The 53133-nt window shown below is 48.5% G+C and carries 50 protein-coding genes; 19 read left to right on the top strand and 31 right to left on the bottom strand.

Annotated elements, in window-relative coordinates; translation table 11 throughout:
- Positions 1 to 78: 78 nt before the first annotated feature.
- The 3 genes from AB1757_29025 to AB1757_29015 form a co-directional block, all read right to left on the bottom strand.
- A complete protein-coding gene (locus AB1757_29025; GenBank protein ID MEW6131109.1) occupies positions 79 to 1695 on the bottom strand; it encodes a M1 family metallopeptidase in 1617 nt (538 codons plus the stop codon).
- 135 nt (positions 1696 to 1830) lie between these two features.
- Entirely contained in the window at positions 1831 to 3378 is a 1548-nt protein-coding gene (locus AB1757_29020; GenBank protein MEW6131108.1) for a peptidase S10, read from the bottom strand.
- A 3-nt stretch (positions 3379 to 3381) separates the two neighbouring features.
- Entirely contained in the window at positions 3382 to 3600 is a 219-nt protein-coding gene (locus AB1757_29015) for a hypothetical protein (GenBank protein MEW6131107.1), read from the bottom strand.
- A gap of 61 nt (positions 3601 to 3661) precedes the next feature.
- On the opposite strand from AB1757_29015, the gene AB1757_29010 reads away from it, so the two are divergent.
- The gene (locus AB1757_29010; GenBank protein MEW6131106.1) at positions 3662 to 4279 is read left to right on the top strand and encodes a CoA pyrophosphatase; all 618 of its coding nucleotides are present in this window, start codon (positions 3662 to 3664) and stop codon (positions 4277 to 4279) included.
- 111 nt (positions 4280 to 4390) lie between these two features.
- Here the strand turns inward: AB1757_29010 and AB1757_29005 are convergent, their stop codons facing one another.
- Positions 4391 to 5248, bottom strand: a complete 858-nt coding sequence (locus AB1757_29005) for an alpha/beta hydrolase (GenBank protein MEW6131105.1) — start codon at positions 5246 to 5248, stop codon at positions 4391 to 4393.
- Positions 5249 to 5889: 641 nt separating this feature from the next.
- Between AB1757_29005 and AB1757_29000 the strand changes: the two genes are divergently transcribed.
- The 3 genes from AB1757_29000 (at position 5890) to AB1757_28990 (ending at position 10210) form a co-directional block, all read left to right on the top strand.
- The gene (locus AB1757_29000; protein ID MEW6131104.1) at positions 5890 to 8967 is read left to right on the top strand and encodes a two-component regulator propeller domain-containing protein; all 3078 of its coding nucleotides are present in this window, start codon (positions 5890 to 5892) and stop codon (positions 8965 to 8967) included.
- Positions 8968 to 9032: 65 nt separating this feature from the next.
- The gene (locus AB1757_28995; GenBank protein MEW6131103.1) at positions 9033 to 9665 is read left to right on the top strand and encodes a response regulator transcription factor; all 633 of its coding nucleotides are present in this window, start codon (positions 9033 to 9035) and stop codon (positions 9663 to 9665) included.
- Between the two features lie 86 nt (positions 9666 to 9751).
- The gene (locus AB1757_28990) at positions 9752 to 10210 is read left to right on the top strand and encodes a hypothetical protein (GenBank protein MEW6131102.1); all 459 of its coding nucleotides are present in this window, start codon (positions 9752 to 9754) and stop codon (positions 10208 to 10210) included.
- A 176-nt stretch (positions 10211 to 10386) separates the two neighbouring features.
- Here the strand turns inward: AB1757_28990 and AB1757_28985 are convergent, their stop codons facing one another.
- The 5 genes from AB1757_28985 to AB1757_28965 form a co-directional block, all read right to left on the bottom strand.
- The gene (locus AB1757_28985; GenBank protein ID MEW6131101.1) at positions 10387 to 10608 is read right to left on the bottom strand and encodes a hypothetical protein; all 222 of its coding nucleotides are present in this window, start codon (positions 10606 to 10608) and stop codon (positions 10387 to 10389) included.
- 43 nt (positions 10609 to 10651) lie between these two features.
- A complete protein-coding gene (uvrA, locus tag AB1757_28980; GenBank protein ID MEW6131100.1) occupies positions 10652 to 13495 on the bottom strand; it encodes an excinuclease ABC subunit UvrA in 2844 nt (947 codons plus the stop codon).
- 212 nt (positions 13496 to 13707) lie between these two features.
- Complete coding sequence (locus tag AB1757_28975; protein ID MEW6131099.1) at positions 13708 to 14622, bottom strand: hypothetical protein; 915 nt, start codon at positions 14620 to 14622, stop codon at positions 13708 to 13710.
- Positions 14623 to 14869: 247 nt separating this feature from the next.
- Positions 14870 to 16711 (bottom strand): excinuclease ABC subunit UvrC, encoded by a 1842-nt coding sequence (gene uvrC, locus AB1757_28970; GenBank protein MEW6131098.1) that lies wholly within the window; start codon positions 16709 to 16711, stop codon positions 14870 to 14872.
- An 85-nt stretch (positions 16712 to 16796) separates the two neighbouring features.
- On the bottom strand, positions 16797 to 17576 hold the full coding sequence (locus AB1757_28965; protein MEW6131097.1) for a hypothetical protein: 780 nt from the start codon (positions 17574 to 17576) through the stop codon (positions 16797 to 16799).
- A 157-nt stretch (positions 17577 to 17733) separates the two neighbouring features.
- Between AB1757_28965 and AB1757_28960 the strand changes: the two genes are divergently transcribed.
- Both AB1757_28960 and AB1757_28955 read left to right on the top strand, forming a co-directional pair.
- Positions 17734 to 18417, top strand: coding sequence for an OmpA family protein (locus AB1757_28960; GenBank protein ID MEW6131096.1), 684 nt, complete (start codon positions 17734 to 17736; stop codon positions 18415 to 18417).
- 127 nt (positions 18418 to 18544) lie between these two features.
- Complete coding sequence (locus AB1757_28955; GenBank protein MEW6131095.1) at positions 18545 to 19477, top strand: PfkB family carbohydrate kinase; 933 nt, start codon at positions 18545 to 18547, stop codon at positions 19475 to 19477.
- Positions 19478 to 19559: 82 nt separating this feature from the next.
- On the opposite strand, the gene AB1757_28950 is transcribed toward AB1757_28955, so the two are convergent.
- A complete protein-coding gene (locus AB1757_28950) occupies positions 19560 to 19736 on the bottom strand; it encodes a PLDc N-terminal domain-containing protein (protein MEW6131094.1) in 177 nt (58 codons plus the stop codon).
- Positions 19737 to 19958: 222 nt separating this feature from the next.
- Here AB1757_28950 and AB1757_28945 point away from each other — a divergent pair, with 222 nt between their 5' ends.
- On the top strand, positions 19959 to 21335 hold the full coding sequence (locus tag AB1757_28945) for a S8 family serine peptidase (GenBank protein MEW6131093.1): 1377 nt from the start codon (positions 19959 to 19961) through the stop codon (positions 21333 to 21335).
- Between the two features lie 90 nt (positions 21336 to 21425).
- On the opposite strand, the gene AB1757_28940 is transcribed toward AB1757_28945, so the two are convergent.
- On the bottom strand, positions 21426 to 21626 hold the full coding sequence (locus AB1757_28940) for a hypothetical protein (protein ID MEW6131092.1): 201 nt from the start codon (positions 21624 to 21626) through the stop codon (positions 21426 to 21428).
- A 342-nt stretch (positions 21627 to 21968) separates the two neighbouring features.
- Here AB1757_28940 and AB1757_28935 point away from each other — a divergent pair, with 342 nt between their 5' ends.
- Positions 21969 to 23966 carry an Ig-like domain-containing protein gene (locus AB1757_28935; protein ID MEW6131091.1) on the top strand — a complete coding sequence of 666 codons (1998 nt, stop codon included), beginning with the start codon at positions 21969 to 21971 and terminating at the stop codon, positions 23964 to 23966.
- 207 nt (positions 23967 to 24173) lie between these two features.
- Complete coding sequence (locus AB1757_28930; GenBank protein ID MEW6131090.1) at positions 24174 to 24455, top strand: transposase; 282 nt, start codon at positions 24174 to 24176, stop codon at positions 24453 to 24455.
- A 109-nt stretch (positions 24456 to 24564) separates the two neighbouring features.
- Here AB1757_28930 and AB1757_28925 read toward each other — a convergent pair whose 3' ends face one another.
- The gene (locus AB1757_28925) at positions 24565 to 24702 is read right to left on the bottom strand and encodes a hypothetical protein (protein ID MEW6131089.1); all 138 of its coding nucleotides are present in this window, start codon (positions 24700 to 24702) and stop codon (positions 24565 to 24567) included.
- Positions 24703 to 24809: 107 nt separating this feature from the next.
- Between AB1757_28925 and AB1757_28920 the strand changes: the two genes are divergently transcribed.
- A complete protein-coding gene (locus tag AB1757_28920) occupies positions 24810 to 26288 on the top strand; it encodes a serine hydrolase domain-containing protein (protein MEW6131088.1) in 1479 nt (492 codons plus the stop codon).
- Between the two features lie 767 nt (positions 26289 to 27055).
- Here the strand turns inward: AB1757_28920 and AB1757_28915 are convergent.
- From AB1757_28915 to AB1757_28860, 12 genes are all read right to left on the bottom strand, one after another.
- Positions 27056 to 27835: a hypothetical protein gene (locus AB1757_28915; GenBank protein MEW6131087.1), complete on the bottom strand. Its 780-nt coding sequence runs from the start codon at positions 27833 to 27835 to the stop codon at positions 27056 to 27058.
- Between the two features lie 98 nt (positions 27836 to 27933).
- Entirely contained in the window at positions 27934 to 29100 is a 1167-nt protein-coding gene (locus AB1757_28910) for a beta-propeller fold lactonase family protein (GenBank protein ID MEW6131086.1), read from the bottom strand.
- A 129-nt stretch (positions 29101 to 29229) separates the two neighbouring features.
- Entirely contained in the window at positions 29230 to 30891 is a 1662-nt protein-coding gene (locus tag AB1757_28905) for a hypothetical protein (GenBank protein ID MEW6131085.1), read from the bottom strand.
- Between the two features lie 122 nt (positions 30892 to 31013).
- A complete protein-coding gene (locus AB1757_28900) occupies positions 31014 to 31490 on the bottom strand; it encodes an isoprenylcysteine carboxylmethyltransferase family protein (GenBank protein ID MEW6131084.1) in 477 nt (158 codons plus the stop codon).
- A gap of 12 nt (positions 31491 to 31502) precedes the next feature.
- Positions 31503 to 32264: an arginine deiminase-related protein gene (locus tag AB1757_28895; GenBank protein MEW6131083.1), complete on the bottom strand. Its 762-nt coding sequence runs from the start codon at positions 32262 to 32264 to the stop codon at positions 31503 to 31505.
- Positions 32265 to 32294: 30 nt separating this feature from the next.
- The gene (locus AB1757_28890; protein MEW6131082.1) at positions 32295 to 33146 is read right to left on the bottom strand and encodes an SDR family oxidoreductase; all 852 of its coding nucleotides are present in this window, start codon (positions 33144 to 33146) and stop codon (positions 32295 to 32297) included.
- A 251-nt stretch (positions 33147 to 33397) separates the two neighbouring features.
- A complete protein-coding gene (locus tag AB1757_28885; GenBank protein MEW6131081.1) occupies positions 33398 to 33763 on the bottom strand; it encodes a cupin domain-containing protein in 366 nt (121 codons plus the stop codon).
- A 177-nt stretch (positions 33764 to 33940) separates the two neighbouring features.
- Entirely contained in the window at positions 33941 to 34384 is a 444-nt protein-coding gene (locus tag AB1757_28880; GenBank protein MEW6131080.1) for a hypothetical protein, read from the bottom strand.
- Complete coding sequence (locus AB1757_28875; protein ID MEW6131079.1) at positions 34368 to 34655, bottom strand: DUF5678 domain-containing protein; 288 nt, start codon at positions 34653 to 34655, stop codon at positions 34368 to 34370. The genes AB1757_28880 and AB1757_28875 overlap by 17 nt, the downstream gene beginning before the upstream one ends.
- Before the next feature lie 83 nt (positions 34656 to 34738).
- Positions 34739 to 35695, bottom strand: a complete 957-nt coding sequence (locus AB1757_28870) for a bifunctional riboflavin kinase/FAD synthetase (GenBank protein MEW6131078.1) — start codon at positions 35693 to 35695, stop codon at positions 34739 to 34741.
- On the bottom strand, positions 35692 to 36450 hold the full coding sequence (locus AB1757_28865) for an MBL fold metallo-hydrolase (protein MEW6131077.1): 759 nt from the start codon (positions 36448 to 36450) through the stop codon (positions 35692 to 35694). Before AB1757_28865 ends, AB1757_28870 begins: the two co-directional genes overlap by 4 nt.
- 110 nt (positions 36451 to 36560) lie before the next feature.
- Entirely contained in the window at positions 36561 to 37178 is a 618-nt protein-coding gene (locus tag AB1757_28860; protein ID MEW6131076.1) for a DUF1844 domain-containing protein, read from the bottom strand.
- A gap of 152 nt (positions 37179 to 37330) precedes the next feature.
- On the opposite strand from AB1757_28860, the gene mazG reads away from it, so the two are divergent.
- The 8 genes from mazG to AB1757_28820 all read left to right on the top strand — a co-directional run bounded on the left by mazG (position 37331) and on the right by AB1757_28820 (position 44599).
- Positions 37331 to 38161, top strand: coding sequence for a nucleoside triphosphate pyrophosphohydrolase (mazG, locus tag AB1757_28855; GenBank protein ID MEW6131075.1), 831 nt, complete (start codon positions 37331 to 37333; stop codon positions 38159 to 38161).
- Positions 38161 to 38787, top strand: coding sequence for a Uma2 family endonuclease (locus tag AB1757_28850; protein ID MEW6131074.1), 627 nt, complete (start codon positions 38161 to 38163; stop codon positions 38785 to 38787). The genes mazG and AB1757_28850 overlap by 1 nt, the downstream gene beginning before the upstream one ends.
- A gap of 165 nt (positions 38788 to 38952) precedes the next feature.
- Positions 38953 to 39435, top strand: a complete 483-nt coding sequence (locus tag AB1757_28845; protein MEW6131073.1) for a (2Fe-2S)-binding protein — start codon at positions 38953 to 38955, stop codon at positions 39433 to 39435.
- Positions 39436 to 39676: 241 nt separating this feature from the next.
- Positions 39677 to 42046 carry a glyceraldehyde dehydrogenase subunit alpha gene (cutA, locus tag AB1757_28840; protein ID MEW6131072.1) on the top strand — a complete coding sequence of 790 codons (2370 nt, stop codon included), beginning with the start codon at positions 39677 to 39679 and terminating at the stop codon, positions 42044 to 42046.
- 11 nt (positions 42047 to 42057) lie between these two features.
- Positions 42058 to 42495: a hypothetical protein gene (locus AB1757_28835; GenBank protein MEW6131071.1), complete on the top strand. Its 438-nt coding sequence runs from the start codon at positions 42058 to 42060 to the stop codon at positions 42493 to 42495.
- Positions 42496 to 42702: 207 nt separating this feature from the next.
- Entirely contained in the window at positions 42703 to 43560 is an 858-nt protein-coding gene (locus AB1757_28830; GenBank protein MEW6131070.1) for a xanthine dehydrogenase family protein subunit M, read from the top strand.
- A gap of 59 nt (positions 43561 to 43619) precedes the next feature.
- Positions 43620 to 44183: a carbon monoxide dehydrogenase subunit G gene (locus AB1757_28825; protein MEW6131069.1), complete on the top strand. Its 564-nt coding sequence runs from the start codon at positions 43620 to 43622 to the stop codon at positions 44181 to 44183.
- A gap of 98 nt (positions 44184 to 44281) precedes the next feature.
- Positions 44282 to 44599, top strand: a complete 318-nt coding sequence (locus AB1757_28820; protein ID MEW6131068.1) for a PilZ domain-containing protein — start codon at positions 44282 to 44284, stop codon at positions 44597 to 44599.
- A gap of 77 nt (positions 44600 to 44676) precedes the next feature.
- Here AB1757_28820 and AB1757_28815 read toward each other — a convergent pair whose 3' ends face one another.
- The 6 genes from AB1757_28815 to AB1757_28790 form a co-directional block, all read right to left on the bottom strand.
- On the bottom strand, positions 44677 to 46563 hold the full coding sequence (locus AB1757_28815; protein MEW6131067.1) for a TolC family protein: 1887 nt from the start codon (positions 46561 to 46563) through the stop codon (positions 44677 to 44679).
- Positions 46564 to 46966: 403 nt separating this feature from the next.
- Positions 46967 to 47317 carry a hypothetical protein gene (locus tag AB1757_28810; GenBank protein ID MEW6131066.1) on the bottom strand — a complete coding sequence of 117 codons (351 nt, stop codon included), beginning with the start codon at positions 47315 to 47317 and terminating at the stop codon, positions 46967 to 46969.
- 100 nt (positions 47318 to 47417) lie between these two features.
- Positions 47418 to 48467, bottom strand: a complete 1050-nt coding sequence (locus AB1757_28805; protein MEW6131065.1) for an efflux RND transporter periplasmic adaptor subunit — start codon at positions 48465 to 48467, stop codon at positions 47418 to 47420.
- Positions 48468 to 48550: 83 nt separating this feature from the next.
- The gene (locus AB1757_28800; GenBank protein ID MEW6131064.1) at positions 48551 to 49285 is read right to left on the bottom strand and encodes an ABC transporter ATP-binding protein; all 735 of its coding nucleotides are present in this window, start codon (positions 49283 to 49285) and stop codon (positions 48551 to 48553) included.
- A gap of 5 nt (positions 49286 to 49290) precedes the next feature.
- Entirely contained in the window at positions 49291 to 50415 is a 1125-nt protein-coding gene (locus AB1757_28795; GenBank protein MEW6131063.1) for an ABC transporter permease, read from the bottom strand.
- Positions 50416 to 50568: 153 nt separating this feature from the next.
- Positions 50569 to 51207: a TetR/AcrR family transcriptional regulator gene (locus tag AB1757_28790; GenBank protein MEW6131062.1), complete on the bottom strand. Its 639-nt coding sequence runs from the start codon at positions 51205 to 51207 to the stop codon at positions 50569 to 50571.
- Between the two features lie 96 nt (positions 51208 to 51303).
- Here AB1757_28790 and AB1757_28785 point away from each other — a divergent pair, with 96 nt between their 5' ends.
- Complete coding sequence (locus AB1757_28785; protein ID MEW6131061.1) at positions 51304 to 52698, top strand: MBL fold metallo-hydrolase; 1395 nt, start codon at positions 51304 to 51306, stop codon at positions 52696 to 52698.
- A 72-nt stretch (positions 52699 to 52770) separates the two neighbouring features.
- On the opposite strand, the gene AB1757_28780 is transcribed toward AB1757_28785, so the two are convergent.
- A complete protein-coding gene (locus AB1757_28780; GenBank protein MEW6131060.1) occupies positions 52771 to 53073 on the bottom strand; it encodes a hypothetical protein in 303 nt (100 codons plus the stop codon).
- Between the last annotated feature and the right edge of the window lie 60 nt (positions 53074 to 53133).

The following is a 53133-nucleotide window of genomic DNA, read 5'->3' as shown; positions in this document are numbered from 1 at the left end:
AAGAAAAACAGATAAAAATAGATTGGCAATTTTCCATAGAGTCTGCAAGAAGCAAATTGAACAGGCATTATGAGAAGGTCAATGCAGACAATCAGAAATATAACAAAACTTAAAAAACGGTGTATTAGTCAAATCGGTCTTCAGGGTTTGCCATTCAGTGGTCGGTCGAATGACCTGCCAGTTGGTTTTACTGCCAACCTTAACCGGCATGGCAAACGCTTTCACTGCGGCTTGCCAACGATAAGCCACCTCGTTTTCCTGAAAGCGCAGTTCAAGCACCGGCAGCGCCGCCTCGCGCAAATACTGGTCAAAGATAGGCGTCAAGTTTTTACCCGCGCGTTCATTGAAAAATTTAATCAGGTCTTCGGTCAGAATATTTTGATAGCGAAACTTTAACGCATAATCGCGCACCGTTTTCCACCACAATTCATCGTTATCAACCACTGAACGCAGAGTATTTAAAAACAATGCCCCTTTGAAATACATATCCTGCGATGGCGTTTGATTCGCGCCTCGCGTGGTGATAATCGGTTGACGGTTTCGCACTTTGGCTTTGTAACCGTTGGTATATTTGAGCGCGTCTGCTTTGCCAAACAGCGCCTCCACATAAACACATTCGGCGTAGGTCGCCCAGCCTTCGTGAATCCATTCATCCGATACGTCGCTTGCAGTGATGGCATTGCCGAACCATTCATGGGCGCTTTCGTGAATGATGATGAAGTCGAATTTCAAACTGACGCCGACGCCTGTCCAATCGCGTTCGAGATAACCGTTGGCAAAGCGGTTGCCGTAAGTGACTGCCGATTGGTGCTCCATTCCCGAATAGGGCACTTCAATCAATTTGTACCCGTCTTTTTTGAACGGGTACTCGCCGAAATATTTTTGAAAGGCTTCCATCATCGGTTTCGCCTGTGCGAACTGGCGTTTAGCTCTCTCAAGATTTTCCGGCAAACAATAATAATCCATGGTTAAATCGCCGAGTTTTTCGTTGAAATGTTCGTAGGTTCCGATGTTGAGCGAAACGCAATAATTGTTAATCGGATAATTGATCGCCCAATCATATCGCGTGTAACCATCGCCTAAATCGGTTTTCCCTACGAACCGTCCGTTCGATACATCGGTAAGTGAACCGGGAATCGCAACCCTGAGTCGCATATTTTCAACTTCATCGCGTTGCTGGTCTTTATTGGGCCACCAGATGCTCGCGCCGATTCCCTGACAGGCGGTGGTTATCCAATGACGCCCCGCCGGGTCTTTGCGAAAACTGATGCCGCCGAACCGCCCGGTTTCCTGCGGATAGCCCGAATAATAAAATTCAATGGATTGAATGGAATTTTTTTTGAGGGGCGCAGGAAAATCGACAAACACGGTTCCGAGTTCGCGGGTGTATTTGAGCGGCATTTGTTTATAAAGAATTTTATCGACATTGAGATTGGCAAACAGGTCGAGTTGAATGCGGGTGTCATCCTTGAGCATTTTGAAACGAATGGTATTTTTTCCGCTGATGAATTTTTTATCGGGGTCAACACGAATATCCAAATCGTAAGCCAGCAAATCATTATTGGCGCGCCACTGGCTGTATTCGCCGCGCAAAATATCGGCGCGCGACGGTTGTTGTGGGGCTGGAGTTTGCGCCGCCAGACAATAGGTTATCGCCATAAAAAAAGAGAGACACATCTGAAACAACCATTTCATTCGCATCAAACGCCTTTCAATTCAATAACGCGCAATTTTCATCCCTCATCTTCAATTCAAAGCGGCTTGCGATTTTCATTTGCCGAATAAAATCGCAGGCTGAAAATTGCGCGCGTTGTTCAATTCAATTACCGTTTACTGTTTACTCACGACTTCGGTTTTGGCTGCGCCATTGATAAACGTCGCGACATCCTTATGCAACTTCTCGCGTGATTTCTTTTCGATGTACATCATGTGTCCGGCTTCGTAATAAGTGAAGCTGATGTTTTTGCGAATCGCCGGTTCCAGATTCATATGCGAGACCGTATGTTCGATGCCATTAAACGGGGTCGCAACATCGTAATAACCACTTACCACCAGCACTTTCAAACTGCCTTGTTGGGTCATTGCCGAACGCAAAGCTTCAGCCGGTTGTCCGGGCTGCCCCTGATCCCAGGGTTGCACACGCCCGCTCAAGGTGTAATACATTTCCGTATTCCATTTGAGTTCGCGGCGCACATAATCCTGAAACATCGCAACGTAAGCGCCATCGTATGACGCAAGGCTCGAATCATATTCATAACGTTCACCCGCCGCATCTGCATCCATTCCAAGGAATCGCGAATCGATGCGACCGAGGGTTTGCCGCCGGTCACGCAGCAATTCTTTGAACCAGCGTTGCGGGCTGACGCGCAAATTGGTTTGCTCGATGTATCTTGGCGAAAGCCCAGTAAACCGGGCTAAATTTTTGACGGTTTTCTGATATTCGGCTGGCGATATTTCATCGCCTTTTTCCAGCGCCGCCGCATATTCGCCGTGCGCAAATTGTCTGGCTTGGTGTGCCAGTTCTTCGACACTCAGTTTCTGTAAATCGGGCGGCAGGGCTTTGTGATACCACGCTGACACAATCAGCGTTGGCAGAAAGAAAATCGTCCGGTCATCGCTTCCCCAATTGCCAAATCCGACTGCCGACACCAGCACGATGCCGTTCAAATAGATTTGATGTCGCCGTTGCAACGTGTAAGAGAGTTGTGCCGACCGCGTCGTGCCATAGCTTTCGCCAATCAAAAATTTCGGTGACGCCCAACGTTCATTGCGCGTGATGTATTGATAGATGAAATCGGCAAAATAACTGGCATCCTGTTCAAGCCCATAAAACTGCGTAGTATTCTCACCCGGCGCGGGGCGACTGTATCCGGTTGAAATCGCATCGACGAAAACCAGGTCGGTGGCATCGAGAAATGAATCACTGTTTTCAACCACCGCATAAGGCGCAGGCATGCCGCGCCCGTCATCTGTGAGTAACACACGTTTGGGACCTAATCCCATGTGGGTGTACGAAGAAGCAGAACCGGGACCGCCATTATAGACAAATGCCAGCGGGCGTTTTGCTGATTCTGTCGTGTCATCTTTGGTGTAGGCGACAAAAAAGAAAGTGGCTTTGGGCGTGCCATCATCGGCTTTGATGTTGTAGGTCGCAGCCGTTGCCGTGTAGTTAATCTGCTGCCCGCCGATGCGCGCGCTATGTTTAGTGACCGATGATTTTTCTTCAGGCATTGGCGCGCGGCGCTGTCCCGGTTCGGATTGCGGTTGCGTCTGCGGTTGTTGCGATTGCGCGCCGCGTTGAAAATTTCCCTGTGCCAACGTCAAACAGGCGCTGACCAACATAGCCATACCGGCAGCAACCAAGCGATTGATTCTCATCTTTCATTTCTCCTTATTGTTGGAAAAAGATTTTGCAAACCCGTTGGTTTGCGAGAACTGATTCTCTGACCACTGTGGCGCAATCATAAGCATGAGGCGGACAATTCGCAACTCAACACCGATTAAAATTAATCCTGACTTGAAAAAGGAAAACCGAATCGACCATTTATTTTTATTGCCGCTTACAACGGCTAAAGACGAACCCACCGATGCATTTTGCAATTCACATCATTCCGGTCATTGATTACAATCGGTGTTTAAATAATTGGCTTGCTTTCACTGTATGACAAATTTTGCACGACTCTGCGAACAGGTAAAATCCAAGCTGAATATCGGCAGCGATATTCAATCCATAACCAACACACGCCAACACGCCGCTGTGGCGCTTATCCTGCGCGAAAATCTCGGCAACGCTGAACTGTTGGTTATTAAACGCGCGGTTCGCGCGGGCGATCATTGGTCTGGCAATCTGGCGCTGCCGGGCGGTCGATGGCAAGTGGAAGATGCCAACTTATTGCACACGGCGATTCGCGAAACTCACGAAGAAATCGGCATTGATTTATCCCTGGGCGGAGAGGTACTCGGACAACTCGAAACTTTGAAACCGCGAAATCCCTTGATTCCAAAAGTCGATGTGTCGCCATTTATTTTTTCGGCTCCGAAAGCTTTTCATATCCTCAAAGAAAGTGAGTCTTCACCCTTGCTTGAGATTAATCATGAGGTGGCGGCAGCTTTCTGGGTCTCGGTTGATTATTTAAAAACCGAAGGATTGTCCGACGAATTCCGGCTTTTTATTGGAGGCGAAGAGCGCCGTTGGCCTGCTTACCCGTCTGAACATGGGCCAATCTGGGGAATGACCGAACGTATGCTCAGCGACTTTCTCGCGTTGTTGGAAGAGTGAAATGGTTTGGCAAATTCTCCTCAATGCATCCCGTTGAGGGAGCGATCAACACCTGCTCCCGGTTAATCCATTCAATATCCGTAAACAATTTTACATTTTCCTATCGCATACCTACTCAAGTAAAAATGGCAGGGTTGCGTTTAAAAAAACTTCCAGTTGATCGTGATGCACCCAGTGGCCGGCGTTGGGAACCTTAACGATGCGCCGGTCTTTAATCATCGCGGCGCGGTCATCGGTTTCCGGGTCTGATGCCCAACTCTCCATTCCCCAGAATAATAAAACCGGACAGGCAATCTGACTGAAAGTGTCGCGAACATCCTGCAAATTCTGTCCGTAAGGGCCAAACGGGCGCGCATAATTATCGAACTTCCACACCAGCGAGCCATCGGCATTCCAGTTCGTGCCATGCAAAGTCAGGTGTTCGGCGACTTCATCGGAAAGATGCGGATTGGCTTCTTTCATTCTCGCAACCGCCGCTGCAAGTCCCGGATAGCTGCGTGATTTTTTATGTTCAAGGTCGCGAATCGCTTCTATCCAGGCGCGCATTCGTTCGGGCGCGGGGCGATGAATGCGATGCCCGGCGGGCGGTCCCAGACCTTCTATGGATACCAGTTTTTTCACACGCTCAGGATAGACACCCGAATAGAGCGAGGCGATCACCCCACCCAATGAATGCCCGACCAGATAAATCGGAAAGGCATTGATGATATCCGCGAGCGCCGATAAATCGAGAATGTATTCAGCAATGCTGTAGAGCGCCCCATGCGTCCACTCGCTGTTGCCATGCCCGCGCAAATCAACCGCATAGACATGGAAATGTTCGCGCAAAACGCGCGCTACCCAATCCCAGTTGCGCGCGTGGTCGAGTCCACCATGCACCAGAATCAATGCCGGTTTGCCATCCTGCCCCCAATCCCAGAAATGCAATCGCAGGCGATGCGAATAATAGTAATGTGAAATCGGTTCCAACGAATCAATCCTCTAATTCGAGAGTTCGTTTCAAACTCTCATCAAATTAATATTTTATGATGATGCGGCAGCCTGATAATCCGGTGTCAAAAAAAGCCTGTTTCAATTCTAAATCCCCTGACCGATTATGCAGTGCCTGTTGAGAAGCCGCACAATAATACAAAACTTCGTGTCGATAGACAAAATCTCATTGCATTTGCGAACCCTGAGAGTTTAAGCATCGGTTTTTAATGCGGACTTCCGCTGACTATAACTAAAGTTATAGTCACTCATCGAACAACGGTTTAAGAACAATAATTTGAGTCTGGGTTATAGTCTCTCGCGAGGTAAGCAGTTCTGATTTTTAGATGGTTATCTCTTTATTGTGAGCGAAACATTTTTATCAAAGCCGATTTAATAACCGCCCGCTGTAGTTTCGGAAAACTATGCGGGCGTTTTTATTTTCTCATTCATGTTTTCTTCCCTATAGCAAAGTGGTTCGGCGTATGACTTTCTACCCAATTTATACCGATTGTGGGTGTCCATCGAACCTCCGCCTGAGACGCCTCAATCCCGATGGACACGGTTTAAATTCACGGGTGATAATCAAGCTTTAATAAACGTACTGGTTCGCAAAGCCCATTCAACTTTGGATTCAATGCATGGTCAAACCCGGTTGTCTAAAATTTGTCTGCCTGTTGGCTGTCGTATTTCTCACTTTAAACCGCCCTGCGCTTGCGCTTGATTCACAACATCCCATCTCATTTTACATACACGAGGTCTGGCAGACCGAAAATGGTTTGCCGCAAAACAACGTCCGTTCAATTGTGCAGACCGATAATGGCTACATCTGGCTGGCGACCGAAGAAGGACTTGCAAGATTTGATGGCATTCGCTTTCGCGTATTCGATAAACAAAACACCCCTGCTTTCAAAAGCAATTCGATTCGCGTGCTCTTTGCCGATTCACAAGGCGATTTATGGATCGGCACTGAAAACGGTTTGATTCGCTGGCACAATGAACAATTCAATGCCTACACGACGGGCAACGGCTTATCGAGCGACCAGATTGAATCGATTTATGAAAGCCGCGACGGTGAGTTGTGGATTGGCACCGTGAATGGATTGAATCGTTTCCGCGAACAGAAATTTACCATTTATACGATGAATGACGGGCTTCCCGATAACAGCATCGGGATGATTTACCAGGACAATTCCGGCAAGCTTTGGATCAGCACTTCAGCAGGGCTGAGTCGTTTTGATGGTTCGACTTTCACCAACTACACAATCATTGAGGGATTGCCTGCCAGCAACTTCGCGCCGATTTATCAAACCCGTAACGGCGATTTGTGGTTCGGTTCATCAAACGGACTCATTCGCTTTAAAGACGAACGCTTTCAGGTTTTCACCACCGAAAACGGTTTAGCGAATAACAAAGTCTGGTCAATCCACGAAGACCAAAACAGCACCTTATGGATTGGTACGGATGGCGGCTTGAGCCGATTTCGCGATAATCAATTCACCGCGTTTACAATGCAAAGCGGTCTTTCCGACAACACCGTCTTTTCAATTTTTGAAGACCGCAACCACACGCTTTGGATTGGCACGCCGGGCGGCTTGTCACGGTTGCAAGGCGAACGCTTCACGACCTACACCACCAAAGACGGGCTTTCAAACAATGTTGTGTTGGCGATTCTCGAAGATAAAGAAGGCAACCTGTGGGTTGGCACGGAAGCCGGTGGATTGAATCTTTTCAAAGACCGGAAATTTACCACCTTCACGGCAAAAGAGGGCTTGGTGAGTGACACAACCTGGACGATTTGCGAAAGTCGTGATGGCAGCCTTTGGATTGGCACACAGGAAGGTTTATCGAAATTCAAAGACGGAAAATTTACCACCTTCACCGTCAAAGATGGGTTAGCCAGCAATATCGTTCGCGCGCTTTGCGAAGACCGCGAAGGCAGATTATGGATAGGTACGCCCGCAGGTCTGACGCAACTAAAGAATGGTCAATTCACCACCTATCGCATTGAAGACGGATTATCCAATAATGCCGTCTGGGCAATTCATCAAGACCGCGAAGGAATAATCTGGATTGGCACACTCGGCGGCTTGACCGCAATTAAACAAGATCGGTTCAGGGTTTTCACCACCCAGGATGGCTTGTCGGATGACCGCATCCTGGCGCTCTATGCCGACCGTCATAACAATTTGTGGATCGGCACACGCAATGGCGGATTGAACGTATTGAAAGATGGACAATTCAAAACCTACACCATTGAACATGGTTTGCTCGATAGCAGCATCCGCTCAATCTACGAAGATAGAGATGGGGCGATTTGGGCAGGTACGCGCAATGGCGGGTTGAGTCGTATCAAAGATGGCAAAGTCACTTCCCTTTCAACCAAAGACGGCTTGTTTGACGATGGCATCTTTCAAATTCTCGAAGACGCCAATGCCAATTTATGGATGAGCAGCACCAAAGGTGTTTTTCGCGTGAGTCTTGGTGAGTTGAACGATTTTGCCAACGGTAAAATTTCGTCAGTCAATTCGATTTCTTATGGCATTGCCGATGGCATGCAAACCCGCGAATGCACAGGCGGGCAACCCGCCGGATACAAAAGCATTGATGGCAAGCTCTGGTTTCCGACCATCAAAGGTTTTGCCATGATTGACCCGCAAAACCTCAAAATCAATCGCCAACCGCCGCCGGTGGTGATTGAACAGGTGGTTGCCGATGAGACCTCGCTTGAGATTGGCAGAAAAGGAGATTTAAGCGCGGGGCTTGGAAGAATTGAATTTCATTTCGCCGGACTCAGTTTCGTCGCTCCCGAAAAAGTGCGCTTCAAATATAAACTCGAAGGCTTCGATAAAGACTGGCGCGATGCAGGGACAAGTCGCGTGGCTTATTACACCAACATTCCGCCGGGCGATTATCGTTTTCAGGTGCTCGCCTGCAATAACGATGGGGTGTGGAATGAAACGGGCGCTTCGTTTATGTTTTATCTGAAACCCTATTTCTATCAAACCATCTGGTTCTATCTATTACTTGGTTTGGGTTGTGTGCTGGTTGGCTTGGGGTTTTATCAATTCCGAATTCGACAGGTGCGCGCGCAATTTTCTGCGGTGTTGGCTGAACGCAACCGTCTGGCGCGCGAAATCCACGATACGCTGGCACAAGGATTCGTCGGCATCGGTTTGCAATTACAGGCAGTCGGCAAAATGTTGAAAGAATCGCCGCAATTGGCGCAACACCATCTCGATGTTGCCCAGAAGATGGTCACCCACAGCCTTGCCGAAGCGCGCCGTTCGGTTTGGAATTTGCGCCCGCAGGCGCTTGAAAAAAGTGACCTCGCGGCGGCATTGTCGGAAACCGCTAAACAATTATCCCAAGGGTCGGCGGTTGAGACCGAGGTTAGGGTTAGCGGTGTGCCGCAAACCCTTTCAAGCAGTTTGGAAAATAATCTGCTCAGAATCGGGCAGGAAGCCATCACCAATGCGCTCAAACATGCCAAACCCCAAACCATCAAAATTGAACTCGCGTATGAACCAGACCTTGTGCGTTTGCGGGTGATTGACGATGGTTGCGGATTTGATTGTAAAAATGTAGCCTCGGCAGATGAAGGTCATTTCGGTTTAATCGGCATGCGCGAACGCATTGAATGGTTAAAAGGCGAATTGCGATTTCAAACCGCACCGGGCAGCGGCACCGAAGTGATTGCCGTGGTTCCGGTAAAATAAATCTGGCGTTGCAAGTCGCGATTGAATTATCAAAAATCTTTGGTGAGTCAAACAGGGCGTGGGTTATGAGCAAAGAAAAGCCGATACGCATCTTAATCGTTGACGACCATTTCGTTGTTCGCATGGGGCTGGCAGCAATGATTAATACCCAATCGGATATGTGCGTGATTGCCGAAGCGACCAACGGGCAGCAGGCAATTGAACTGTTTCGTCAACATCAACCGGATGTCACCTTGATGGATTTGCGTATGCCGCAAATCCAGGGTGTTGAAGCCATCGCCACAATTCGTCAGGAATTTCCCAACAGCCGGTTTATCGTGCTTACCACCTTTGACGGCGACGAAGATATTTATCGGGCTTTACAGGCAGGCGCGCGCGCTTACCTTTTAAAAGATATGCTGGGCGATAGTTTGATTGATGCCATACGAACGGTTCACGCGGGTGGGCGGCGGATTCCTCCCGAAATTGCCAACCGTCTTGCCGAGCGCATGTTTCGTTCGGAATTGAGCGCCAGAGAGTTGGAAGTTTTGAAATTAATTGCCAGAGGCAAGAGCAATAAAATGATTGCTGCGGATTTAGGGGTTGCCGAAGGCACCATCAAAATTCACATCAATAATATTTTAAGTAAACTCGGCGTCAATGACCGCACGCAGGCGACAACCTATGCTCTGCAACACGGCATCATTCATCTGGATTAATAATTCATAAAAGTTTGAGGGTAGATATGAAGCTTTTCATCAGAACATCGCATTTTTTTCTCCTGGTAATTTTTTGCATGCCGGTCATGGCTCAAAACAATTGGCGACAGGCTTCTGAAAAAGAATTGAAAGTCGTTTTGCCAGCGCGCGCGCCGGTTGAAAAAGAGCGCATTGAAACCGAATTTCGCACTGCCGCAGGCATCACCGACGGGCGCGGCAAATTCATCGCCGGCATTTTAATGATTACCGCGGGATATGCCGCCGAAGGAAAATACTCGCACTTTCTGACCGTGCAAACACCGATTCAGGTTGGCGATTTTACTTTGCCACGCGGCGAATATGTCTTCGGCTCTCAACGTGTAGATGATGAAACTCTGGAGGTCAAATTTTATGTCGCGGCAAACGGGCGATTGGTCGGCAGCGCCAAAGCCCAGCGCGGCAACCGGCGCGGAGCGATTCGCTCATTCTGGATTAACCTGCCCGACAAAGGCGCCTTCACCATGCTGATTGGACGCTTCGCCATTGATTGCAAATTCGCTTCCTGATGCGATATGCGGTTTATGGATTAACCAAAATCCGCGAATGAGCCGCACAACTGCTGATTTTGCCAATCACGCAGGCTTTCGTTTGAGTCGTCCATTGAGCAGAGCTTTCAACGCCTGCCTAGTGTGGGAACGGCTCTTACGCTTTTCAGGATTGCTCACTAAATTCCAAACGGTTTTTAGGTTCGAGGTGGTAAGACAGGTTTGAAGACAGCTTCGAGTTGGCGTTCAATTCTATCCAACCTTTGTTCTATTGCTCCTAATCGTTGATCAAATCTTTTCTCTAATTGATCAATTAATTTTTCCGTAGCTCGCTGATTTAACCATGAGGCACCGAAGATAGAAATCACTAGTGCCAATATCGCGATTGCAGCGGAAATTAAGGCGACGTTAGGAGTCATTACAGTCTCACCTCGTTTGCAGAATACTGCTATTCTAGCAAAATTATTTAGTATTCATAGAGCGTACTGATTTAATTTTGTTATTCCCATTCAATAGAGCTTTCAACGCCTGTCCGGTGTGGGAACGGCGCACGCGGGCGACCTCTTCGGGAGTGCCTTCGGCAATGATACGTCCGCCTTCTTCGCCGCCTTCCGGTCCCAAATCGATAATCCAGTCGGCGCTCTTAATCACATCAAGATTGTGTTCAACAACCAGCACCGTATTTCCCAAAGAAACCAGTTGATGCAAAACTTCCAGCAGTTTTCGCACATCTTCAAAATGGAGACCGGTCGTCGGTTCATCCAGAATGTAAAGCGTCCTGCCGGTTGCCCGCTTCGATAACTCTTTGGAGAGTTTGATGCGCTGCGCTTCGCCGCCCGATAGCGTCGTTGCTGATTGCCCAAGTTTGATGTAACCGAGTCCGACATCCAGCAAAGTTTGCAATTTGTTTTTGATTTGTGGAATGTTTTCCAAAGGCGGCAATGCCTCTTCGATTGTCGTGTCCAACAAATCGGCGATGGATTTGCTTTTGTAACGAACCGCCAGGGTTTCGCGATTGTAACGCGCCCCTCGGCACACATCACACAACACGTAAACATCGGGCAAAAAATTCATCTCGATGCGTTTCAACCCGTCACCTTCGCAGGCTTCGCATCGCCCGCCTTTGACATTGAACGAAAAGCGCCCGGGTTTATAACCGCGCTCTTTCGATTCCGGCAACATCGCGTATAACTCCCTGATATAGGTAAACACCCCTGTGTAGGTCGCCGGGTTTGAACGCGGTGTGCGACCAATCGGTGACTGGTCGATTTCAATAACTTTATCAATATTTTCGATGCCTTCGATGGCGCGATGCTCACCGGGTTCGAGCAGACTGCGATAAAGATTTTTCGCCAGAGAGCGATACAAAATATCGTCAATCAAAGTTGATTTGCCGGAACCGGAAACCCCTGTGATGGTGATGAACAACCCCAGAGGAAAGGTCACATCGATGTTTTTCAAATTATTGGCGCGCGCGCCGAGCACACGAATCATTTTGCCATTCGACGGACGACGGGCTTCAGGAATGGTAATTTGCAAATCACCGGAAAGGTAACGTCCGGTCAACGAATCGGGCGAGGTCGTCACATCATCGGGCGTGCCTTCGGCAACGATGTGTCCGCCGTGCGCACCCGCGCCGGGACCCAAATCAACCACATGGTCTGCACGACGAATGGTTTCATCATCATGTTCAACCACAAGCACGGTGTTGCCCAAATCCCGCAAACGTTCGAGGGTATCAAGCAATTTCAAATTATCGCGGGGATGCAAACCAATCGACGGTTCATCCAGAACATACAACACGCCGCGCAGTTGCGAACCGATTTGCGTCGCCAGTCTGATGCGTTGCCCTTCACCGCCGGAAAGCGTCGCCGAGGCTCTGTCCAAGGTGAGATAACCCAGCCCGACTTTTTCGAGAAAATTCAAGCGTTCGCGGACTTCGCGCAAAATCAGTCCGGCAATCTTTTCTTCTCTGGGTGTGAGTTTTACATCGCCAAAAACTTTGACCGCCTGTTTGATGGGCAAGGTCGTGTAATCGGCGATGGTGTGACCGGCGACCCGCACCGCAAGTGAAGCGGGTTGCAGACGTTGCCCGTTGCAATCGGGGCAAACCCTTTGCGAAATGAGTGATTCGTAAGCCGCCTGCATGGATTCGGTTTTGGCATCGCGACTGGTGCGGGCTAAATATTGAATCGCGCCTTTCCATTCGGTCTTGTATTCGTAATTGCCGAAATGCAGAATGACTTTCTCTTTTTGCCCGTAAAAAAAGGCATCCTGAACTTTTTGCGGTAACTCGCTGAACGGGCGATCATCGGCAAAGCCAGCGGCATTGGCTAAGGCTTTCAACACGGCGCGCAAATGATTGTTGATGCCCAAATCTGCCATAAACATTTCCTGTTCTTTGATAGGCGTGGTCGGATCGCTGATGAGTTTTGCCGGAGCAATTTCGGATTTCACGCCAAGACCATGACAGGTTTTGCAAGCGCCATATGCGCTATTGAATGAAAACGAACGCGGTTCGAGTGTGGGAATCGAGATATTGCAATTCGGGCAAGCCATCTTTTCCGAATACAGGGTCTCTTCGCCATCGATAATCGAAATCAACACCTGCCCATCGGTCAGTTTCGCAGCCGTGGCTACGGAATCTTCAAGACGTTTTTGCACGCCGGACTTAATCAGCAGGCGATCAACCACAACTTCGATGGTGTGATTGCGCCGTTTATCGAGGCGTATATCTTCATCGAGCTGGCGGAGTTCGCCATCGATGCGAGCGCGGGTAAAACCCGAACGCGCCAGTTTATCGAGTTCTTTTTTAAATTCGCCTTTGCGCCCGCGCACAATCGGCGCGAGCACCATCACCCGTTCGCCCTCTTTCAACTGGTTCAAATTCTGGACAATCTGTTCTACGGATTGGCGCGAAATCGGTTTGCCGCAAATGTGGCAATGGGGTTGTCCGATTGAAGAAAAAAGCAATCGCAGGTAATCGTAAATTTCGGTGACGGTGCCGACGGTCGAACGCGGTGAACGTGAAGTGGTTTTTTGTTCAATCGAAATCGCCGGTGAAAGCCCGTCTATCGAATCGACATCGGGTTTTTCGAGTTGGTCTAAAAACTGCCGCGCATAGGCGGAAAGCGATTCCACGTAACGGCGTTGACCTTCGGCGTAAATGGTATCGAAGGCGAGCGACGATTTGCCGGAACCGGAAAGCCCGGTGATGACGGTCAATTGATTGCGCGGAATTTCCAGTGAGATGTTTTTGAGATTATGCTGACGCGCTCCACGAACTGTGATTTTATTAATTGCCATTAAATCCCTTGCTTGTCAGTCAAGAATAGTGCCCCAACATTAAACAAGAGATTTTAGCGGACGGTGAATCGGTAGTTCAAGGAAAGGGACGAGTTGATTTATGGCGCGGCTTGGGAGGCAATGACTTTGTGTGAGTCGATAAAGTATCTCCTCACACAAAACCATTCTCAATTTAAGCAGCTTCGTTTTTCGGCGCAAGAAACGCTGTTGAATTACACCGAGATTATTTTGAATGGATAGCTCTGGTCTTTGCGGCAATGATAACTTGATTCCAAATCATCCCACATCACCTGCAATATGAACTGATTGTTGCCTGTCCCGGCGGGCGCTTGTTTCCAATCGAGGTTGAGTTCTTTGCCCCAACCTGATGCGTAATTTGGCAGGTTCATAAATGATTTCGATGACACGTTGGTATGTCCGTCGAGGTCTTGAACATCAATGACAATCGGTTCACCGTAAGCTACGCCATAAGTCGGATCAAAGAATGCCCGTCGGCGGGTTTTCGGGGTCGTCGGTTGCGTGGCGCTCGAAGTCAGGGTTCCCATCGTGGTTTGAAACGGCGGTTTGCCGGGTTTGATTCGTAAGAACAAATTGCGACACGCCGGAGCCGAAACTTTGGACGCACCCAAAGCTTTTTTGTAAAGCCTTAACAAATCGGGGTTGTTGCCGACATTGCAGCCGCGAAAAGCAATGTTGTATTTGTGATTTCTGATAATCCCCAGTTGTTCAAAAAGCCGCGCCAGCGTTGTCACGCGAACGCCCATTGCCTGCGCCAGATTTTTGATTCGTGGGTCAGTTATATCAACCTTTATTTGCTTCAAAAATTTTCCCAGGGGGAATTGTTCGGCAAGCGTGGCGAAATCACTCATAATCAACCCGGTGGCATTGCGAAATGACTCTCTGGCGAATTTGATGAGCAACCCCTGCTCGGCATTGCCATGCGCGATAATGACATGGGTGCTGTCATGGGCAATCATGTTGTCGAACAACTCTTCCAAATTTGAAAAGCTCAGAATATCGCTAATCGGTGTGGCGACCCCGTCAATAATTTCGGTTCCGCACCGTTGATAAAACTCTTTAATGATTTGCGAACCGTTCATATTCGCTATATGTAGTGTTGCTCCCATACTGTTTTCTCCTCTGTTTTTTTATTCTTTTCGTGGAGTTGCAACTCCGTGCCAAACTATAGGCTAATCGCAAAAATCCGCCACTACATACACAAGTAGGAAAATGAATAACAGACGGGTATCTTACTGCTTTTTTTCGTTGAATTTGTTAAAGGGTTAAAGAAATTTAGAATTCAATAATGAAGTTTTTACCAGATAAATATCTAGGTATGACTATTAGAGATAGAGGCAAATACACCCTGCCCGTCTACTCGAAATCAGACTCGCGTTGTTCTTCAGCGATTTGTTTTTGCAGGTTCTCGAAATGTTCGACGATACGCTGTGCCTGGGTTTCGCCGACGAAGGGGCGAAGTTCGGCAAAGCTTGCCTCCGATACGCGCTTTAAACTGCCGAAATTGCGCAGCAATCGCTCTTTCAATTTTTCACCGACGCCCGGTATCGAAGTCAGTTCCGATTGAAAATCGCGCATCGCCCGGCGCTTGCGATGATAGGTGACGGCGAACCGATGCGCCTCATCGCGAATCTTCTGTACCAGATGCAACACCGGTGAATGATGGTCGATGCGCACCGGCTCGCTGCGACCTTTCACAAATAACAACTCCTCTTTTTTCGCAAGCGACGCCGTGGGCAAAGCTTCAAGTCCAAGTTCGTGCAACGCCCTGGCTGCCGCTGCGAGTTGCCCTTTGCCGCCATCAATCAACACCAGATTGGGCATCGGTCGCCCTTCTTTCAACAGCCGACCGTAACGACGCCCGACCACTTCATACATGGATTGAAAATCGTTTGCCTCGCCTTCGACCGAACGGACTTTGAATTTGCGGTAATCGCTCTTTTTCATCTCACCATCGACACACACCACCATCGAAGCCACATTTTCATCCCCTTGAATATTCGATATATCAAAGCATTCGATGCGCTCAGGCAGTTCCGGCAGTTCCAGCGCGTCGCGAAGTTCCTGCAACACCTTGCTCATATCGGGTCGTTGCACACGAAAGCGCTGATCGAAATTGAGGCGCGCATTTTTTTCCACGAGATCAATCAAATCGCGCTTCACCCCGCGTTGCGGCGAGATGATGCGAACCCGGCGTCCGCGTAGCGTCGTTAAAAATTCTTCGAGCAATTCGCGGTCTTCAAAATCCACCGGTGTGTGAACTTCACCCGGCGCGTAATCACTTCCGGCATAATATTGTTTCAAAGCCTGTTGAATAAAGGTCGCGGGGTCAAACGGGTCTAGGATGTCTTCCCAGTAAAATTCGCGTTTACCGACTACTTTGCCTTCGCGCATGGTAAACAACGCAAGCGCCAACTGATGCGATTCGCGGTAATACCCGAAAATGTCTATGTCATCATCGGACACCGTCATCATCTTTTGTTGTTCACCGAGTTTTGACAGGGCTTTTAACTGGTCTCGATAACGGGCAGCGGCTTCAAAGCGCATTTCGTCTGAGGCGCGCATCATGCGTTCCTGCAAAGTCTCGATAACCGCAGCGGTTTTGCCTTCGAGCAATAGTTCAACGTCCTGCACCGCTTCGTTGTAATGTTCGATGGTGCAGAGGTCTTTCACACAAGGACCCAAGCAACGTTTGATATGGTATTCAAGACAGGGGCGGTCGGCTTTGCCATCAATCTCCATAGTGCAGGTGCGCAATTGAAAATTGCGATTGATGATGTCGAGCGTTTGATAGGCAAGCGACGGCGGCAAGAAAGGTCCGAAATAACGCGAGCCGTCTTTTAAAATTTTACGAGCAATGATGGCGCGGGGCGCGCGTTCATTGGTGATTTTAATGTGCGGGTATTGTTTGTCGTCTTTCAACATGATGTTGAAAGGTGGGCGGTGTTTTTTAATGAGATTGCATTCGAGCGCCAGGGCTTCGATTTCGTTATCTACGACAATCAATTCCAAATCGGCGATGCGCGAAACCAGTTCATTGGTTTTAGCGTCGTGATGGCGCGAGTTTTGAAAATACTGGCGCACCCGATTGCGCAAATTTTTCGCCTTACCGACATAGAGTATTTTATTGCGTTCATCGCGATAGATGTAACAACCGGGCTGAATTGGCAGGTTAGCGAGTTTTTCTGAAAGGGTCATTTGTACTTTGTACTTTGTACTTTGTACTTTGTGCTTTACTGGCTCCCATAACGAACTACAAAGCACGAAGTTCAAAGTACAAATTTTAATCAATCTTTGCCACGGGTCGGTATTTGCCTTCGGCGAATTTAAAGCGGAAATTGCCGCCGAATTTGGGAATCTCTGATACGCCGCCACCTGATGCGAGGGTCGGGATTCGCAGCGCCCCTTCAAATTGTGAATAATCAATGGTCGCGTAAAAAGTTCGCAGTTTGGCGGCGTTTTTATCCAGGACATTGAGGTTATGAAGCGATTCGATTTTGATGGTCAGCACCTCGCCGGTCGCCGGGTCTAACATCACAACGCCTGCGGCAAGCGGTTGGTCTAAAACTTCGGGCTTGGGAATAAAGCGATACCATTTTTCGCTTTTCCGCTCAGCGACAACTTCCTGGTAATTGTAAAACTGCAACTTTTCCGGGAGCAGCGGGAAGAATGCCAAATCCCAAACCGCGCCAAATGATAACAAAGTTTTCTCTTCGGGATTGATGCGGTCTTTGGGATTACCTTTTTTATCGGTGTCTTCGACGACCTGCACATCAACCGGAATTTTGCCGGTTTTATCGGGTTGCATTTGCGGTTGCACGACCACTGTGGTTTCGCGTATCTCGTCATATTGCTCTTTGCCGTCTTTTAATTTAAATCGTTCAACGCGAATTTTCTGTTCATAACGACAACGGTCACGCACATAGAGCGAACGGTCTTGATTGGCGGCGGCTTTGCAAATCAATTCAGGCGCGGTGCAGTCGTTGCCTCTCCGGGTTGCCGTGGTCAACGATGAAAACAGCAAAATTGCCGATAAAATAAGGGCTGAAATGTTTCTTGCCAATGTCTTGACTCCTGGTGTAAAAACTTAGCTTGCAATCAAAAAGTATAATTGACTGTGAGATTCAACGGCAAACGCACCTTACAAGCCCGTGTCGGAATAATTGCCGCATTTGCCTCAATGAAAAAATCAATCTAGTAAAACGGAGATGGGATTCTTTATGAAATCAAAAGCGCTGCTTCTGGTCGCAGTTTTTTTTGCATTGTTATTTGTGAATGCCTGCGCCACCAAAAAATATGTTCGCAATCGCGTCAATGAACGCGCTGCACCGCTCGAAAATCGCACGGGCGAATTGGAAGAAACGTCGCGTCGCAATACGCAGGAAATCAGTCGCATTTCCCGCGATGTCGAAGATTTGAAACAACGCACAGACCGCGCGCAGGAACAGGCTGACCGCGCTGCATCGGCTGCCGAACAAGCCAACACCCGCGTCGCCGGGGTTGAAAAAAATGTCGATGATTTACGCACCAACCTCGATAAATACACCCTGCAAAAAAATGTGACGGTGCTCTTTGAAGCCAACAAAGCCGAACTCCTGCCCGAAGCGATGGCGGCGCTCGATGAATTGGCTTCGCAAATCAAAAGCAAAAACGGCTACCTGCTCGAAGTTCAAGGCTTTGCTTCATCGGAAGGTAAAATGGAACTCAATGAACAACTGAGCAATATGCGTTCGGAAGTGGTGAAGCGATACCTTGCCGAAAAACATAACATCCCGCTGTTTCGCATTTCGATCATCGGTTTTGGCGTGAGCCGTCCGGTTGCAGACAATTCAACCAAAGAAGGGCGCATGCAAAATCGCCGCGTCGAAATCCGGCTCTATACCAACAATGCGGTTGGACAATAAATCAGTAAGCAGTAGGCGGTAGGCAGTAGGCAGCAAGCCCGTATATTTTTAACTGCTCTACTAACTTCAATGAAAATCCTTTCAAAATTGGGCATTTCTGCCTACTGCCTACTGCCTACTGCCTACTATGAACTTTGGAATTACGCTTCCCGCGAACAAACCCTATGATGCGATTGCGCTCGGTCTAAATGCCGTTGACCACATTATCCTCGCGCCGCACTATCCGGCTTTTAACACCAAAATAAAATTGCTCTCACACGATTTACTGGCAGGTGGGCAATGCGCCTCGGCGATGGTGGCGCTTGCGCGCCTGGGGCTTAAAACCCGTTACATAGGCAAAGTCGGCGACGATGCCGAAGGGCGTTTTCAATTGCTCTCACTGGTTGAAGAGAATGTTGAATCGTCGTGCGTGAAAATGGTTGAAGACGCCGAAACTCAGATTGCTTTCATCATCGTTGACCAGCAAAGCGGTGAGCGCACCATTCTCTGGAATCGCGATGACAAACTCCTGATTGACCCGGATGAAGTTTCCCAAGAGGTTATTCAATCGGGGCGGGCGCTGTTACTTGACGGTCACAATGTCGAGGCGTCAATCCGAGCCGCCGAGTACGCGCGCGCCGCAGGCATTCCAACAATCATCGACATCGATAATATTTATGACGGCGCGGAACGCTTGTTACCGCTGATTGATTTTTTAATCTCTTCAAGTTCATTTCCCGAACGCCTGACCGGCGAAAAAGATTTGCGAACCGCTTTGAAAATTTTGCATGAAACAATGGGTTCGATGTTTGTCGCAGCAACCCTCGGCGCACAAGGCATACTGGCTTATTTCCAAAATGAATATCTGCACGTTCCGGCATTCGCAATTCAGGCAGTGGATACCACAGGCGCGGGCGATGCTTTCCACGCCGGATTCATTTATGGATTGTTGCAGGGATTTTCTGTGGAAGAGACGTTAAGAACGGCGCACGCGGTGGCGGCATTGAAGTGTCGAAAAATCGGCGCGCGAACCGGTTTGCCAACCCTTGATGAACTTAATGAATTTTTAAGTTCAAATTAATCCTGAATCGTCAGGACGCCAAATTCGCCAAAAATATTTAATAACCCGCTTGGCGAATTTGCTCTCCTGACGATTTAGCGAATCAATATCCCTTATCGCGGAAGACCAACAAATAGACGCCCGCGCCAATAAACGGGAAAAATAGTATAAGAACAATTAACACCGCTTTGGTGAAATTATCGTGACGCGATTTCAGCACATTGCTGATAGCGATGACATCCAAAACGATGATGATAATTGTGAGAAGCAAATTGAACATGACTTTAAAACTCCTTATTTTCCTGAGCGGTGTGCTGTGAATTGTGGCTGGTAGCACACTTGCTTTGACCGCTACGCCTCGATGTACGACGCGCCGATTTTGAAAGTTCACGAAGTTATTTGCAAGATTCATTCGCTGGGTTTGCTTGACGTTAAAATTTGCAAAAGCCTAAAATCACCAGTGCAACGCTCCCGTTTCCAATCATCCATTCGAGGTTTCGCTTTGTATCGTTTCATCTTCACTGTTTTTTTACTCTTCATTTTTATCACCGCCACCGCGCTTCCACTTCCAATCCCGGCGGTGAGGGCATCGCAAAGTGAGGCAAATTTTGAACTGTTACAAGGCTATCTCGATGCCGCGCCGGACGGCATGGATGTACGTTATGCGTGGACGCTTGCCGGTGGAAAAGCTGAAAACGTCGGCATCATTGATATAGAGGTCAATTGGAATCTTCGGCATAACGATTTGGTTACGCCCACTGCAAATCCGCTGCTTTTTGTCGAAGGGTTTGACCCGCATCCCGAACTCACAAAAGACCACGGCGCAGCCGTGCTCGGTGAACTCATTGCCGCAGATGATGGCATAGGCGTAACCGGCATTGCCCCTCGCGCCCATATCGGATTGATTAATCCCTTACCGCAACAAGGCTCGGTCTCGCAAATCGCCGCTGCCATCAATCAGGCGGCTCGCGCTCTGCAAGCCGGTGACATCCTGTTAATCGAAGACCAGTCCGCCAAAGGGCCAAGGCTGAATCCGCAAACCGGTACAGGGCTTTTGCCCATCGAATATGAACAGGATGTTTATACTGCGATTAAAGACGCCACCGACCGTGGTATTGTGGTGATTGAACCGGCGGGCAATGGCGCGGAAAATCTCGATGACCCAATCTATAACAATTTATTCAATCGCAATCGCGATTCCGGTGCGATACTGGTCGGCGCAGGATTTCCGCCTGTGAATTTTTTTGCGCGCGGAACCAATCTCTCGGCGACCGATGAATCGAATTACGGTTCGCGTGTCGATGTGCAGGGTTGGGGACGCGGCATTGTCACCTGCGGGTTTGGCGATTTGCAAAATAGTGATGGAGAAAATAATTTTTATACCTCGAAATTCGGCGGCACTTCGGGGGCAAGCGCGATGGTTGCCGGTGCTGCAGCGGTTTTACAAAGCATCATCAAACAACGCGGTCTGCAACCGCTCACCTCGCAGCAGATGCGTTCATTGTTCAGGTCAACCGGAACCTTGCAAACCGGCAATAAAGTGATTGGACCCCGTCCAGATTTACGAAAAGCCATCGCGGCGCTTGAATCTACTGACCAACCGCCGCGCATTACCTTTGTGAAGTTCAAACCGGGCGCGGGTAAATTGATTGTCGAAGGCGAAAATTTTATTCCCGGTGATGCGGTGATTGAAGTGAATGGCGTAGCGGTGGCGAAGATGAAATACCCTGCGGAATTTTTCCTGCCCAACGGCACGACGACTTATCTGTTAGCCAAAGGACAAACAACCTCAACGGTTCCCGGTGGAGTGGATTTGAGCATTACGGTTTACAACCGCAGCAAAGACCGCCGCTCGGAACCTGTGATTTATCGTTATTGAGCTAAAAGAAATTAAAGAGATGCAGGAAGGATGTTGTTGCTTTGTTCCTGCATCTCTTCGTTCACAAGTAGAATTTGGATTCGGGGAGTCTCAATTCACATTGCCAACGCTGTAACTGTAGCTGAATCCACCACTGAGCACGCCGAAGACAATCGCCAGAATAATCAACGCTGTCCATGCCAGCATCAAATTCTTTCCGACCTTATCCGAATTCATCCATCCCCAGATGAATCCATAAATGCCACAGATAAATCCAAGAATCGCCTTGATTGGCCCCTCGGTTTGAAACATTTTCACAACAACCATGATTAAACAAACGAGTGAGCCTAGTTGGCACAGCAAAGCCAAAATACCCATTTAAATTTCCTCCATTTTTGTTTACAGACAAACTTTACTGAGCCTGATAGACTCAGCTATGCATCAAGTCTTTTCGGGTGAAGCACGGGAAAAATACAGAACAGGAAGCGATGTAGCAAGGCTCAGATAAAAATATTTGAGAAACCCTAAAGAAAATATTTGCGTAGAGTTGATTTACAAAAAGCGAGCACTCCCGAGTAACCGCAAATGATTTGCGCGGCTCAGGCATTACCCCATAGAATGGCTCGGAACACACCAGCCCATTTGGAGAGAGTTATGCAAAGAAAATTGTTTTCTACTATCACCTTGTTTTCACTATTGATTTTTAACCTATCCGGCTTTGCCTTCGCCCAGCAAAGCAAGGTTAAAAAAGTTGAAGTGACTCCGAACAACACCGAATATGAAGTCGGACAGCAGATTAAATTTTCCGCCGTTGGCAAAGATGAATCGGGAAAGGGGGTCACCGATAAAGCCCTGTTCTGGTTCGCCCTACCATCGGATGTCGCTGGCGCAGATAAAGACGGCAATGTCACTTTCTTTACCTCCGGCGAAGTTACCGTCGGCGCAGTCATTGGTGGACAGATCGGTTATGCGAAAGTTCGCGCCAAACCCGGTCGCGTGACCAAAATTGAAATCGAATCACTCACTGTGCCTTTAACCGTCGGCAGCAATGCCAAACTCCACGCCACAGCGCGCACCGCAAATGGCGATCCGCGTAGCGACGTGACCTTCAAATGGGCATCCAGCAATCCGGCAATTGCCACGGTCGATGGCGCAGGTGTCATCACCGCCATTAAACCCGGCAAAACCAAACTCACCGCCAGCACCGACACCAGTGCCGGTGAAATCAATATTGATGTGGTTGCCAACCCTGTGCAAAAACTTGCGGTCGAACCGCAATCCATCAACGTGCGCACCGGCGACGTGGTGCGATTCAAAGTCAACGCCAGAGATGTGAAAGGCGCTGCGGTTGCCAATCCTTCGGTGCGCTGGGCGGTGAGCGGCAATGGCGCGATGATTGAAGCCGATGGCGCATTCGTAGCCGAAACGCCCGGCACTTACATCATCACCGCAATCAGCGGCAATAAGGTAGAAACGGCTTCAGTGGTCGTTGTGCCGCGCAATGCCGAACGCGAAATCGAAGTCGTCGGTCGCGCCCCGGTGAAAGATTTTATGGCTGCCGAACAATGGATTTTCGGCAACTACGCCTACCTTTCAACCATCACCAATAAACTGCTGGTCTATGATATTTCCGACCCGACGAAACCGAAACTCACAGACAGCATCGAAGTCGATGCGCGAATTACTAATGACATCAGCACTACTGCCGATTTCAAAATCGCCGTGATGTCACGCGAAGGCGCATCCAATCGCAAAAACGGCATCGTCTTTTTCGATACCTCTGACCCGGCGCACCCGAAAAAAATCAGCGAATACACGGAAACTGTTTCCGGCGGCGTGCATAGCGCCTTTGTTGATGGTCACTATGTTTATCTAACCGATGATGCGACGGGTTCGATGCGGGTGATTGATTTCAAAGATGTGAAGAATCCCAAAGAGGTCGCGCGCTGGCAAGTGAATTCGGTTATTAAACCGGTTGATGCTGAAGGCGGCGCAGGGCTTGCCGGTCGTTACCTGCACGATGTTCAGGTGGTTGATGGTTTGGCATATCTCGCATACTGGCGTGATGGGTTGGTGATTTTGGATGTTGGCAAAGGCATCAAAGGCGGTTCACCGGAAAATCCGCAACTCGTCAGTCAGTATCGTTTCAACCATTCGGAACTTTATGGCGATGGGTGGATAGCCGGAACCCACGCGGTCTATCGTTACAAAAACTATGTCTTTCTTGGCGATGAAGTATTCCCGATTGCAGGCAATTTATTCGAGAGTAAAGAGCGTTTCCCGGCGCGCGGCATTGTTCACATCATCGATGTGTCCGACATTACCAAACCGCGAAAAGTTGCAGAGTACGCGGTGCCCGAATGGGGTTCACACAATATGTGGGTGAAAGATGACATTATGTACATGGGTTATTATGGCGGCGGCGGTCGCGTTGTAGATGTATCGGGAGAACTTCGCGGCGACCTCTATCGTCAAGGACGCGAGATTGCCAAAGTTTATACAGGGGCGCTTGATGGCTTCCATCCTAATCAGGCATTTTGCTGGGGCGCGCAACCTTACAAAGACATGGTTTTCTTCAACGATGTCAACACCGGCATCTGGATTACCAAATTAGGAAAACCAAAATTTAAAGGCTCGACAACCACGCCCTGATTAAAGATTCGATTTAATTTTTCCTTGCTTGAACAAAGAGCAAGGTCTGGCAATTGGCACAGACCTTGCTCTTTTCTTTTGGCGATGGATGAAAAACCGTCGTGGTTGTTTTTTATACATCCTTTTTGAACAAGATGATGGGTTGTCATACATCAATAATTTCATTAAAAATTGCCGCTACAGTTAAAGGCGCGCGTCGCGTCGTCAATGAAATTACGATTAGCTAAAGCGCGCTTGACCTCAGCCAGTTATCAACAATTCCTGACTCAGGTGTTGGCGCAAAGTGACCGACTCATCGTCTTGATTCAAGATGGGGCACGCTATCACACCTCGAAGGCGATGCAGGAATTTTTTGCTCAACACGCTGACCGCCTGACGGTGTATCAGTTGTCGAGTTACTCGCCGGACTTCAACCCGATAGAGAGACTGTGGAAGAAAATCAAAGAGCCAGAAACCCACCTGCATTACTCTCCGCCTTTGAATCGTTGAAAGAAAAGGTCGAGCAGGCGCTGGTGAAATTTGCCAATGCGCCAAAAGATTCTGGCATTATTCGGCTTTTGCCTTAGGCTTTGACTTTACAATCCGATTTCTCAAGAAATCATTTTCTTAAAGCTATAGAACCCTCTTTCGGTTGGCTGGCGCGCGTGACGTTGCGCTCATCCATCAGTGCCTTGAAAACCAGCAGGAAATTTAAATCCAGAGTTCTTAAATTCATGATGTGAATAGCGGGTATCATAATAATCCATCAAACAAATAATTAAAACAGGCGCTAATCCCTTCGCCGTGAGCATAAAATTAGCTGGAAACTTAATCGCCGTACTTAACCGACAAAGGAGTTTTACCATGAAACGATTTTCATCAAAAATCGGGTCGTTACTGATTTCACTATCCCTTTTGCCGTCGCTGGCGATGGGGCAAGCGGCGCAGACCCCGTCCCCCGACAGCCCCGCCCTGCGCCGGGCACTCGAACTGGCGCGCGTCATCAGCGCCGGCAATCGCGTCGAGGCAAAGAAATATGTTACGGAAAATTTCGCGCCGTCTTATTTACAAGGGCGTATGGATCGAATCCTGGACTTCATTTCGCAGCGTTATGACTGGTCGCGCGGATTGGATTTCCACAGTATCAAGGAACAGAAGTCGAATGAGGTGAGGGTCTATTTTAAAAACCGATTACCCGGCTGGACGGTCATCATCGCACGTGTCGAGCCTGAAGCCCCGAACCGCATCTCCGCATTTGGCTTCGGTAAGCCGATCGGCCCGGAAAACACTCGGCTGACTAAAAAACTGTCGAATGAAGAGATCGCCAAAGAACTCGACGCCTACCTGCAAAAACTCGCCGCCAATGATCTCTTCTCTGGAACCGTGTTGGTCGCCAAAGACGGCAAGCCGTTTTTCCGCAAGGTCTATGGCGTCGCCAATAAAGATTTCAACGTCCCCAACCGCATTGACACCAAATTCAACCTCGGCTCGATGAACAAAATGTTCACCTCGGTCGCCATCGCCCAATTGGTCGAACGCGGCAAACTCTCTTTCGATGACCCGCTCGCTAAATTCCTCCCCGACTACCCCGATAAAGAGTCGGCGCAGAAGATCAAGATCAAACAGCTGCTCTCGCACACGGCGGGATTGGGCAGCTATTTCAACCAAAAATTCTTTGAATCGTCGCGGGAAAATTACCGAACCGTTGACGACATGATGAAGCTCGCCGAGGGTGAGAAGTTACAGTTTGAACCCGGCAGCCGGTGGGCATACAGCAACACCGGGATGCTCGTGCTCGGCAAGGTCATCGAAAAAGTCACCGGGCAGAGCTATTTCGATTACATCCGCGAAAACATTTACAAACCTGCCGGAATGACCAACTCGGACTGTTACGAACTCGACAAAGTGAACACGAACCTCGCGGTCGGCTATGAAAAAGCGTACGCCGACGACGGCATCCACTTTTCCAATAACATCTTCCAACATGTGATGCGCGGCGGCCCCGCCGGCGGCGGCTACTCCACAGTTGATGATTTATTTAAATTCGACGTGGCATTGCGTTCGGGCAAACTGGTCGGGCAGGAGATGGTAAAGACGCTGCTCTCGGCAAAACCGGAACTCAACTCCCCCGAGTACGGCTATGGGTTTCAGATCGATAAAGAGCTTTCCATCGCCGGGCACGGCGGCGGGTTCCCGGGCATCAGCTCGAATCTGGATATGTTTTTGAACAACGGTTACACGGCAGCGGTGATGTCGAACTATGGTTTGGCTGCCACTCCGGTGACGGAAAAGATTCGCGAACTGGTGATGGCAGGACAGGTGACGCAAAACGCCAAGCGTTAAGTCAATTCGCAACCCGTTTGCGTCGGGTTTCGCCTTACGAGTTGGCAGGGTCATGCTGTTTTCATATAAGCAACAGGGGTTTTCATTGTTGCAATAGAAGCGGCAGCTTGAACTTGTTGATTTGAATCAAAGCCGCCTTGCCATAACTCGTGAGGTGAAATTTTCACGAGTTAATTCGAGATTTGCATGAACCGTGCATCCTGTTTCATAAGCTTCAATAACCAGCCAATAAATATCGGCTGGGAGAGGGTCAGTCATTATTGCCTCCAAAAATATTAATCGGTCTAACCTATGCACCGCGAGCACAAGCCACAGTAAGCTCTACGCTGCCGTCAGGTGAGGAGGAAACCTATGGCGCTCTTTGAACAGCAAAATCAGGGTCTGTAAAAAAATGCTTAACTGAATTTAGAATGGCTTCAGTTATTAATTATGCGATAAAACTGGTCACCGATACTCGAAAGTATCCCGGTTATTTCTTTGGGCGCCAGGTGAGAAGAAAATTCTGCAAAAAGGCAACTGGTTAAAGAATATTTTTTTGTAAGCCAAGGTGTGGCGTGAAATCGGCGTTGAGGCGTTAGAGTGCGGATAACATCACCTATGTTTGAATCCGACGTAATTCCACTTATGAGACGTATAGGCAAAAAGCGGTGGAGGAGAATAAATTTATCTCATGAAATCTGACTTGATTTCGGATGATTTGCAACGACCTCAAAAATTTTCAGTTGTTTAGAAACCTCCTGATATTTTTTACTTATCATTCCAATACGTTATGACCAGCCCATTAATTTCGCAATCACCTGATAAGCTTCGGGGTCGTCCGGGAACATCACGGGCATATCGGTTGACCGCTGAGTTTTATTGCCAACCCGTTTCACCATCGATTTCACAGGACAGCCACAGGCGCTGAAAATAAAGGTGATTTCACGTTCGCCGCCATCTTCCCACATATCTTTCACCAACTTGTTTTGCCCAAACACCGGCGATTCGAGAATCGGCACTTTATCGGCTTTTGAAACATCGATGGTGTAAGATGGCGACATCAACACCCGCAAAGTTTTTTGCGGCATCGGCGTTGACATAGGGGTTATCGTGGCATCCCATAAAACTTCGCCCGTGCGTTTGAATATCAATTTGCCTTTGCCGGGTTTTTCGCTGCTCACGTGCATCTGCATATGCAACAGCTTGCCATCCGGTGTCGGTTCACCATAAGCATCCAATATCGCAAAGGTGCGCCCCGCGCCATCATCGGGTTTGTATTGCCGTTCAATCTGCTTTAAGGCTTCGGCAATCGTTGGCAACTTGCTTTTGCCAAAATCCAACTCAACCGTCACCATCACGGCTTTGGCGACTTCCATTGTAATCGGCGCGCCTACAGGTGACGGCTGTGTTGGTTGGCTATTCGGTTGCGGAGCAGGTGGGGTTGGGGTTGGCGTGGTTACCGGAGGTTGTGAGGCGGTTGGATTTCCGGTTGGCGGCGGATTTTCTTTACAGGCGCTTAAAAATGAAATGAGCACCACACCCGTTATCAACCAAAATAATTGCTTCAAACGCAGCATTGAAAGAATTCGTGAGACTGATGAATTTTGATTACAGTTTTTCAACATAAATTTTTTCTCGAATATGAATTTCAGGAGAAACGACATTTTTAACGCACCGGTTCGGTTTTGTAAAAATCAATTCCGGCAGCTTGTTCGGGCACATCAATGGTCGCTACATTTTTCAATGCTTCCAAATCAATCACCTCGACGGTGCCGGGTTCCGCGCCAATGCCTTCAACCGTGATAAACGCATAACGATTGTCCGGGGTTACAACTGCGCCATGAACGACTTTACGTTTCGTAGGGATGCGCGCCAGTTCTTTGCCGGTTTTCAAATCGACAATCGATACCGACTGGTCGCGTTTATTGGTCGTGATTAAACGATTGTCTTTGGTTACTGCCAGATTATAAACGCCATCGCGTACCGGCAATCGTCTGGTGACTTTCCAGGTCGCGGCATCGACTTCGACAACTTCGCTGCTCTTGTTGCAGGCGACGTAAACGAATTTGCCATCCGCAGAGGGTTGTGCCCAGGTCGGCAAACAACCGACGTCACCCGGCTTGGGCGGTTCCGAACCATGCCCGCTCGAATCGTGTTTATGTTGACCCGTTCCCATCCCGGCGGGCGCGCCGCTCATTCCCATCTCTTTCCCTTTGGTGAGCATAAAATGGCGTGATACGGTGAATTTGTTCATATCAATTTCAACCAGCATATCGTCCATCATGCAGGCTGAATATTGTTTATCGCCTTGCGGATTGATGCGCGAACCATGCGGCATGGTGCAGGTCGTAAGTCGGCTAATTTCCAACATGGGTTCGGTAGCAACGATTGAAACCGAAGAGGGAACCATGTCGCCATGCAGGTTGAAGTTGACGACATAAAGAAAATTGCCGTTGGGTGAAATATCCATAGTCGCGGGAAAATAACCAAGCGTGATGCGTTTAATTACCGAATCATCTTTGGTGGAATATTTCCAAACCGAACCAAAAGGTCTGCCGTGCCCGATGGAAACGTAATAGAACTGTTTATCGGGTGACACGACGATACCGTGTGGCCCATCTATATCGGGAAACATCATTCCTGTCGGAATCTCTTTTTCAATCTTGATGCCTTTGGGACCAAAACGGATTTGCACGATTTTGTCTGCCGATTCGCATACCACATAAACCAGATAATCCTGTTCAGGTTTTTGTTGGGCAAACGATTGCGGTGTGAGTAAAAGTAAACTAAAGAAAATGACAATGGCGATTTTTGAAATTCGAGTTGTGCTCATAAATAAACCCCAACAAATCTATCACAACCCAAAAGCGATTCGGCAAGCGGAATGCCGGGATTTCTTTAAAAGGATGCCCACAATTTTGCGCCTGACATTAACGCCTTCAAAACCGATTATGGGTTTCCATCATTGCGAGGGCAGCAACCCGATTTCCGGTTTCTCAGATTTTGAAGGGATGAAAGACTGTAACTTTGCCTGGTTCGCGGTTGAATTTTCCAGCTTGATGAAACCATCATCGCCGCCCGCCGTTTGCCCGAGTTCAAACTGTGAAATAAATTTCGGAATAGCGCGCCAATCAATGCGTTTATCTTCGCCTTCAACCCAGTTCCATTCACTCACCGGTTGCTCTTGAAGCGCCCGCATCGAAATCCAGGCTTCACCGTTTTGCTTCCAGGTTTCCAACGCCCCTTCAGCAAATTCTTCGCGCCACCGGTCAACCTGTGTCATGTTGATGAAAAGCAACGGACGAACATTTAGATTCGCCGATTGGTTCAATGAGTGAAATGGAAAACTGCGGCTGAAATTGACCAACTCATCCTGTTGATTAACCGTGAAGATCAACGGCGGGGTTGACGAGTCTTTTAATAATGGGCTGAGGCGTTTTGCCGCCGCATCCTGTCTGGCATTCAACTGCCAGTTCGCCATCGCGCCATAATTCACCGCAATCATAAAAATAACAAAGCCAAGAATGAAAAATTTCACCGGACGTTTGAGCTGTTCGGTTGCAAGCGCGAAACCAATGGCAAGAAACAGGGTAGGGTAAAGCGGAAAGTATCGTTCAACCGCCGAGCCATCCACAAACATCGCAAACGCCCCAATCGTGAGCGTATTGATTGCCAGTAAAGCCAATACCCGCCTGCCGGTTCTCGAGCGAATTAAAGTAATGACGACCAAAAAAATCGCTCCATAAAAAAACAATAATTTCCAGAGGCTGTGAAAAAACAGGTCGCTAACGCTTACCGGGTTAAACGGGTCTTTCAATAAAAATCGTTTGAATAAAATGCCATCGTTGCCGAGATTGATGAGGGAACGCGGAATGCCGAACGCCACACGCGAAAGGCTGGTGACCTTCATCAACTGTGATGACGCGCTCACCCAGTTTTTTGCGCCTTCGACATTGGTGATGCCAAGATGCCAGAGAACGCTCAAATAAATCAATGCCGTAGCCAATGCACAGCTCACTGCGGCGATTAAAACGAAACGCAGCGTTCGTTTATTGAATTCAAAAAGAATGAGTGGTGAAAGCAAAGCAGCCGGGATTCCCCACAAATAAATACCCCAGAAACAAAACGCCAGCGCAAGCGCCACGCCCGCGCCCAGCGCCGGTTGCCAACCATAATCGGGATAATCTGCGGTCATTAAATAAAACCCGAGTATCAGCATCGTGAGTCCCGGAACATATGAACTGCCGCTTTGCGAGTAATTCAAAAACGCCTGAGAAAAAATAAAGGCAATCGTCGTCAAATTGATGACCCAGGTTTGCTTGATAAAGCGGTACAGAAACGCCCGCAGCAGCAAGACGCCGGTAAGACCCGCAAGCCAATTCACGACGATGAATAACAAAGTGATTTCGGTTCGGGGATTTGCCCCAACTAACTTTTCCGTTACGGGATGAAAAATTTGGAAGAGCGCCCATCCCATCGGTCGCCACAGCAGATGTCCGAATTCCCAGAATTCGATTCCGGTTATCGCCGAATAGGCATAATCGATGGTGTCGCCCATGAAAAATGCATCGGTCAATATGGTTGCCAGAAGATAGATGCCAACGACAATTCCATTTTGTCGCAACCAATTTCCGAAATACTTTTTAATATTTGAATGTCTTTCCGAATTGTGATCGCCCATTTTTTTCGATAACCGTAGAAAATGGCGGATGCGTTGCGATTTTCAGGCTTTTTGCAGGAATAAAACTATTTCGTTAAACCAATCCATCTCGGCACTCGCCGACAATACTCATCGAATGATGCGCCAAATAGTTTTTTGAGCGTAGGTTCTTCGTAATAAATGATTCGCAAATGAAAAGCCAGGAGGACGACCAGGATATACATAATCATCCACACGGATTTAAAGAAGACGGCTTCACCCAGAATGATGCTCGATACTCCGACATACATCGGGTTGCGTGAGTATTGATAGAGTCCCTGCGCCACTAAATATTTTGGCGGGTCATATGGCGCGGGAGTTCCCTTCCCGCTTGAAATAAATTCCCCGACACACCAGAAATAAATAGTGATGCCAGTAACCATGATTAAAATGCCAACATAATTGAAGCCGTTCCAGACCGCCGGAAAAAGATTGGCGCGTGAACGCAAAATGAAGAACGGAATCAGCAGCGTGAGACTACCGGGCGCAATAATGGTGAAAAACAGCGACTTCAAATAAAGCATCGCGTGTGTCCTTTATCGCCTGAAAATCAGGCTGCAACAAGTGACCGCGCCTTCGGCTTTGATGAGTTCCGACATCTCAACCACTTCTACCTGTACACCGGCAGCTTCGATTTTCATCCGGGTTTTCGGGAAATCTGCGGGATAGATAACCGTGTCCTGAATCAACAAAGCGTTCGCTGCGAACGGTTCGCGCTCATCAACCTCAATAAAATCGAAGCCTGCAAAAGCCGCCCGGTCAACGAAACTGGCATTGATGAGCAGGGTGTTTTTCGCCAACCGTGAAACCGCCGATTTCAGGTGCAGGCAATGTTTAACCTCTACGCTGCGCACATCGTATCCGAACGGCGCGAGAATCGTCCGCGCCTGTTCAATCGCGAGTGTATCTGTGCGACTTGAGCGTCCGATGAAAATCTGTTTATCAATGGTCAACACATCGCCGCCATCAAGGGTTGCCGGGGACTTGATAAACTGGAGTTTACGAAATGGTTCTATTGCCTTAGCAATGGATTGGGTTTCAGGTCTTCGCGACTTCGCTCCCGGTCGCGTGATTATCGCCAGTTCGTCGAATACTAAAGCGGTGTCTTCAACGAAAACCGAATCGGGGAAATCGGGTTCGGCTGCAAGCGCCATCACTTCACAGCCGAGTTCTCTCAGGGCGTCTTCATATTGTCGATGCTGTTTGTAAGCTAACGGCAAATCAATCGCTTCACGCCGGAAATGCGTGAGTTCGCAATCCTTGATGTTCGGGCTGATTTCGCGGGTTATCGCTCGCATATGACTTTTACTTTGGTTTGAAGATGCAAATTATTTTCGACTGCGCGCCTGCGCTTCCAATCTGTCCCAATCTTCCGACGTGAGTTTTTCCAAGGCGCTGAATTCGCCCGCGCCGGCTAACCATTCGCCGCCATCAATGGTCACTACATCGCCGTTGATATATTCCGAATAATCGGAAATCAGATAAGCCGCGAGGTTCGCCAGTTCTTCAAGTTTGCCGACCCGCTTCATTGGATTACGCTCGGTGATATGTGTGCTGAAATCGCCCGAAAGTGTCAATCCTTTTTGCGCGCCTTCTGTGGGGAAAGGTCCCGGCGCGATGCCATTCACCCGCATGCCGTATTTCGCCCATTCAACCGCGAGCGATTGCGTCAGCGCCATCACCCCAGCTTTGGCAACTGCTGACGGCACCACATAAGCCGAACCCGTCCACGCATAGGTCGCGAGAATGTTGAGCATGGTGCCTTGGTGTTTTTCAGCAATCCATTTTTTCCCCATCGCCAGCGAGCAATAAAATGAGCCGTGAAGCACTATGCCAAGCACAGCATCTACGGCGCGATGTGAAAGCCGTTCGGTAGGCGAAGCGAAATTGCCTGCGGCATTGTTAATCAATACATCGACTTTGCCGAAATGCTGCCAGGCGCGTTCGATCATCTGTTCGATTTGGGGGTAATCGCGGACATCACAGGCAAGCGGTAAAACTTCGCCGCCTTTAGCTTCCTGCATCGCTTTTGCTGCGTTTTCTAAAAGTTCAAGACGGCGACTGGCAATAACCACCTTCGCGCTGAGTTCGAGGAAGCGTTCGCCCATTGCGCGACCAAGCCCGGTGCCGCCGCCTGTGATGATGATGACTTTGTCTTTCAATAAATCGGTTTGAAACATTGCGTTTTTATCTCCTGTTAAGAATCTATGATTACCAGAAATACTTGCTCAAGGAATGGCAAAAGAAGTTCTACCTCAGCAGAAGAAATCTTACTTTAAATATTTTTCACCGCAGAGGACACAGAGATTACCCAAAGTTTGAAGCATCGCTGCGCATTCTCTACGTTCTCTGCGGTGAATAGCGCTTTTCATTTTCATATCATCAGGTGAGGCAATCCTTGAAACCCGATATTCCATCCCTCTCACCTGAATTAAATCCAATCCTGCGCTTCGATTGCCACAGTCAAGGCGCTTTCGACATCGCCGGTGTGAGTTGTGGCTTGTGGTTCAATCAACATGATGTGAGTTTCTTCTTGGGCAACCGGACAATGTTCAACACCTTTGGGGACGACAAACATTTCACCGGGCTTTAATTCAACATCGCCATCATGCATTTTGATTGTCAATTTGCCTTTGACGACGAGAAAGAATTCATCTTCATTTTCGTGCGTGTGCCAGACGAATTCGCCCTGCACTTTCGCGAGTTTGATGTATTGTCCGTTCATTTCACCGATGATTTTCGGCGACCAGTGGTCGGTGAATTTTGTGTATTTTTGTTCGAGATTGATTGCCTTCATATGACTCCTACATTTTTCCGCTGAGATAGTTTCCGACGCCATCGAGAAATATCGGCACGTTGCCAATCGGGCGCATACTCAAAAGTAACATCATCGCTGCCGAAAAAGTGTCCATTCAATATCCTAATCAAAGAAACTCAAATCTGCTTTTCACCGCAACGCCTTCAAACTCAGGCATCAATCTTGAATTTTAGTCTCATAAAAATGTGGCGGGGCGAGTAACGCGACCGTTTGATTGGGATAATCATAAATTACCCCGAAATTATTGGTCACATCGCGTCCAAGCACAGACAACTCGCCGCTCTCGCTTTCCGTAAAAACTCCGAAGTGTCCGCGCACCTGCGCGACGCGCCCGTCATCTCTGACTAAGCCGACGGAAGTAGCGACGGTAATCGAACCCACGGTTCCGCCGACACCCGCCAGATAAAACTGTTCTTCGTCAGAACTCGCCAACCCATGTAACAAGCTGAGAAAATCGGCGCTCAAGACAGTTCTATCTGCTCCACAATCCAGTAGGAAGGTGATTTCAATCCATTCTCCGTTTGATGCCTGTACCAAACCCGAAACGCTTGGTCGGATTATGCCATCGTCACAAAGCAACCATTCACCGTTGACACGCATAGATTCGGCTCAACTTTTCTTTCGGGATGTAACGAATATGCGGTAAATCGTCAGGATATTTATCATGGGCAAGCCGTCGAACCTCTTCGGCAGTGTCGGCAACAAACAGCTCGCCGCCCGACGACGCAACATACTTGCCGCGATAACGCTTGAAAACTTCGAGTTCCATAGCATGGTCGTTGAACCATTTTACATTGCGTTTCGCTTTCTCGAACTTTTCTGCCATCTCCGGCGTCAATGGCAAATCTTCGATGATTACTTGATTACTCATAGCTGGATGATATGAAGTTATGCGCAGCAGAGTCAATCATTGACGGGCAATCTGTTTGTTCCTGAAAACCGGATTGGAAAATATCACAGGAACGCAAAATTGCGTTTCACCACGACACGTTCAAAATAGCGGACGGCGCGTTGGTAATCGCGGTCGATTTGCCCTTTCAACTCATCAAGCGAAGCGAATTTTTTTTCGCCTCTCAACCGATGCAAAAAGCGCACACGGATTTTTTCACCGTATAACTCGCCATCGAAATTCATAATGTGGGACTCAACAGTTACTTGATTGTCATTGCTCACCGTCGGGCGCACACCGACATTGGTAATTGAACGATGCCACTCGCCTTCAATCAACGTCAGCGTCACATAAACGCCGTTTACGGGCAACACCGCATTATGGGGTTTCAAATTCGCCGTCGCATAATGCAGTTTTGCCTTGCCGATTTTGCTGCCTTCGACCACGCGGCTTTCAACTCCGTAAGGGCGACCAAGCATCCGCCGCGCTAAGTTTATGTGCCCGGCTCTCAGCAGATTTCTGATTGCCGTCGAACTCACACGTTTGCCGCGCAATAAAATTTCCGGCACCTCTTCGGCACGACGATTTAACCGTTCAGCAACCGCTTTCAATAACTGAAAATTTCCCTGTCGTTTGTAACCAAAGGCAAAGCCTTCGCCCAGGTAGACCTCTTGCGCATTGAGTTTTCCGAAAATCAGTTCAGTTAAAAAATCCTCGGCGCGTTGACTGGCAAACTCTTTCGTAAAATGCAACACGCAGGTCTGGTCAATGCCGAGTCGCTCCAAGCCTTCCATCTTTTGTTCAAAGGTATGAAGCATAGGCGGCGCGCTTTCAGGGTGCAGCAAGGCGCGCGGATGCGGATCAAAGGTGACAACGGTTGCCGCAAACCCAGTGGCTTTGGCGCGTTCGACAACCTTTTGCATAATCGCTTGATGAGCAAGGTGCAACCCATCGAATACCCCGAAGGTTAAAATCGTCGGGGTGCGCAACTCACAGGAATTTATATCTCGACAAATAATCATCCGTTCAGTTCAACCTCTAATCCGTCATAAGCAATTTCCACATGTTCAGGCAAATGTCCGCTGGTCTCCTGATGCTTAATATCGTGCGAGATATGCGTTAGCAATGCCTTGTGCGGTTTTAAAAATTTGATGTAATCAAGCGCCTCATCAAGGGTCATATGCGTCGGATGTTTTTTGAAACGCAAAGCGTCAATCACCAGCATATCCAGTCCACGCAATTCAGCTAAGGTTTCATCGGGAATCACATTGCAATCGGTGACATAGGCAAACCCGCCGATGCGAAATGCGGTGACCGGCAAATCGCCATGCATCACGGTGAGCGGCAAAATATCGAGTCCGCATAGAGGGAACGGCTTTTCGATGAGGTGCGGAATAATTTGTGGCACCCCGGAAAGCGAGGGTTGAAAGGCATAAGCATAAACCCGGCGCAAGCCTTCCCAGGTTACTGCCGTCGCGTAAACCGGAATCGCAGTTTTATTGCGAAACATCAACGGGCGCGTATCGTCCAAGCCAAAACAATGATCGGCATGGGCGTGGGTAAATAAAACCGCGTCCAACCGCTTCAACCCGATTCTCAAAGCTTGATAACGAAAATCGGTCGAAGTATCCACGACAATTTTGTATTCGTGGTGTTCAATCAAAATCGATGCCCGCAATCTTTTATCTCGCCCATCATCGGACAGGCAAGTATCGCAATCGCACCCGATGCTGGGGATGCCAACCGATGTGCCTGTGCCGAGGAAAGTGATTTTCATGTAGTAATTTGTACTTTGTGCCTGGTACTTCGTGCCTGGTCTTTATTTACCGTATTCACCGGCGTATTCAATAGACCAAGCACGAAGCACAAAGCACAAAATACGGAAATTTATTTGCTTCTGGAAAGCGACACGAATTGCATACGCAAATCCGCGAGCACCTGCTCGAAAATCGTCTCTTCGTCTTTTAATAGGTTGCCACGGGTTTTTTCTTTAAGGACGCCCAGCATATCGATGACCTGTTTTGCGGCTTCCAGGTCAACTTGCGAACGAACCCCGGGTTGCATCTCCATCAGTCCCATATTCATTGCCGCTTCGACGGCAAGCATATTCAGCAGGCTTAAAAACATGGCTTTGGATTGTGAAGGGTCAGCGCCGCCCGATGCTTGATTGTAAGCATTTTCAACGGCTGCCGCCTGTGCCGCTTGTTGTGATTGCTGCGCGGTGGGCGGTGAGGCGCTGGCGCTTGCTGCGGCAGCTTTGACTTGAGACGGTGCGGGTTCCGGTTCAATTTCGTCTTCATTACCGGTTGATTTATTGACGCCTCCCGGAAATGCCACGATGTTATCCGCCGGGGCAGTTTGTTCAACCGATTCAGCGGGCACGGCTTGGCTATCCGCTGGTGATGGGGTTGGCGCTTCTTCGGCGAATTCTTCACGCAGAGAGCCATCCGGATTATATCTTCGTCGATCAGAGATTTTAAAAGTCTTTTCTTTCTCGTCTGCCATTTCTTCAGATTCTCCCTTTCAGTTAAGGTGTTCGATATTGGTTTGTCTTAAAAATGTTCATGCTAGCAAAGAATCGTTGCAAGACCAAATAGCCTGTCAGGATAGGCGCAATCAACTTTGCCTTTTTATTCCCGGTTCAGTAAATTCGAGTTATGTTCAATTCGTCAAGCCATGATGCAGGTGAAAAATTTATCAGGTTAGTAGAAATCATCGCCGAACTTCGAGCGCCCGGCGGATGTCCCTGGGACAGAGAACAAACGCACGACAGCCTCAAACCCTTCCTGCTCGAAGAAGCTTATGAAACCCTCGAAGCCATTGATGCGCGCGATGATGAAGAGTTAATCGGTGAACTCGGCGACCTGCTTTTACAAGTGGTTTTCCATTCGCAAATCGGTATCGAAGAAAAGCGCTTTAATATCAGCGAGGTGCTTGAGCGCGTCTCATCAAAAATGATACGTCGTCACCCGCACGTTTTCGGCGATGATACTTCGGAAACCTCCGACGAGGTGTTGCGCAACTGGGAAGCCATTAAAGAAGCCGAACTCCAAGCCAAAGGCAAAAAGGTCGAAGAAGGCTCGATGCTCGACAGCGTATCGAAAAATCTGCCCGCGTTGATGGAAGCTTTTCAGATGACCACCAAAGTTTCGCGTGTGGATTTCGATTGGCAAAACGTCGGCGAAGTGCTGGAAAAATTGGATGAAGAGGTGCATGAACTCAAACACGAAATTGCCACCGACGCCACCAATCATCAACGTGTCAGCGACGAAGTCGGCGATTTACTTTTCGTCGCCGTCAATGTTGCCAGACTTTCAGGTATTGACCCGGAGAGTGCTTTGAAAGCCTCGAACCGAAAATTCCGCCGCCGTTTCCGTTACATCGAAGACCGTCTACGCAAACAAGGACGCAAGCCTGCGGATTCCGACCATATTGAAATGAATCGTTATTGGGACGAAGCCAAGGCAAAAGAAAAAGAGGGTGAATAATGAGTTCACAAATTAAACAGCGTTATTACACGCCCGAAGAATATCTCGAACTCGAAAGCGTTGCCGAGTATCGCAGTGAGTATCTTGAAGGCGAGATATTTGCAATGGCAAACGGCAGCCCCGACCATAGCATCATCAGCATCAATCTGACTGGTGAGTTGAGAACCGCGTTACGCGGCAAACGATGCCAGCCATTCGATAAGGGCTTAAAGGTGGGTCCCGCCAGTTCAGTCTTTTTTTTCTACCCGGATGCCTCAATCGTTTGCGGCAATCTGATTTTGCACAAAAAAAGTAAAGATGTTTGCACCAACCCCAAAGTGATTTTTGAAGTGCTTTCGCCTTCTACGGAAGCTTACGACCGCGGCAGCAAATTCGCCCGCTACCGAACCATTGAGTCATTCACCGATTACGTTTTGATAGCCCAGGACGAGCCGCGCATCGAACATTTCTCTAAACAAAAAGACGGCTCATGGAATCTTAGAATCGTCAGCGAGTTAAAAAACAAAATTCGCATCCCTTCGATTGGCTGTATGTTATCGCTTGCCGAAATTTACGAGCGCGTCAAATTCCCCGAAAAGAAATCGCTAATCAAAGCAACGCGAAAAAAGAAGCCACGTAAAGCGTGAGAACATCTGCAATAGTCAGGCAGACGATAATGCTCGCCGCACAAATTTTGTAAACAATTTTTCTTCGTTTTAAGTTGTAACTCACCCAATCAAGATGTATAAATTTTAGCCAGTTTATAGCTCTTTAAGTTTTCTCACCCAAATTCAAAATAACGAGGTGGCTTTATGAAAAAAGCTGTCAGTATTACCGTCAACGGAAAAACTCATACATCGGAAATTGAACCTCGCTTGCTGCTGGTGCATTTCCTGCGCGATGCCCTTGGGCTTACGGGCACACACGTTGGTTGCGAGACCTCGATTTGCGGCGCGTGTACGGTTTTGCTTGATGGACAGTCGGTAAAATCCTGCACCATGTTTGCTGTGCAAGCCGATGGACTGAGTGTCACAACCATCGAAGGGCTTGCCGCGAATGGCGCGCTTCATCCTGTACAGGAAGGTTTCTGGGAATGCCACGGTTTGCAGTGCGGTTATTGCACGCCGGGAATGATTATGTCTAGCGCGCAATTGGTAGACCGCAATCCGAACCCGACGGATGAAGAGATTCGTCACGGGCTGGAAGGCAATCTTTGCCGCTGCACCGGCTATCAAAATATTGTCGAAGCGGTGAAATACGCCGCCAACAAAACGCTGGCGGCAAGCGGAGATTGAGGAATTGCGAAATGCGGATTGCGGATTTTGCCACCGCGTCAATGCACATGATGCTTTCACGCATTCCTGATTGGCAATCCGTCATCAATATAGGTTTTAAGAAAATGTTTTTGAGAAAAAATTGCGAAATTGCAAGTTTTTTCACGGTTTTGCCGGCAACATTTTCATAACATCCGTAGCAATTTTCCATTGAACGATTCCTAAGTTCAATAATCCGCAATCCGCAATTGAAGGAGGAATTATGAGCAATTATGTTGGTAAAAGAGTAAAACGCACGGAAGACCCGCGATTGATTCAAGGCATCGGACATTATGTAGATGACATTAAATTGCCCGACACTTTGCACGTCGTCTTTTTGCGTTCGATGTACGCGCACGCGCGCATCAACAGCATCGATGTCAGCGAAGCCGCCAACGCGCCCGGAGTGGTCGCGGTTTATACAGGCGCGGATGTCGCTGGTATTGGGCAGGTTCCCTGCGCCGGCGCTTTGCCGGATTTGCGCGTCCCGGATTATCGCGTATTAGCTAAAGACCATGTGGTTTTTGTCGGTCAACCGGTTGCCGCAATCGTCGCCACCGACCGTTATGCAGCGCGTGACGCGGTGGATTTAATCATGGTTGATTATGAAGAGTTGCCTGCCGTCGTTGATGTTGAACAGGCTGCCGAAGCGGGTTCGCCATTAATTTATGAAGAATATGGCAACAACATCGCCTATCGCTTAACTTCCGGTGAAGGCGACATCGAAGCGGGACTTGCGGCGGCTGATCGCGTTGTTAAACAGCGCGTCGTTCATCAACGACTCGCGCCGATTGCTATGGAACCGCGCGGCGTGCTCGCCAGATACTTACCCGGTGAACAGGAACTCACCGTCTGGTCTTCCACTCAGATTCCTCATTTATTGCGCACTCAACTTGCATTGATGATTGGCATCCCGGAAAACAAATTGCGGGTCATCACCCCGGAAGTCGGCGGCGGGTTCGGTTCAAAACTCAATGTCTATGCCGAAGAAGCTTTGCTTGGCTGGATTTCGATGCAACTGCATAAGCCTGTGAAATGGATTGAAACACGCCGCGAAAATATTCAGGCGACGATTCACGGACGCGGGCAGGTCGGCTATATCGAAATCGGTTGTAAAAATGACGGAACGATTACCGGGCTGCGCTACAACGTATTCGCGGATATGGGCGCGTATCATCAATTGCTCACCCCTGCGATTCCCACGCTCACGGGGTTGATGCTATCGGGCTGTTACAAAATCCCGGCGATTCAAATGAACATCACTGCTTGCTTCACCAATAAGGTGGCGACGGATGCCTATCGTGGCGCAGGTCGTCCCGAAGCAACTTATGTCATCGAACGGGCGATGGATTTGGTGGCTGCCGAACTCGGTATGGATGTCGCGGAAGTGCGTCGTAAAAATTTTCCGAAACCCGAAGAGTTTCCTTTTGCGACCAAGACCGGGTTGTTTTATGACAGCGGCAATTATGAAGCCGCGCTCGACAAAGCGATTGCCAACGCTGATTATGCCGGGCTTCGCGAGATGCAGAAAAAAGCGCGCGATGAAGGGCGACTCGTTGGTATAGGCGTTTCAACCTATGTAGAGATTTGCGCGCTCGGTCCTTCGCAAGCGATGCCTGCGGGCGGTTGGGAAAGCGCGACGGTGCGCATTGAACCAACCTGTAAAATCACTGTATTGACGGGCGTTTCTCCGCACGGGCAGGGCGAAGAGACTTCATTTGCACAAATCGTTGCGGATGAATTTGGCGTGGCGCTTGAAGATGTGACGGTCATCCACGGCGATACGGCGATTGTGCAATATGGCATCGGCACTTTCGGTTCGAGAGGGCTTGCGGTCGGCGGCACTGCGGTTTACAAAGCGGCTGAGAAATTGAAAGAGAAAGCCACGAAAATCGCCGCCCATATGATGCAAACCGATGTAGCGAATGTCTCATTCAAAGAAGGCAAGTTCACGAAAACGGCTACAGCAGCCGCTTCTGCGGTTGCAGGCAACGGCGGAACGACAACCGGTGACGCGGTGCCAAGAAACGAAATCACCATTCAAGAGGTGGCGCTTGCCGCGCACCTTGCCAGAGAAATTCCGCCGGGACTTGAACCGGGACTTTCGGCGACACATTTCTTCGAGCCGGAAAATTTCACCTTCCCGTTCGGCACACATATCTGCGTTGTCGAGGTTGATAAAGAAACCGGCGATATAAAAATCCTGAAATATGTCGCAGTTGATGATTGTGGCAAACAAATCAATCCGTTGCTGGTCGAAGGTCAGGTACACGGCGGCATCGTGCAATCCGTTGGGCAGGCTTTGTACGAAGAAGTGGTTTATGATGAGAACGGGCAACTATTGACCGGCACATTGATGGATTATGCGTTGCCGAAAGCGGCGATGATTCCGCGCCTCGAACTGGATAAAACCGAAACCCCAACGCCTGTAAATCCGCTCGGCGCAAAAGGCGTAGGCGAAGCCGGAACCATCGGCGCAACCCCGGCAATCGTCGGCGCGGTTGTAGATGCTTTGTCACCTTTCGGCGTGCGCCATCTGGATATGCCGCTCAAACCGGAAAAGATTTGGCGAATTTTGCACACCCAAAATTAAGGAGATGGTTTATGCGGAACCGTTTGAGCTACATTTTTGCCCTGAGCCTGCTTATATCAGGTATCGCAGGGTGCGGAAAATATCAGCCTAAACCGAGTGACTTTTTAAATCGGATGATGGATGAAGCGAGAACCATTCCGCTAAATTATCTCTTGGACAATCGCGATAGTCTCAATGGGCAGCAGGTGATCGTTAAAGGATATGCGCGGATAGGTAATGGGAAATATGTAATTTTTCCTGATGCTCAAGAGGAAACATCGGGCAGAAACGAAAAAGGCATTTGGATTGATTTGCCAACCACCATCGAAAAATTCTTCAAAGAATATGGCAATAGATTGGATAAAAAACACATCACCGTTGAAGCCACCTTCAAATTAAACAATAAAGGTAAAGATGGGCTTTGGGCGGGAACTTTGGAGGACATCAAATCCATTACACCGATTGATTAAAGGAGTGCGAGCGAGGGTGCCGGAGCGATTTTAGCAATTCCCGATTCGATGGTGAGATATTAATTTAGCAGGAAAAATAATGGCTTTCAGAGATTACAAAAATATCGGAGTTGTGCTGAAAAAATTCGGCATCAGGTACACTGAGGAGAATTTCATTCAAATCAATCCTCTACCAATCAATCCCTTATTTTTAAAGGAGAAGAACTCATGATTGCAACAGCTTTTGATTATGTAACCCCAGGCACCTTGGATGAAGCCCTTGCCATGCTCTCGCAAAACCAGGACAGTGCTAAAATTTTAGCAGGCGGACACAGCCTCATCCCGGCGATGAAACTCAGGCTCGCGCAACCCGCGCTGCTGATTGATATTGGTCGCATTAAAGACTTGTCCTATATCCGCGAAGACGGTGGGCAAATCCGTATCGGCGCGATGACTACGCATTACCAGATTGAATCTTCGGATTTGCTCAAACTCGTTTGCCCGATGCTGCCGGAATGCGCCGCGCAAATCGGCGATGTGCAGGTTCGCAATAAAGGGACACTTGGCGGCAGTCTCGCGCACGCTGACCCGGCAGCGGATTGGCCCGCGGCAATGATTGCCCTAAAAGCTGAAATCGTCGTAGTCGGTGCGAAGGGTGAGCGCATCATAAACATCGATGACTTTTTTGTCGATTTGCTGACCACCTCGCTTGAGCCGAATGAAATCCTCCGCGAAATTCGCATCAATAAACCTGCGGGCAATTACGGTCAGGCGTATCGCAAAGCCGCGCAACCCGCTTCAGGATTTGCAGTGGTCGGCGTTGCCGCGCATATCGTCAAAGATGCAGACGGCAAATGCGAAGCGGCAAGCATCGGGGTCACCGGCGCGGCATCGAAGGCTTACCGTGCGACCAGTGTAGAGAACGCGCTGGTTGGCAACGCCCTCGATGCAACGACGATTGCCGCAGCCGCGGCATCAGCAGCCGATGGCATTGATGTGAATGGCGACATTTACGCTTCGGAAGATTATCGCCGCCACCTGGTTGCGGTTTACGCCCGTCGAGCGATTGAAGCGGCAATACAATGAGGAATGAGTGATGAGCCATCGCTATTTCACTCATCACTTATTCCCCATCACTTTAACTTATGAAAATCGAAGGCACACAAGAAGTTCGCGCGCAATGTGAGCGGGTTTATGAAGTTTTGCTTGACCCTGAAGTATTGCAACGCTGTATTCCGGGTTGTGAAAAATTAGAGCAAACCGACGAGAATGCCTATGCGGCAACCCTTCGCACAGGGATTGGCGCGATTAAAGGCGTCTTCACCGGCAAGGTTCGCATAGAAGATATGCAACCGCCGACGCATTACCGAATGGTGATTGAAGGCAAGGGGCAACCGGGGTTTATTAAGGGAACCGGCAACCTTGATTTGGAAGAACGCGGCGAAACCACCTTGGTGAAATACGAAGGCGATGCACAGGTTGGTGGCACACTCGCAAGCGTTGGTCAGCGAATGATTCAAGGCGCGGCGAGGATGATGGCAGCCCAATTTTTCGCGGCTATCGAAGTTGAAGCGCAACGGGAATCTCACCAAGAACCACCCAAACATGGCATTATTCGTAATGCTTTTCGGGCTACCAAAAGAGCTTTGCAGAAGACTTCGGATGAAAATGAAACCGCAGAACCCAAACCCGAAGAATCAACCAATTAGCAATATTTTTACTTCAAGACAATTGTTTTCCGATTAAGTGTGGTGTATGCTTTAAGGCTCAATAGAAGGTGTAATAACTGCTGAAAGGAGAAAACTCTATGAGTGCTATCGGAGTTCGTCAAAAGATCGAACGGGATGTTAATTCCAAAAATGAAATTCGCGCGAACTGCTTTGTTGATGGATTGAATCGCGAATGTCGCGTCCATCATTTGAACGAAAACGGTTTGTTCGTCGAAAGTTTTATTCCGGCACTTACCGGCGCACAGGTCGATATAAAATTTAATTTACCAAACGGCTATCACATCTCAACCCAAGCCATTGTCACCCATCATCAGTTTAAAGAAGGATACAAAATCAATTTTATCAATTTATCTGAAAAAGACGGCGAACAGATAAACAACTGGGCTCGCGCTTAATCAATTCAAATTTTTAGCAAAATAAAAAGGGCGACTCATTGTTGAGTCGCCCTTTTTATTTTGCCGTGGATGATGATCTAGCGTTTGGTATTTTCAATTGCCGTAACCTGGACATTATTTGAGACCAGCGAAATACCGGTTACTCTTTGCAAATCGGCGAGCGCCTTATTGTAATCGGTCAGGGCGCGAATCTCATTGCCTCTGGCTACCGATAAATCGGTTTGCCGTTGCAGAACAAAGAAGTTGGTTGAAAGACCGGCGCGAAATTTCTCTTCTTCACCTTTCAATTGCGCATCAGCAGCGATGCGATTGGCGCGTTGCGCTTCAAATCGTTGACGCGCTGATTCAACCGCCTGTAAGGCGTTACGAACTTCGATTTGAATGTTCTGAACGGTTTGGCGTTGACGGGCGTCGAGTTGCGCCGATTCCGCCATCGTCCGACCGATATTGGCTTCAACTGTGCGATTGCGCCACGGGAAGTTAATCGACACCCCCACTTGATAGGTTCGGAAATCCTGGCTGAACAAATTTCGCAAGGCGCTAAAATAGCCGCCGACAAAACGGTCAGGAACCGTTACGCCATTTTGTGTGGCAATCGCCGATGGCGCACCAGCCAACCCGGTATTTGAATAGGTGCCTACCAGATTGATCTGCGGTTTCAACTGGTTATTGTAATATTTGAGGTCAATCTCTTTTTGCTGCGATTGCAGGCGTAATTGTTCAAGTTCCGGGCGATTTTTCAACGCCAGATTTTGCGATTCCTGAAAATTAAAGGTCAAGGGATTCAAACTCGGATCGTCTGTGGGAACAATTTGCGCATCCCACATCTTATCATTGGGGTCTTTCATTAACAGCCCCTTCAAAGTGTTTTCCGAGGTCGTAATCGTTTGCATGGCTGTGATGACATCGCCCTTGCGCGATTCCAATGCTGCTTCCGTTGAGCGCAATTCGATTGGCGCGAGGGTTCCGGCTTCAACCTGCTTCTGGTTATTCAAAAGTTGCGTGCGCGTGAGTTCAACGGTTTCGCGGGCGATTTTTTCGTTGCGAATGGCAAAGACCAAATCCCAATAGGCGCGTTGCACAGAGTTAATGATTTCAATCACGCGCTGGCGAAATTGACTGTCGGAAAGGTCGAGTTGTTTTTTATTGATTTGAATGGCTCGACGATTGGCGTCAATTTTGAAATTTCGCATCAAGGGTTGCGTAAAGGTCAACGAAAGCGACGGGTTGTATTGCGTGGTCAAAGTTGCTGCGGTTGAACTGGTATTCGTCCGCGTATTATTGAAATTGATTTGATATAATCCGCCGCCTTTTTCGAGGAATTTTTCAGTGGTGAAATTGTACGTCAATATTTTTTGCGTCAACGAAGCGTTGGCGTTACCACCTTGGAAGATATTGGCAACCGGGAAGGTCTGGCTTCGGAAATTGATGTCGGCAATGGTGGCAATGTCGTATACACCATACGACGCGAAAAGATTATATTGAGAGATTTTTACGGTTTGGCGATTTTGTTCAATATCGAGGTTATTTTGCAGCGCCATAGCGATGGCTTCCTGCAAGGCGAGAACCTGCTTTAAATCTTCGCGAACCCCAACGCGCTGGGTGCCGATTTCCGGCGAGAGCGCCAGTGGTTGGGTGATGGGATTCTGAGTTTGCGGGTCTTGAGTTTCGGTTGAAATCGCCGGTGCAGTAGTGACGACCTCTGCCTTTTCAGCTTTCGGTTCATCACTGACGGTTGCGGTTTCGGCAACCTTACTTTTTTCAGTTTCTTCGTGATTAACGGCTTTAGCCGGCGCTTTTTTATTCGCTACGGTTCGCGCTTTATTTTTTTGCGCTGGTGAAACCCGATTTTCAAGGGCGACAATGCCATCTTGCGCAAAAGCTGATATTGATAAAGACCCAATCATCGCCACTACCACAAGGAAACTGACCATCTTGTGGCGCTTATCTGACATTAAATTCATAGTTCCTCTCGATACCTTTTCTTCTAAACTCAAACAAAAATATTTCTTGACCCAACAAATTTTTTTGGCAAATTGTTTTTGAATCACAGCCTACTACGAGCAGGTCGCACCTCTCGTTTCATAATTTTATCCGCCTGCAAAGTTTCAGCCTAGCCGTTCAAACCCAACCTCCCGAAAATATTATCTACAATCCCTGTGCCAATCTAAAGCGCTTCTCTAAAAGCTGTTATCAAAGAGGCTAAAGTGAATCTTGCATACTATAAAATAAACAGAGCGACCGGAAATGAACACCTGATGTTCACTTTCGCGTCGCTCCCTGTGAAATTAATAACAGGGATGGGCAGATGACACGAGTAAAAAGTTCTTAAAAAACCCGCCTCTGACATCCCTGTTAATGTCGCGCTTACTCAAATGAAATGGCAGTTTTTGAGCCTTTAAATTCAATTCGTTTAACGGTGAATGAGCCATCTTCGGAAACCGTATAAGCAATTTTGTTATCCGATGGCGCTTCATTTAAGGTGATAATTTTATAAGTGGATTTGACAATCTCTTTTTTGCCTTTCATCACCACCAGTTCACCCTCTTTATCATCGGCAAATTTTACCGAGTAATCCCCTTTGGTCAGCGGTTGTCCTTTAATTTTGCTGTCTCTGGTTAAGGTGAACGATTTGGTCACATCCGCAGCAACATTGGATAAAGCAAGGGAAAGAACTAATGCGAAACTCGCAACCATTGCATAAATTGTTTTTTTCATAGAGTCACTCCTTTACTCAATTTTATTTTTCGGCGGGGCTAGATTCACACGACTTCCGGGACGAGAAAGTAAACCGCGCCATTTTCTACCAGCGACCGATTCAGTTCGCTGAAACGATAATGAAAGAATCAACTCGCAAACCCGGAGTCAGTTTTTGACCGTCTTCGAGTTCAATTAAAGTTTCCAAAATTTTTGTATCAACCCGTTCGGTCGGTTCGTCCGTGCGAATATTTTTTTTACCCAATAGCTGTCCGATGCGAACGATGCGACCGTAAAATTTTTCTCCCGCAAAAGCCTCCGCCGTCACATAAGCGCGTTGCCCGATTTGCAATTTGCCAATATCGGCTTCATCAACATCCACACGGACTCGCAACTTTGAAATATCCGCCATCGTCACAATCGGGTTTTCCCGCATTTCAGAAACGCTCTCTCCGCTTTTCATATGTTTTCGTAAAATCACCCCATCAATCGGGGCGCGCACAAAACACTTCTCCAGTATCGCTTTCACTTCATCCAAACGGGCGCGTGACAGGGCAACTTCGGCTTCGGCTTTGGCGCGGTCTTCTTCGCGCGCTTCATCATCAACGAACGAATGACGCTCGGCTGCGGCATCGAATCGTGCCTTGGTGACTTTAAATTCGCGCTCTGCCCTGTCGGATTCTTCTCTGGCAATCACCCCTTTTTCATAAAGCGCCCGGCGACGATTCATTTCCGCCTGGGCATTTTCCATTTGCGCTTTGGCTTCTTCAACGCCCTGCCAGGCTTCCCGTCGCTCCTGCTGGCGCGCCCCGTTAATGACGCGACGTAACTCGGCTTCTTTTTGTTTGAGTTGAGCCACTGCGGAATCAACTTCGGCTTGATAATCGTCATTGACCAGCACCGCGATGATTTGCCCGCGTTTGACTAAATCGCCCTCTTCGACGCGAACCTCTTGCAACTTGCCGCGAATTTCCGAACTCACCTTGATCTCTTCCGAAATCGGTTCGACGCGACCCGGCGCAGCAACCAGGCTCGTGCCAGTGGCGTCGGTTGCTTTTACCTGAGACAATGCCGATGGCGGTGAACTGCGGACTTTATACATCGTAAACCAACCGGCGATAATGCCGACGATCATCATTATCGAAATTAAAATCCAGTTAGAGCGTTTCATCTCTGTGCCTCAAAATCCGTTTTGGAGCGGCCTCAAACTCCAGCGTTCAGTTCAAGACCGCATCCAAACGGTTAGTTAAAATGTCAGTTCAACGAATACGATTCCGGTTGACCGGACACGGTAAGCAAATTGCCCAGTTGCGCTTGGGATTCGGAAATTTTTCCATCTTCGATATGCGCAACTCGATCACCATATTCCAAAACCCGGTTATCGTGGGTCACAATCACCACCGCGCGACCGCGTTGATGCGCCAAATCCTGAAGCATCTTTATCACCATTCGCCCGCTGGTTGAGTCGAGCGCGGCAGTTGGTTCATCCGCCAGAATGATGTCAGGTTCACCGGCTAAAGCTCTGGCAATTGCCACACGTTGTTTTTGTCCGCCGCTCAAATCCGCCGGATAGGCTTTGTATTTTTCCGAAAGCCCCACCTGTTCCAAAAGTTCTGCGGCGCGAAGCCGGGCTTTTTTTCCGCGAACCCCGTGAAGGTCTAAAGAAATTTCAACATTTTCACCCGCCGTCAGCGTCGGAAAGAGATTGAAGCCCTGAAAAATAAAACCGATGTGGCGCAAACGAATATGGGGAATCAGCCGTTCGCTCAGTCCCGTAACATCCTTTCCTTGAATTTTGATGACCCCGCCGCTTGGACGCAAAATACATCCCATAATGGAAAGTAACGTGGTTTTTCCGCTTCCTGACGGTCCCATCAATAAAACCACTTCGCCGCCTTCGACCTTGAAATTCACATCGGCAAGCGCATGAACAGAGGCAGCGCCCTGTCCATAAACTTTCGATAAGTTTTCTACAGAAATCGCAATCATTATTTCTATCCTTTGAAGACCATCGCCGGGTCGATGCGGGTCACTTTGTTTATCGAAACGATTGAAGCGCCAATGCACATCGCAAAGGTTAAGAAGAACATCAAAACGCTCATCTCGGTCGGCATTTGAATTGATGCGCCGCCGTTTCGACTTAAATTAACCACTAATAAACTGACCGCCATGCCAAACACATATCCGATAAAAGCGCTGATGGATGCCTGTTTAATAATCACGCGATAGATATAACCATTTGACGCGCCCATCGCTTTCAAGGTGCCGAATTCGCGAATGTGATCGATAGTAGTTGCATAAATCGTCTGAGCGACAATGACCACGCCGACAATCAACCCCATTGCCGCAGCGATTAAAATGCCGACGCCCGCGCCGGTATTGAACATCCAGTAAACCTGAGTTTTTCGCGAAAACTCCTGAGTGGTATAAACCTCTATATCTTCGACGCGAGCGGCTATGGCTTTTTTGAGTTGTTGCAAGTCAACTCCCGGATGGGTTTTTACAAAAATATAAGAGGTTTGGTCTTCAGCCAGTCGCGCGTAATTCTGGGCATTTTTAAATGACGTAAACACTCTGGGGTTGGTGGTAAACGACCGCACATCTTTGGTTAAGCCAACCACCCTGGCGCGATGATTATTGATTTCAACACTCTGCCCGAGGTGAGTAATCCCCAGTTTTTGCAGGTACTGTTCATCAACCATTACGGTGTCTTCGGTTTTTAAATCATCCAGTGTGCCGGCGGTGATATTCCAGGGTCCGCCAAGTTTTGAATCAAGCGAAAAGCCGACAATTCCCACGCCTTCTTCTCCACCATCGGTGCGCTTTAAGCGGCTGAATTGAACGATGTATTTTTCTGCGGAAGCGACGCCGTCAATGGCGCGGATTTGATAAAGCTTGCGCTCGGAAAACGGGGCAGGCTGGTCAAAATTGCGAATGCCTTTGGCGGCAATCCAGAGGTCTGCGCCCGAATGATCGATAATATTGGAAGTCGTAGAGGCAAAGCCGACAAATAATCCAAGTTGAACGGTAATCAGTACCACTGCGAAAACTACGCCCGTGAGCGTAACGGTCAAACGCACTTTATCGTGAAACAGATTTCGCCTTGCCAGTGATGGCATATTTCCGACTCCCCGACTTACGGTTTTTTAATACGACCTGTCTATACCACGATTCAACCTGCAAAAAGGTTACAGTGTTTAATCTGTAAACGCTGCTTTGTACGTAAACGCCCTTAAAAAAGTTTACACTGTTAAGTAAAAAAGCAAAAAATTTTAGACCAGCAGACCATCGATTGCGGCATTGATGGTCAGGTCGATCAATTTATCGCGTTTCACCCAGGGAAAATCGCGTTTGGTAATCAATAAAGAGGTGACGCCATGGATAACTGCCCAAAGCATTTGACTGATCGCCTCGACATCGGTTTCGCGCAGGCGATGCTCTTTTACGCAGACTTCAACGGCGCGACAGAGATAACCATAAGTTTCCATCCCTTTGGAACCTTTTCTTAAATAATGCTCTTTGCCAAGGTGGAGTTCGGAGTGATTGATAAACGTGACCTTGTAATGGTTGGGATGCTTCAATCCGAAATCGACATAGGAACGACAACCTTTTCGCAGAGACTCTACAGGGTCCTGGTTTTCCTGAGAAATGGATGCCATTTTTTTGGAGAGTTTGGCAAAGGTTTCATCACAGATGGCGAACAGCAGTTCGGTTTTATCTTTGAAGTATAGATAAATGGTGGTAGGGGAGTATTCTATCTTTTCGGCAATCCGACGCATGGAGACATTTTCGTAACCCTCATTCAAAAACAATTCGCGGGCTGCATCCAGTATGGTCTGGCGCAGTTGTTCCTTTTCACGCTCGCGTCGCGCTCTTGGCCCTGCCCCTTTTGGAATATTTAACGAAGTCATTTTACTTAACGGTGTTAATATAAAGACTGGTCGAGTTGCTGTCAATCTTATTTTCAGTTGCCACATTTCTCTTTCCTTTGTTAGTGTCAGGGCATGATGACGACCCTGCAATTTTTAGGCGCGGCAAAAACCGTAACCGGCTCGAAATACGTGTTAAAGGTCAACGGCACCCGAACCCTGATTGATTGTGGACTATTTCAAGGCTTCAAAGATTTGCGTGAACGCAACTGGAATCCCTTACCCATCAATCCCGAATCGATTAACTGGGTATTGCTTACGCACGCGCACATTGATCACACCGGCTATTTACCGAGACTCGTGCGTGATGGCTTTAAGGGTCCGGTTTATGCGACGCGAGCCACCGAGGCGTTGCTGGAAATCATGCTTCCCGATTCCGCCAAACTTCAGGAAGAAGAAGCCGATTATGCCAATCGCAAAGGCTATTCAAAACACCATCCGGCATTGCCTCTATACACCGAAGCCGATGCCAGAAAAGCCCTGCAGCAGGTTCAAAGCGTCGATTACAACGAAACTGTCCGTTTGAATAAATTTATCCATGCGCGATTTGTGTCTGTGGGTCACATCCTCGGCTCATCCTATGTTGAAGTCAATATCGACCACCCGGATCAAGCGCCGATAAAGATTATCTTTTCGGGTGACGTCGGTCGTTATGATGAACCGATTTTAAATGACCCGTCACCGGCTGATGAAGCCGATTATCTGCTGGTTGAATCGACTTACGGAGACCGCATTCACGATCAGACCAATCCCAAAGAAAGACTGGCAGAGATTATCACGGAAACCGCAAAACAGGGCGGCAAAATCATCATTCCGGCTTTTGCTGTCGGGCGAACCCAACTGCTGGTTTATTACCTGCGAGAGTTGGAAGAGGAAGACCGCATACCGATTTTACCGGTGATTGTCGACTCCCCGATGGGGTCAGGCGCAACCCGACTATATATGAAGCACAAAGACGACCATGACCAGGATATGCGCGAAATTCAAAGCGCCGGGCGCAATCCGTTGACCACCAATATTTTTTCGCTGGTCGGCGGTCGCAAAGGTTCAAAGGCGCTCAATGATTTACGCGGTCCGGCGATTATCATTTCGGCATCCGGCATGGCAAACGGCGGTCGCGTCCTGCATCATCTATCGCGTTACTTACCCGACCCGGCAAGCTCTGTGATTTTCGTAGGCTATCAGGCAGCAGGCACACGCGGCAGGCGGTTACAGGATGGCGAGAAGGAAATAAAAATTCATGGTGAGATGGTTCCGGTGCGGGCGCGTATTGAAAGCGTCGGCAGTCTTTCGGCACATGCCGATGCCAACGAACTGCTGCGATGGCTATCGAGTTTTAAACGTCCACCTAAAACGACTTTCATTGTTCACGGCGAAGAAGCCTCAATGAATGCGCTCCGTCAGAAAATCATCACAGAACTGGGTTGGAACGTGGCAATACCGAATTATCTGGATGAAGTCGAATTAACCTGATTTTTAAATACATTTTTTGAGGGTGTCATACCCATAGGTGGTCGTGCCACTCGCATCACCCCTCGTGAGTCTCTATCCGAGCGCGTTGTAAGTGAACGCGACTTGCGGCTCGCTCAAACTCGCATCCGGCGTCTTGGTGAGCAAGCGGTTCATCGTGTCATAGGCATAACTCGTCGTCTTGCCTTTAAAGTCAACTCGTGAAGTGAGATTGCCCACCGCGTTGTAGGAGTAGCTCTCCACTTGTCCAAGCGGCAGCGTTCGCTTCACTCGCCTGCCGAGTTTGTCGTACTCGAACCGCGTCACCCGGTTCAAGGCGTCGGTCTGCGACACTTGATTGCCAAGCTCGTCATAAGCGTAACTGGCATAAGTAGATATTTTCTTGGCAACTTATCAGGCATTGCAAATTTTACACTTAAATTTTTCCTTTCACCTTCT

The sequence above is a fragment of the Acidobacteriota bacterium genome (assembly GCA_040754075.1).
Taxonomy (GTDB): Bacteria; Acidobacteriota; Blastocatellia; order UBA7656; family UBA7656; genus JBFMDH01.
Note: the sequence above shows the minus strand (reverse complement) of the source record. Positions and strands in the feature narration are given on the sequence as shown.

Coding starts and splice junctions, on each gene's coding strand:
- AB1757_29025 (MEW6131109.1), bottom strand. CDS start 1,695: ATGAAATGGTTGTTTCAGATGTGTCTCTCTTTTTTTATGGCGATAACC.
- AB1757_29020 (MEW6131108.1), bottom strand. CDS start 3,378: ATGAGAATCAATCGCTTGGTTGCTGCCGGTATGGCTATGTTGGTCAGC.
- AB1757_29010 (MEW6131106.1), top strand. CDS start 3,662: ATGACAAATTTTGCACGACTCTGCGAACAGGTAAAATCCAAGCTGAAT.
- AB1757_29000 (MEW6131104.1), top strand. CDS start 5,890: ATGGTCAAACCCGGTTGTCTAAAATTTGTCTGCCTGTTGGCTGTCGTA.
- AB1757_28995 (MEW6131103.1), top strand. CDS start 9,033: ATGAGCAAAGAAAAGCCGATACGCATCTTAATCGTTGACGACCATTTC.
- AB1757_28990 (MEW6131102.1), top strand. CDS start 9,752: ATGGCTCAAAACAATTGGCGACAGGCTTCTGAAAAAGAATTGAAAGTC.
- AB1757_28985 (MEW6131101.1), bottom strand. CDS start 10,608: ATGACTCCTAACGTCGCCTTAATTTCCGCTGCAATCGCGATATTGGCA.
- uvrA (MEW6131100.1), bottom strand. CDS start 13,495: ATGGCAATTAATAAAATCACAGTTCGTGGAGCGCGTCAGCATAATCTC.
- AB1757_28975 (MEW6131099.1), bottom strand. CDS start 14,622: ATGGGAGCAACACTACATATAGCGAATATGAACGGTTCGCAAATCATT.
- uvrC (MEW6131098.1), bottom strand. CDS start 16,711: ATGACCCTTTCAGAAAAACTCGCTAACCTGCCAATTCAGCCCGGTTGT.
- AB1757_28960 (MEW6131096.1), top strand. CDS start 17,734: ATGAAATCAAAAGCGCTGCTTCTGGTCGCAGTTTTTTTTGCATTGTTA.
- AB1757_28955 (MEW6131095.1), top strand. CDS start 18,545: ATGAACTTTGGAATTACGCTTCCCGCGAACAAACCCTATGATGCGATT.
- AB1757_28950 (MEW6131094.1), bottom strand. CDS start 19,736: ATGTTCAATTTGCTTCTCACAATTATCATCATCGTTTTGGATGTCATC.
- AB1757_28940 (MEW6131092.1), bottom strand. CDS start 21,626: ATGTTTCAAACCGAGGGGCCAATCAAGGCGATTCTTGGATTTATCTGT.
- AB1757_28935 (MEW6131091.1), top strand. CDS start 21,969: ATGCAAAGAAAATTGTTTTCTACTATCACCTTGTTTTCACTATTGATT.
- AB1757_28930 (MEW6131090.1), top strand. CDS start 24,174: ATGAAATTACGATTAGCTAAAGCGCGCTTGACCTCAGCCAGTTATCAA.
- AB1757_28925 (MEW6131089.1), bottom strand. CDS start 24,702: ATGATACCCGCTATTCACATCATGAATTTAAGAACTCTGGATTTAAAT.
- AB1757_28920 (MEW6131088.1), top strand. CDS start 24,810: ATGAAACGATTTTCATCAAAAATCGGGTCGTTACTGATTTCACTATCC.
- AB1757_28910 (MEW6131086.1), bottom strand. CDS start 29,100: ATGAGCACAACTCGAATTTCAAAAATCGCCATTGTCATTTTCTTTAGT.
- AB1757_28900 (MEW6131084.1), bottom strand. CDS start 31,490: ATGCTTTATTTGAAGTCGCTGTTTTTCACCATTATTGCGCCCGGTAGT.
- AB1757_28895 (MEW6131083.1), bottom strand. CDS start 32,264: ATGCGAGCGATAACCCGCGAAATCAGCCCGAACATCAAGGATTGCGAA.
- AB1757_28890 (MEW6131082.1), bottom strand. CDS start 33,146: ATGTTTCAAACCGATTTATTGAAAGACAAAGTCATCATCATCACAGGC.
- AB1757_28885 (MEW6131081.1), bottom strand. CDS start 33,763: ATGAAGGCAATCAATCTCGAACAAAAATACACAAAATTCACCGACCAC.
- AB1757_28880 (MEW6131080.1), bottom strand. CDS start 34,384: ATGCGTGTCAACGGTGAATGGTTGCTTTGTGACGATGGCATAATCCGA.
- AB1757_28875 (MEW6131079.1), bottom strand. CDS start 34,655: ATGAGTAATCAAGTAATCATCGAAGATTTGCCATTGACGCCGGAGATG.
- AB1757_28870 (MEW6131078.1), bottom strand. CDS start 35,695: ATGATTATTTGTCGAGATATAAATTCCTGTGAGTTGCGCACCCCGACG.
- AB1757_28865 (MEW6131077.1), bottom strand. CDS start 36,450: ATGAAAATCACTTTCCTCGGCACAGGCACATCGGTTGGCATCCCCAGC.
- AB1757_28860 (MEW6131076.1), bottom strand. CDS start 37,178: ATGGCAGACGAGAAAGAAAAGACTTTTAAAATCTCTGATCGACGAAGA.
- mazG (MEW6131075.1), top strand. CDS start 37,331: ATGTTCAATTCGTCAAGCCATGATGCAGGTGAAAAATTTATCAGGTTA.
- AB1757_28850 (MEW6131074.1), top strand. CDS start 38,161: ATGAGTTCACAAATTAAACAGCGTTATTACACGCCCGAAGAATATCTC.
- AB1757_28845 (MEW6131073.1), top strand. CDS start 38,953: ATGAAAAAAGCTGTCAGTATTACCGTCAACGGAAAAACTCATACATCG.
- cutA (MEW6131072.1), top strand. CDS start 39,677: ATGAGCAATTATGTTGGTAAAAGAGTAAAACGCACGGAAGACCCGCGA.
- AB1757_28835 (MEW6131071.1), top strand. CDS start 42,058: ATGCGGAACCGTTTGAGCTACATTTTTGCCCTGAGCCTGCTTATATCA.
- AB1757_28830 (MEW6131070.1), top strand. CDS start 42,703: ATGATTGCAACAGCTTTTGATTATGTAACCCCAGGCACCTTGGATGAA.
- AB1757_28825 (MEW6131069.1), top strand. CDS start 43,620: ATGAAAATCGAAGGCACACAAGAAGTTCGCGCGCAATGTGAGCGGGTT.
- AB1757_28820 (MEW6131068.1), top strand. CDS start 44,282: ATGAGTGCTATCGGAGTTCGTCAAAAGATCGAACGGGATGTTAATTCC.
- AB1757_28815 (MEW6131067.1), bottom strand. CDS start 46,563: ATGAATTTAATGTCAGATAAGCGCCACAAGATGGTCAGTTTCCTTGTG.
- AB1757_28810 (MEW6131066.1), bottom strand. CDS start 47,317: ATGAAAAAAACAATTTATGCAATGGTTGCGAGTTTCGCATTAGTTCTT.
- AB1757_28805 (MEW6131065.1), bottom strand. CDS start 48,467: ATGAAACGCTCTAACTGGATTTTAATTTCGATAATGATGATCGTCGGC.
- AB1757_28800 (MEW6131064.1), bottom strand. CDS start 49,285: ATGATTGCGATTTCTGTAGAAAACTTATCGAAAGTTTATGGACAGGGC.
- AB1757_28795 (MEW6131063.1), bottom strand. CDS start 50,415: ATGCCATCACTGGCAAGGCGAAATCTGTTTCACGATAAAGTGCGTTTG.
- AB1757_28790 (MEW6131062.1), bottom strand. CDS start 51,207: ATGACTTCGTTAAATATTCCAAAAGGGGCAGGGCCAAGAGCGCGACGC.
- AB1757_28785 (MEW6131061.1), top strand. CDS start 51,304: ATGACGACCCTGCAATTTTTAGGCGCGGCAAAAACCGTAACCGGCTCG.